Raw genomic sequence first — 56301 nt, forward strand, 5'->3', positions numbered from 1 at the left:
CGTTTTGGCCGTACACGGTCCCCGGTTCCGACGAACCCAAGGGTGCATAACCACCCAGACCACCCCAACCGTTCGACGTCGACCCTTGGGTTCGCGGGAACTCCGGGCTTTCCAGGCTCCCCACTCGGGTCGCCGTCACCAAGGGCAAAGTAAGTCTGCGTTATCGCTGTTCAGGTAGATGGTGAGGGATGACCAGCTCCGACATAGGGAAAAGTAACTTTAAGTTCTGTCGCGGATTCAATAAGTGACGATTGCGGCTCGGGCGTACCAGTCGGTAGCGACTCGGTTACAAACCATCCTTCTTCCGACCTTCGGTGGAGATCGGGAGAAAGGTGCGGACGTGAGACGTGAGTGGGAGCTGGAAGACCTGATCGAGTGCTGGACACTGGATGAAGAGGAGCTCGCCTTGTTGGCGAACAAGTCCGGGGCCACGCGCTTGGGCTTTGGGCTGATGCTCAAGTTCTTCGAGTTGGAGGCGCGGTTCCCACGTCGGGAGGACATCCCGCGGCCGGCGGTGGGAGTTCATGGCTGGGCAGGTCAAAGTCGACGCGGCCTTGTTCGCCTCCTATGACTGGTCGGGCCGGACGATCAAGAATCATCGGGCGCAGATCCGGGACTTCCGCAGCTTCCGAGAGCCGACGGTGGGCGATGAGGACAAGCTCGCGGACTGGCTGGCGGACAAGATCTGTCCGGTGGAGATGTCGCGGGACCGGCTGCGGAGCGCGCTGCTGACTCGCTGCCGTGAGGACCGGATCGAGCCGCCGAAGACGACCCGGATCGAGCGGGTCCTGGGCGCGGCGGAATCGATGTTCGAGCGGCAGTTCACCGAGACGACTGTGGCACGTTTGTCGGCCACCTCGGTTCGGCCACTTGGGCGCACCACAGCCCGCAAGGACACCGCGTTCCCTGTAGAGGCGACCCGGGCTCGACGAGCACTCGGTCTGCCGCACGTCAGTCAACTCCCAACAACGAGTGACACGAGCCGAAACTCGGCAGGCTCGGCAGCCGTACGGTGCACGGTACGGCTGCCGAGGTGGTGACGAGGACTCCGGTACGGCTAGGCCGGGATGGCGCCGAGCTGACGCAGCTGGGACAGGACGTCGACGACTCCCCAGATCTCGGCGATGCGCCCGTCGGCGAAGCGGAAGATGAAGATCTCGTTGTAGGAGACAGCTCTGCCGGTGGGTGGCAGGCCTCTGAGGCCGCCCTGGTGGGTCCCGGTCACCGTGTTCCTGGAGACGACCTTGTCCCCTTCCGCGATCATGTCCTCGGCCGCGACGTGCAGGTCGGGGAACGCGCGAAGGAGCACCGCCCAGACCTGCTTGAGCGCCTGCACTCCGGTCGCCTCACTCGGTACCGGCGCGTGGAACAGCACGTCCGGATCGACGATCTCGTCGATCGTCTTGGCGATGAACGCGACATCGCCGGAGTTCACCGCGTCGTGGAAGCGGTTGAACGTTGCTTTGTTGGCGGTCGTCCGGATGGTTGTCATCTGGCTTCTCCTCGACTCGATGGTGGCACTCGAGACAGGGCCGCCACGCTCAGGAAGGCGAAGGCGAGCAGGGCGGCGCCGGTGCGCACGATGTGGGCGATCTGCCAGCGGTCGCGCACGTCGGCCCAGTCGGGGGGAGGCGCTTGCACGTCCCAGGTGAGCTGCAGGCTGTTGATCGGCACGTTGACCACCAGGGACACGATGAAGATCAACACCAGCAGCGCGAAGGCTGCCACGGTGAGCCACCGGCGCCGGCCGCCGGCGGCGACCGCGACGAACAGGAGCACTGCGGTGGCGAGGATCGCCGGGACGAGCGTGGCGATCGCGAGAATGTCGAGTCCGACCAGCTCGATCTTGCGCACCTGCGTGTACACGTGCCGGTCGAAGGCCCGCAGCGGCAGCTCGATGACGAGGACCGCGGTGACGAATCCGGCGAAGACGCCGCCGAACAGCAGGCTGACGAACTGGGCGATCCTTCCAACCGCGGCCTTGGTCATGGCTGGACCGCCGGCCTCATCTGTGATCAGAGTCATCGCCGGCCTCCGAACGCTGCCGCGCGGTGGGCGGCCCACTGAGCGTAGGTGAAAGCCGGCCGCCCGGTGACGGTCGAGGACGAGAGCAGCACGACATGCTGCAGGTCCGACAGCCGGGCGGCCTCGAGAAAGGCGTCGAGCCCGGTGGAGACCGGGAACAGGAACGCCCGCTCCAAACCGTCCAGTGCCTCGGCGAGAGTGTCACGGTGGGTGAGGTCGCCGGGCACGACCTCGACCTGCTCGGGGAAGGAACGGTTGCCGGGGGTACGGGTGACGGCGCGGACCTTCTCGCCGGCGTCGAGCAGCTGGGTGACAAGATGGGAGCCGACGTTTCCGGCGGCGCCGGTGACCAGAATCATGGGTTGGTTCTCCTCAGGGTTGGCTTGCAGGGATTCGTCCCTGCGCGGGGGGATGCGGTGATCGTCTCGGCGTACCCGCCACTGGGCGAGCGGCGGATGATGCCGGTCTCGATGCCGTGCGCGCGTTCTTCCCGCTCCTGTGCCTGCAGGGCCAGGCACAGGCGTCGGGTGACCTCGAAGGTCACGACGGGACCGGCGAGGACCGCGATGCGGAAGAACCAGGTCACCGCGAAGAGCGACAGGTCGAACTGGTGGGCGATCTGGTCGTTGGCCGCCGCCGCCCACAGCAGGCCGAAGAAGGTCATGCCCGCCGCGCCGAGCCCGGTCCTGACAGCCGCCTCGCGGGGCCGGTCCAGGGCGTGGTGGAGCGTACGGTCACCGGTGAGCCTGCGTTCGATGAGCGGACAAGCCGCCAGGACGGTGAAGAAGGCTCCCGGCACGATGAGAGCGGGGATGAGGATCGAGAGGGAGAGCGGGTGGCCGAAGACGACGGGTTCCCAGGCGGGCATGATGCGCAGGGCGCCGTCCAGGAAGCCCATGTACCAGTCGGGTACGGCGCCCGCGCTGGTGATGCTCGGGTTGGCCGGGCCGTACAGCCAGATGGGGTTGATCTGCCCGACGGTGCCCAGCAGTGTGAGCACGGCGCAGGTGGCGAAGAACAACGCCAGCGAGCTGAGCGGCGGCACCGCGGTGGCGGCCGGATAGTGGGTACGACCGTGCCTCTGCAGCAGCTGGCGTCTGACCACCAACAGCTCATACATGAGCACCGGGATGATCAGCACGTGCAGCCAGTAGAACAGTTCGATGACCTGATCACCGGGGACGGCGCCGCCGAACAGCAGACCGGTCAGGTAGGTACCGATGAGCGGGATGGACTGGGTGACGCCCTGGATCAGCGCGAGGCTGCCGCCGGAGAGCATGTCGTCGGGCAGGATGCCACCGGTCACGCCTGCGGCGATCGACAGGAGGAACAGGCCGACCCAGATCAGCCAGTTCAGGCCGCGGGGGCGGCGGAAGGCTCCGGTGAAGAACAGCCGCAGCAGGTGCAGGCAGATGGCGGCGATGAGGATCAGCGTGGCCCAGTGGTGGATCTGCCGCATCAGCAGACCTCCGCGTACCTCCAGGCTGATCTCCATCGTGGAGTCGAAGGCGCGGCTGACGGGTACGCCGCGCAGCGGAATGTAGGCGCCCTGGTAGATCACCTGGGTCGTATCGGGGTCATACAGGAAGGCCAGGAAGACCCCGGTGATGATGAGCACGATGAGGCTGTGAATCGCGATCTGGCCGAACAGGAACGACCAGTGGTCCGTCCGGCCGCCCGGCCGCGCCAGCCGTACCCGCAGGCCTTTCATGCGTGGACCAGTGGCTGCGGTCGGGCGTACTGCTCCGCGCCCGGTTCGATGATGTCGCCAGCCGAAGTCACGGCGAAGGGTTTCCATCGTCGATTTCATGCCGCCAATCGTGGGATTCCGCGGCCGTGAGGATCAACGATGGATCAGGTCATGCTCCGGTAAGCCTGACTTACTGCCGAGAGCCGAGTTCTGCTCCATCAGCTCTTGAGACTCCCGAGGTCATGTACGACCCGTGCGAGGGACCTGATGAGTTCGTTGTCGGTCTCGCTGCTGCGCCACACCATGCCGTACAGCAGTGCGTCCATGTCCTTGATGGGCAGATAGGCGATGTCCGGCCGCACCCAGTAGCGGGTCATGTGGGCGGGGAAGAGGGTGACGGTCTCCGCCATGCTGGTCCGGGTGAGGGCATCTTCCGTGTCGTGGACGAAAGGGCCACGTTCGATCATGCGACCGCGGCGGGTCTGACGCGGCGCGAAGGCGTCGAACCAGTAGTCAGGCCCGGTTTCGGTGTCGGGGTGCTGGAAATCGGCGACCATTTCCAGCGAGACCGACGTCCGCTGGGCGAGCTCGTGGTCTGCGGAGACGGCCAGCACCCGGGGGTCGGCGAACAGGACCGGTCCCACGGTGAGGTCGGGCTCTTCCACCGGTAGCCAGGCGACCAGGACGTCGATGTCTCCGCGGCGCAGCGCGGCGAAAGTTTCCGCGAATCGGACGCTCTGGATGTGCAGCCGCCACTGCGGATGGCGAGCACGGAAAACGTCCCAATAGGGGCGCAGGTCATGGGCGTTGACGGGAAGCAAGCCGACGCGGAGTACCCCGGTGACGCCTTGGGCGGCCAGTTGGGCGCGCCGCACACTGTCATTGAGCCCGGCGTACAGGGGTAGGAGGTCATCTCTGAGCTGCTCGCCGATCCGCGTCAGCCGTACGCTGCGGCTGGTCCGGTAGAACAGCTCGGCGCCGATCCTCCGCTCCTGCTGCTTGATCACCTGGCTCACCCGCGCGTGAGTGATGTGCAGCCGCTCGGCGGTTCGCCCGAAGTGCAGCTCTTCGGCGAGCGTCAGGAAGATCTCGATGTCACGAAGTTCCACGTTCGCCTTCCATCGGTAAGTCGCGCTTACCGGAGCATAGCGAACTGCGTCGTTGATCCGGATTGGCCACAAATCCACCATTTGGAGAGCCGGCATCAAGCGGACTGAGGAGAGACCATGACGCATCGACCGCGAGTCGTGATCATCGGCGGTGGGTTCGCCGGTTACAACGCCGCGCGGGTTCTGAACCGCAAGCACCGGCGGGAGATCGATGTCACCCTGCTGAATCCGACCGATTTCATGCTCTACCAGCCCTTGCTGCCGGACGTGGTGGCCGGGATCGTGCATCCGCGCCATGTCGCGGTGTCCCTGGCCGCCGCGCTGCCGTACACCCGGTTGCTGCCCGGCTCCGTCACCGGGCTGGACGCCGATCAGCGAGAGGTCCGCTACGTCGACTCCGAGGGCCGATCGCGGCAGGTCGGCTACGACCGGCTGATCGTCAGCGTGGGCGCGGTGAACAAGGTTCTGCCGATCGAGGGCAGCCAGACCTACAGCCACGGGTTGAAGGGTCTGCCCGAAGCTCTCTACCTGCGCGACCACATCATCCGGCAGGTCGAGCTGGCCGCCGTCGCTGAAGACCCGGAGGAGCGGCGGGCCCGGCTGACCTTCGTCGTGGTCGGGGCGGGCTATACGGGCACCGAGACGGCCGCTGTCGGGCAGTTGTTCACCCGGTCTCTGCTGCGCAGGTACCGGAGCTTGGCCGGCGTGCCGGTGCGCTGGGTCGTCGTGCAGTACGACGACCGCGTCCTGCCCGAACTGCGCCTTTCCCTGGCCAGGACCGCCGAGCGGGTCCTGCGCAAGCGGGGAGCCGAGCTGCGGCTGGGTACCACGGTGCGTAAGGCCGCGCCGGATGGAGTGTTGCTCAGCGATGGCGAGTTTGTCCCGGCCAGGACCATCGTCTGGACGACGGGCGTCCGTCCCGATCCGGTCATCGATGCGTTCGGCCTGCCCACGGTGGGCGGCAGGATCCAGACCGACGAGTTCATGGCGGTGAGCGGCCACCCGGAGATCTACGCAGCCGGCGACGCGGCCGCAGTGCCCGACCTGGCCGGTCCGGGCGAGATCACCCCGATGACGGGGCAGCACGCCGAACGGCACGGCGCGGCCGTGGCCCGCAACGTCGCTGCCTCGCTCGGACTGGGCCGGGGCGCCAAGCCGTACCAGCATCGGCTGCTGGGCTTCCTCGTCGACCTGGGCGGGTGGCAGGCGGCGGCGGACCCGCTGGGCGTGCCGCTGTCCGGGGTGATCGCGAAGCTGGTCACGCGCGGCTATCACCTGTACGTCATGCCGGGCAACCGGATCAGGGTCGCCGCCGACTGGGTGCTGGACGCGGTGCTGCCGCGCCAGGTCGTGCAACTCGGCCTGGTCAGAGGTGACGCCGTACCGCTGGACAGCCCCGACCCCGAGCTGCCCCAGCGGGTGTACCCGCCCCGCTCCCCACAGGGTGAGCACACCGAAGCGGTCACCCCCCTTTCCAGCGCGCCGGAGACCTCTATGCCCATCACCACTGACATCCAGATCCACGCCGTGAACGTCCTGGTCATCGGCTCCGGCGCGGCCGGACTACGGGCGGCGATCGCCGCCGCCGACGCCGGTTGCGAGGTGCTCGTCGTGGGCAAGCGCGCCCGAACGGACGCCCACACCGTGCTCGCCGCCGGGGGCATCAACGCCGTGCTGGGCACCAGGGACCCGCAGGACAGCTGGCAGCAGCACTTCGCCGACACCTACAAGGAGGGCTACGGCCTCGGCGACCCCGCGATGATCGAGATCCTGGTCCGCGAGGCACCGGATGCGGTTCGCGAGCTCGCCGACTGGGGCGCCCCCTTCTCCCGGCTCCCTGACGGCCGCCTGGACCAGCGGTTCTTCGGCGCGCACACCTATCGGCGCACCTGCTTCGCCGGCGACTGGACCGGCCGTGCCGTCCTCGAGACCCTCGCGCGCAAGAGCGAGGGCATCCCGATGCGGGAACGCTTCTACGTCACGGAGCTGCTGCACGCCGACGGCGAATGCTTCGGCGCCTTCGGCTTCGACCTGGACACCGGGGCCAGGACCGCGATCTACGCCGACGCCGTAGTGCTGGCCGCGGGCGGGCACACCCGGATGTGGCGGCGCAGTTCCTCACGCCGTGACGAGAACACCGGCGACGGCATGAGCCTGGCCCTGCGCGCCGGCTGCCGACTGGCCGACCTGGAGCTGGTGCAGTTCCACCCCTCCGGCATGACCCATCCAGAAGAGATCGCCGGCACGCTGGTCACCGAGGCGGTGCGCGGCGAGGGCGGACGGCTCTACAACGCCAACGGTGAACGCTTCATGGCCGCCTACGATCCCGAACGCCTGGAACTCTCCACTCGCGACCGGGTCGCCCTGGCCTGCTACACCGAGATCACCGAAGGCAGGGGCGGACCGCACGGCGGGATATTCCTTGACATCTCCCATCAGGACAAGGCCCTGATCCTGGAACGGCTGCCACGCATGTACCGCCAGTTCCTGGACCACCAGCTGCTCGACATCTCCACCACCCCCATGGAGGTCGCCCCCACCGCCCACTACTCCATGGGCGGCGTGGTCGTCGACGCCGAGACCACAGCCACCGACCTGACCGGCCTGTACGCTGCCGGCGAGGTCACCGCCGGAGTCCACGGTGCGAACCGCCTCGGCGGCAACTCCCTGGCCGAAACCGTCGTCTTCGGCCGCCGCGCCGGCCAAGCAGCCGCCGCCTGGGCCAGGGACAGGACCACCATCCGCCGTCCCGCCACCGTCGTGGCCGCCGCCAACGAACGGCTGGCCTCTCTGATCAAGCGCGGCGCCGAGTTCGCCCGTCCGCTCCAGCGCGACCTGCGCGACCTCATGTGGGAGCGCTGTGGCGTGGTCCGCGACGAGGACGGGCTCAAGCAGGCGCTCCTCGGCATCGAGGCTCTGACCGAACGGGCACAGCAGGTGGATGTGTCCCTCACCGCCGAAGGCCACGAGGACCTCGCCCACCTGTTCGACCTGCAGGCATCGCTGCTCGTGGCCAAGGCGACCGTTCTGGGGGCGATCGCTCGCAGGGAGACGAGGGGCTGCCACAACCGCAGCGACTACCCCGAGCTGGACGAAACGCTGACCAAGACCCTCGAAGTCTCGATGGACGAGCGCGAACTCCTGGTCGGCAGCCGCGCCCTACTCGAACCCGCCCCCGAGCTCGCCCGCCTGGCCGCGCTCACCCCCGACCTCGACCCGACGGGTCGACTCACCGAATAAGGAGATCGCAACCATGATTCTGGTAACCGGTGCCACCGGCAACGTCGGATCCCACGTCGTCACCCAGCTGCTCGACGCCGGCGAGAAGGTGCGCGTCATCACCCGCAGCCCCGGCAGCCATTCGTTCCCCGAGCAGGTCGAGGTCGTGCCCGGCGACCTCACCCAGCCGGACAGCCTGTCGGAGGCGCTGGACAGCGTGGAGCGGGCATTCCTGTTCCCCGTCTTCACCGGGCTCGACGCCTTCCTCGACGCGGCCCGGCTGTCCGACCTGCAGCACGTCGTCCTGCTGTCCTCCGCGGCGATCACGTACACCACGCCTTCGTGGATCGGCGAACAGCACCTGTGGCTGGAGCAGGCCGTCGCCGCCTCCGGGCTGGCGTGGACATTCGTCCGCCCCGGCTTCTTCACGACCAATGACCTGGCCTGGGCGCCGCAGATCAAGGCAGGCGACGTCGTCCGCGGCATTTACGGCAACGCCGCCGTGGCCCCGGTCGACCCGCGCGACATCGCCGACGTGTCCGTCCGGGCACTCCTCGACGAGCGCGTGGGCGAGTCCTTCCTGCTCACCGGGCCGCAGTCGCTGACCGGGGTCGACCGGGTGCGGATCATCGCCGAGACGATCGGGCGACCGCTGCGTTTCGAGGAGCTGCCTCACGAGCTGTTCCGGGAGCAGATGCTCCACCACGGCATGCCGGCCCCCGCGATCGACGACATGATCACTGGGCTCGCCGCCTGGGATGGCAAGACCGCACCGGTTCTGCCGACGATCGAGGAAATCACCGGACGGGCGGCCTTCACCTACGACCAGTGGGTCGCCTCCCGCGCGCAGGACTTCGGCTCGACGCCGGCCTGACGACCGTCACCCCCTTATCGACCAGAAAGCGACAAACCGACATGATCCTGATCACTGGAGCCAACGGCGTCGTGGGACGTCAGGCAATGAACCTGCTGCTACAAGAAGGCGCAGCCGTCGCCGCGGTCACGCGCGGTGCCGGCACAAGGGATGGTGTGACAGTCGTCAGCGGAGACCTGTTCCACCCGCAGTGGCTTGAGCCGGCGCTGGAAGGAGTGGAGGCGATACAGATCAGCCCGCGCGCCACCGGTCCAGGCCTCGGCGACCTGCTGAAGCTGGCCGTCAAGCAAGGCGTACGGCGTGCGGTGCTGCTGTCGGCCACCACCGTGGAGTATCCAGCGGGGGAAGCCCGCTTCGCCGCCCAGTTCAAACACGCCGAGGACCTCGTCACCAGCTCCGGCCTGGACTGGACGATCCTGCGCCTGGCCGACTTCGCCGCCAACGCCCTGGCCTGGGCACCCCAGATCAAGGCCGGTGACGTGGTGCGCGGCGCCTACGGCCAGGCCGCCACCTCCCCGATCCACGAAACCGACATCGCGGCGGTCACCGTACAAGCCCTCCGCACCAGCGCCCACGCGAGAAAGGTCTACACGCTGACCGGGCCGCAGTCACTGGACCAGTTCGAGAAGGTGCGCCTCATCGGCGCCGCCATCGGCCGGGAGCTGTCCTTCCAGGAGCTCCCGCCCGAGCAGGTACGGCAGGGCCTGCTCGCGCAAGGTCTGCCCGAGGAGGTCCCGGCCCGCCTGCTCGGCTCCCTGGCCGACTACGCCAGCCGTCCGGGCCCCACCACCGCCACCGTGGAAGAGCTGCTGGGCCGGCCCGCACTCACCTTCGCCGACTGGGCACACGACAACGCACGCACGTTCGGCGGCTGATCACCACCCGGTAAGCGGCCCCGTACCGGGGAAGCTCACTCGCGCTGCCACCAAATACGGGACAGAGCCCTTACGTCGCACGGCACGCAAACCGCCCGCTCAACAGGCTCGAGGGTCTCCAGCAGCGGTTCGGGCAGCCAGGGGCCGACGTAGGACTCCTTGCGGCGGCGTCTCGCGATCTCCGGTGCCGCAACGAGAACTCCGGACGCCGGTATGGCGCAGGCCACGAGCCACACCACTCACAGGAAGCGGGTTGCCGGCATCTCGTGGTCGGCAACCCAACAAAACGAAGAATGGAATGAGATCATGAGCAAGGTTTGGTTCGTCACCGGTTCGTCGCGCGGTCTGGGCCGCAACTTCGTCGAGGCCGCCCTGGCTCGCGGCGACAAGGTGGCCGCGACCGCGCGGAACACCGGCAGCCTTGATGAGCTGGTCGCAGCCTACAGTGACGCGGTGCTCCCGCTGGAGATGGACGTGACCGACAAGGCCGCCGTCCTCGAGAGCGTGAAGCGGGCCAAGGAGCACTTCGGCCGGCTCGACGTCATCGTGAACAACGCCGGCTACGCCCAATTCGGTGCGATCGAGGAGCTGACGGAGGAGCAACTGCGCGATCAGCTGGAGACCAACGTGTTCGGCGCGATGCGGGTCATCCAGGCCGCGCTGCCGTACTTGCGCGAGCAAGGGTCGGGGCACATCATCCAGATGTCCTCAGCGGCCGGGCTCATCGCCATGCCGCTCGGTGGCGCGTACCACGCCTCGAAGTGGGCTCTGGAGGCGCTGAACGAATCTCTTGCGGGCGAGGTTGCCGGCTTCGGCATCAAGGTGACCATGGTCGAGCCCGGCGGCTTCGCCACCAGGTCGGGCAAGAACCCGAATCCGCTCAACAACGGCTACAAGGTCGAGCCCAACCCGATCTACGACGATCTCCGCCGGGCACTCGCTGGGGTCGCGGGCAAGCTGCCCGCCGGCGACCCGGCCGCCGCAGCCCAAGCACTCCTCAAGATTGTCGACGCCGGCAACCCGCCCCTGCGGGTGCTCTTCGGTCAGGGCTTCTACCCGATGATCCAGCAGGCCTATGCCGACCGGCTCAAGACCTGGGACGACTGGCAGGACCTTTCGGTGGAGGCGCACGGTCGGGTCAGCTGAGAATCCCGGCCCGACTAACGACCTCGCACGATTAGATCGTGATCTTGGTCGGCGACCCGGCGTTGGTCTCAACCGGATCAACGAGAAGGCCGTACGGAATCATGCCGGGGTGTCCAAGCCTGGCTGGGGCCTACCGCCTTTCGCATTCCGCCTTCACCGGGATCTCCCGTAAACACCTGGGTCACCTGATCGAGGAAATCGCCCCGCGCTGGACCTCGCGCCAGCAGGACATGCTGACCGAGCGGCGCGGGCACGAGCGGCTGCGCTGAGGGCGCAGGCCCCAAGCACACTCTGGTCTTCGTCGACCGGGTGCTGGTCACGCCAACACCGTCGGCGGGCCACGACATCCCAAAAGCGATCAACTCTCCCGGCCAACCAGCAGGGGCACTGTCTTTCATCAGGACTCGAAGTCCAGGACACACAAGTGCTCACCCGCCGGACGGCTACCAATCAGCGGGTCCGCCGCACCGGCGGACCCGCTACGACTGATTAGGACATCAGCCATGAACATCCTGGTTCTCGGAGCGGGATACGCCGGAATGACCGCCGTGGCCGCCGTCGCGCGCCGCACCCGCGGCGAGGACGTTCGAGTGACCCTGGTGAACCCGAGCACCCGCTTCACCGAGCGGCTGCGGCTGCACCAGGTCGCCACCGGACAGAAGCTGGCCGATCTGCGGATCCCGGAGATGCTCGAAGGCACGGGCGTCGAGTTCGTCCAAGGCTGGGTGACCGCGATCGACGCCGGCGCCCGCCGGGTGGCGCTCGCCGACGGCCGCTCGCTGGAGTACGACAATCTCGTCTTCGCGCTCGGCAGCGTCGCCGACACCGGCATGGTGCCGGGCGTGGCCGAGCACGCGGTCACGCTGAACAGCGCGGACGAGGCCGCCCGTCTCACCTCCCGCCTGGTGGCGGGCGCGACCGTCGTCGTCGGCGGGGGCGGTCTGACCGGGATCGAGGCCGCGGCCGAGATCGCCGAGCAGCACCCGTCCGTGCGGGTCGTCCTGCTCAGCCGAGGCGAGCTCGGAGCGATGATGCGCGCGAAGGCGCGTACCTACCTGCTGGCCGGGCTCGACCGGCTCGGCGTCGAGGTGCGGACCGGCGTGTCCGTGACCAAGGTGATGCCGGAAGCGGTGGAGCTGGACGGCGGCGAGCTCGTCGCCGCTGACGCGGTCCTGTGGACGACCGGTGTGAAGGTGTCGCCGCTGGCCGCCGAGGCCGGGTTCGAGGTCGACGGGCGGGGCCGGATCGTGGTCGACACCGCGTTGCGTTCGGTCTCCCACCCCGAGGTCTACGCGATCGGCGACGCCGCGGCGATCCGTCAGAAGTACGGCGTGATCCATGGGACGTGCCAGAGCGGCATCCCCACCGGCGCCCACGCCGCCGCCTCGCTCGCGCGTGAGGTGCGGGGCAAGGAGCCCAGGCCGTTCCGCTTCCGCTACGTGCACCAGCCGGTGTCCCTGGGCCGCCGCGACGCCGTCATCCAGTTCACCCACGCCGACGACACGCCCGCCCGGTTCTACCTCAAGGGCAAGTGGGCGGTCTTCTATAAGGAGACGGTCAGCAGCAGCCCATGGAAGGAGTTCGCGATCCTCAAGCGCTGGGCCCGGCTGCCGCTGTCCCTTAAGGGCGGCCGTGCGACCCGTATGGCATGATCGTCTCCGAAGGGGGTTTGATGGACATCCTCGACCAACCTCGGGGCCACCACCATCATCCGCCCTGCGCAGATTCGATCTTGCGCATACGTTCCGCCTGTTCAAGCGGACGCTCGGCTGGACCGTCCCGAAGATCCGCAACCCGCAGGCGGCCGATGTGCGGACCTGGCCCGTCATCGCCGCCTACACCCAGCTACGCCTGGCTCGCCACCTGGTGGAGGACCTGCGCCGCCCGTGGGAGAAACCCGTCCTGCCCGGGCGGCTGACCCCGGCCCGGGTACGGCGAGGGTTTCGCAACATCCGCCCGGCACTCCCATGTCCGGCCCGAGCACCCAAACCCAGCAAACCTGGCCCCGGACGGCCGCTCGGCTCACGCAACCAGCAGCGCGCTCCCCGCTATGACCTGGGGAAAGTCCACAAGCGACCGAAGTCCCCGACCGCCAAACGCGATCCTGAACCTTAAAGAACAAGCTGAGGTTCCGCTTCCGGGGTTAAGACGCAGGAACGGCGGTCAGTCCGCAGCCTGAACCGCATCAGCGTCGGCGAAAATCCGGTAGACGCTGGCGACGCGCATAGCCCACCCGCGTCGGCTTCGCGCCCGCCGCCTCGATCGCCGGGCCCATCTCCTACATCCGCCCCGGACCTTCATCGGCGGGCGTCTAACCTCAGATCGGCCCGCAGCTGGGGCGCCAGCATGAAGCGCGGGTATTTCGGGGCGACCTTGCCGCCCCGGGTACGGCAGGCGCTGCTGGCCGGTACCGCACAGGTGGGGACGGAAGCCGGTGCACCGGATGGCGGCGTCGGGGCCACGCTACCGGCGACCCGAACCGGTGAAGTAGTAGCCCTTCAGGCTGCTGACCAGCCCCCGTCCACAGGAACGATGGCGCCGTTGATGAACGAGGCGGCCTCGGATGCCAGGAAGACGGCGGCGTCGGCCATCTGCTCCGGCTGGGCGATGCTCTCGCCGAGGGCGAGCACCGGAGCCAACCGGGCCATGCCGGTCTGGTCGAAGGTCGCGTTCGTCGCCATGCCGGTCATGGTCGGCCCGGGCAAGATGGCGTTGCAGCGGATGCCCTCCTTGGCGTAGGCCCAGGCGACGTTGCGGGTCAGCCCGACAACGCCGTGCTTGGCCGCGGTGTACGCGGCGCCGGCCGCGCCGCCGCGGATTCCCGCCTCCGAGGCGGTGTTGACGATCGCGCCGCTGCCCTGCTTCAACATGTGTGGCAAGACGGCGTGGGTGACCAGGAACGTGCCGGTCAGGTTCACCGCGAGCACCCGCTGCCACAACTCGACGGAGATGTCAGCGGGCAGCGCCATAGTGTCCATGATCCCGGCGTTGTTGCACAGCACGTCGATCCGGCCGAACGCGTTGACCGCCGCATGGACCAGGGCCGTGACCGAGCTCTCGTCGGAGATGTCGGCGGGGACGGCGAAGGCCGTATCCCCGATGTCGGCGGCGGTCTGCTTGGCGCTGTTGGGATCGATGTCGCAGGCCACCACGTGAGCACCTGCTCGGGCGAAGGCGAGGGCCATCGCCCGACCGATCCCCGATCCCGCACCGGTGATGAGGGCGACGCGGCCGTCGAAGTTGTTCACAGAGTTCGTCCTTTCACGCTGACAATGGGGGGGAGGTTCGTGCATCAACCGGAGGAAGGTGTCCGGTTTGCCGGGCACACGGAGGCGCTACTCCTGTCCAGCCATTCGGCAAGCTACGGAACGCGCCCGGCCTGAGCCGTAGGAGGGATGTGGAGGCCCTACGAAAAGGCCTCGCGCGGAACTCCCGGGAGGACCGAGAGGAAGAACTGGCGGATCGCGGACTCGACTTTCACGGAGTCGCGGTCGAACAGCCACTGCGCCTGCAGGCCGTTGATGAGGGAGATGGTCATGGTGGCCAGGGTCTCGGGGTCGATCGATGGGCGGAGCCCGTTGCGTTCGGCGAGGGCGATGAACGTGTCGGCGTAGAAGCGGCGGAGGTTGCGGTAGCGGTCGGCGTAGTAGGCGTGCGCGGGGTGGTTCGGAGAGGTCGCCTCGCCTGACACGACGCAGTGCAGTTCCATGAGTCCTGGCCGAAGTTCGTTGTCGACGATGATGGCGATCATGCCGTTGAGGGTGTCGATGGGGTCGGCTGCGGGGTCCAGCACCTTGGCCGATTGCAGGAACTCGGTGCCGCGTTCGTCGCGCAGCTCCAGCACCCCGAGGAGCAGGTCTTCCTTGCGCGGGAAATGGTGCAGCAGCCCGGTGTGGCTGATGCCCGCGCGCTTGGCGATGTCCTTCATGGTGGCGCCGTAGAAGCCGGTCTCGCCGAACGCGTCCACGCAGGCCTCGAGGACGCGCCGCCGCACCGCCGCCGTCTTCGCGTACGGGCCGCGGTTGCCGGTTGCGGTCATGGACGCTCCTCCAAATTAGTATCGCGTTTCGGTTTTCATGCTAGCGTGTCGCCAGCGTCACAATCCATGGTCTCGAGCAAGGAACTCAACCATGCCCCAGCTCCCCTCCGGTTTCCTCTGGGGTGCGGCTACCGCGCCACACCAGGTGGAAGGCAACAACGTCAACAGCGACTGGTGGACTCTCGAGCAGCAGATGCCCGGCATGCAGCGCAGCGGCGACGCGGTCGACAGCTACCATCGCTACGCCGAGGACATGCGCCTGCTGGCCGCGGCCGGGCTCAACGCCTACCGCTTCGGCATCGAGTGGGCCCGCATCGAGCCGGTTCCCGGGGAATTCTCCCGGGCCGAGCTCGCCCACTACCGCAGGATGATCGACACGGCTCTGGATTTGGGCCTCACCCCGGTCGTCACCCTGCACCACTTCACGAACCCGCGATGGTTCGCCGAGACCGGCGGGTGGCTGGGCGACCAGGCCATCGAGCGCTTCCAGGCCTACGTCCGGGAGGCCGCGAGCATTCTCGACGGCGTCGAGTGGGTGTGCACGATCAACGAGCCGAACATGCTCGCCCTCATGGTGGGGATGGCCCGGGACGCGCAAACCGATCGGACGACCAAGGACTGGATGAGCCCCACCGTGGAAGGCGCCGCACGGCCAGTGCTGCCCGACCCCGACCCGAAGATCGGCGCGCGGCTGGCCGAGGCGCACCACGCGGCCCGCGCGGTGCTGAAGCAGCACACCGGGGCGGCCGTCGGCTGGACGGTGGCCTGCCAGGCGCTCACCGCGACGCCTGGCAACGAGGACAAGCTCCGCGAGGTGCGCTACGTCCGGGAGGACCTCTACCTGGAGGCGGCCCGCGGTGACGACTTCATCGGCGTGCAGTCGTACTCCAGCCAGGCCGTCGACGAGAACGGGGTCGTCCCGCACCCGCAGAGCCCGGACAACACGATGACCGGCAACGCCTACCGGCCCGACGCGCTCGGCATCGCCGTCCGGCACACCTGGGAGACCACCGGCGGCACGCCGATCCTCATCACCGAGAACGGCATCGCCACTCCCGACGACTCGCGGCGGATCGCCTACACCTCCGAGGCCCTCGCCCACCTGTTCGCCGCAATGGACGACGGCATCGACGTCCGGGGCTACCTCCATTGGACCGCGCTGGACAACTTCGAGTGGGGCCACTGGGAGCCGACCTTCGGGCTCATCGCCGTCGACCGCACGACGTTCGAGCGCCACCCGAAGCCGAGCCTGGCCTGGCTGGGCGAGGTGGCCCGCCGAGGAGAGCTCTGACATGACGGCCCACCTGACAGGAGCGCCTTGATGCTGAGACCCCGATGCACCCCCACCCGTGAGCTGGTGAATCTCGACGGGCTCTGGCTGTTCTCCGTCGCGGGGACGCAGCCGTGGACCGGGCCGCTGGACACCACGCTGGAGGCAGCGGTCCCGGCCAGCTACAACGACCTCTTCACCGACAGCGCGATCCGCGACCACGTGGGCTGGGTCTGGTACCAGCGACAGGTGCGGGTGCCGCGCGGCTGGGCCGGCGAGCGCGTCGTCCTGCGCGTCGACGCCGCCACCCACCAGGGCCAGGTTTACGTCGACGACGTCCTGGTGGCCGAGCACGTGGGCGGCTACACGCCCTTCGAAGCCGACATCACCGAGCACGTGCGCGCCGGGCAGGAGTTCCGCCTCACCATCGGCGTCAACAACGAACTGACCGACACGACGATCCCGCCGGGCACGATCACCGTCACCGCCGACGGACGGCGCCGGCAGACGTACCTGCACGACTTCTACAACTACGCCGGTCTGGCCCGCTCGGTGTGGCTCTGCAGCCGTCCCGCCGTCCACGTCGAGGACATCACGATCGTGACGGGCCTCGACGCGAGCACCGGGACGGTGGAGTACTCGGTCCAGACCAGCACGCCGGCGCCGGTCCGGGTGCGAGCGCTCGACGCCGCCGGCGCCGAGGTCGCGGCGGCGGAGGGGGCCAACGGCATCCTGCGGATCGACGAGGCGACCCTGTGGCGGCCGGGTGCCGCCTACCTCTACGACCTCCTTGTCGAAGTCCTCGATGGCGACCAGGTCATCGACAGCTACACCGAGCCGTTCGGCGTACGGACCGTGGAGGTGCGCGGCACGCAGTTCCTCATCAACGGCGAGCCGTTCTACTTCACCGGGTTCGGCAAGCACGAGGACACACCCGTACGCGGCAAGGGTCACGACAACGCCTACCTCGTCCACGACTTCCAGCTCATGGACTGGATCGGCGCCAACTCCTTCCGCACCTCGCACTACCCCTACGCCGAAGAGGTGATGGACTTCGCCGACCGGCACGGCATCGTCGTCATCGACGAGACCGCCGCCGTCGGCCTCAACCTCGCCGTCGCCGCCGGGCTCACCGGCGCTCCGCCCCGGCCCACATTCTCACCGGAGACCTTCGGCGAGGCCACCCGTGAGGCACACGCCCAGGCGATCCGCGAGCTGATCGCCCGCGACAAGAACCACCCCAGCGTCGTCATGTGGTGCATCGCCAACGAGCCGGCCTCCAACGAGGACGGCGCGCGCGAGTACTTCCAGCCGTTGGTGGAGCTCACCCGCAAGCTCGACCCCACCCGCCCGGTCAGCTACGCGGCCGTGATCTTCGCCACGCATGAGAACGACCGTCTCGCCGACCTCTTCGACGTCTTGTGCATCAACCGCTACTACGGTTGGTACATCGCCACCGGTGACCTCGCCACGGCTGAGACCTACCTGGAGCACGACCTGCGCGGCTGGGCCGAGAAGTTCGGCAAGCCGATCATGATGAGCGAGTACGGCGCCGACACCATGCCCGGCCTGCACTCGGTCTGGGACACGCCGTGGACCGAGGAGTACCAGCAGGCCTACCTCGAGATGCACCACCGCGTCTTCGACCGGATCGAGGCGTTCGTCGGCGAGCACGTGTGGAACTTCGCCGACTTCCAGACCTCCCACGGCATCCACCGGGTCGACGGCAACAAGAAGGGCGTCTTCACCCGCGATCGCAGGCCCAAGGCCGCCGCTCACGCGCTGCGGGCACGCTGGAGGCCGCTCGCCGGCCGCAAACCGTCCGGCACCCAGTAGGCAAGCGCCCCCGGAGCGGCACGTGGCGCCTGGTCGGCCTCGGCCACCCACCTGCGCTGGCACATCACAGAGATCGACACCACCGAGGCCGATCCCTTCGAACTGCTCGCCACCAACCGCCGAACCCTGCTGGACGCTGGCTTCACCGCACCCTGGACCACTCGCGTTCGGACGGCAGATCTCCGGCACCGGACGGTGAGCGGGAATCTCCGTGGTGCTCAGCGACGCAGACGCGGAAATCCCCGCCGAGTGTGATCTCGCACTCGGCGGGTTTCTTGACGAGTCGCCTCGGGGAGCCGGCCGCAGCTCTCGCGTGGACAGTCGATGTCTGCTCAGGCGGTGTCGCCGCCGTCGGCGAGCAAGGTGCTGCCCGTCATGAAGGCGGACAGGTCCGACGCGCAGAACAGGACGACGCGCGCGATGTCATCAGGAACACCGATCCGGCCGATCGGGCTGTTCAGCATGAGGTCGGTCGGCGGGGTGTCGCCGGTCATCACGGCCGCGGCCATCATCATGTTGCCTTCCGTGGGGACATAGCTCGGTGCCACTCCGAGCACGCGGATGCCCAGCGGAGCCAGTTCGAGGGCCAGCTCGCGCGTGAGACCGCGAGCGGCGTGCTTGGAGCCGACGTAGGCGGCCAGGCCCGGAGCGCTGCCGCGGAAACCGGCGGTCGAGACGATGTTCACGATGGCACCGCCCGTGCCCGCCGCCGACATCCGCCGTGCCGCCTCACGCGCACCGACGAAGACACCGCGTGCGTTCACGGCGAACACCGTGTCCCACGTCTCCTCGGTCATCTCCAGCAGCGGGACGCTTGGGAAGATGCCGGCGTTGTTCACCCAGATGTCCAGGCCACCGAGCTCGGCGACCGCCCGGTCGGCCGCCGCGGCCACGGCCGCCGCGTCCGTGACGTCCATGGCGGCGCCGATCGCGCGTACCCCATGGCGTTCGGCGAGCTGCTTGGCGGCGGTCACGGCGAGCTCTTCGTCAATGTCGCCGATCAGCAGGTCGGCTCCTGCCTCGGCCAAGCGGAGCGCGATCGCCTTGCCCAGTCCGCGACCGCCTCCGGTCACGACCGCACGTCGCCCTTCCAAGGAAACGAGCTCGGGCAGGGATTTGCTGGACACATCGGCAGTGGACACGAATGGTCTCCTTCGGTTCTTCAGGAAATGGGGTGGCGCCGGTCGAAGCGGCCGGGGCCGGTGTGGAACGTGCTGCCGTCCGGGAACCGGACCTGCGCCTTGGAGCCGCCGGGCACGTCGATGGAGATGGTCAGGTGATCGTCCTCGACGCGCCAGCCGACGGTGATCTGCCCCTGGGGGCTGTCGAAGGTGCCCGTGGCCCAGGTGATCGCTTCGTTGAGCACCGGTGCGACGACGAAGGACTCCCAGCCGGCGGAGCCCGGAGCCTGCCGCAGGCCGAGGGTGTGGGTGTGCAGGAAGCGGATGACCGCGCCCTTGCTGTAGTGGTTGAGAGACGCCGTGGCGGTGCCGTCCTCGGATACGCCGTCCCAGTCCTCCCAGATGGTCGTCGCACCCCGATCGAGCATGCCCAGCCACGATGGGGACGAGCGCTGGAACAGCACCGAGTAGGCGACATCGGGATGGCCGGAGTCGGCGAGGACGAGCAGCAGGTCCGCCGTCGAGAGGAAGCCCGTGCGGAGGTGGCCGTCGGCCGCGTCGATCAGGTCCACGAGATGCCGGGCCGCCTTCTCGCGCAGTTCCTCGGGCACGAGTTCGAACGCCAGGGCACGCACATAGCTCGCCTGCGTGCCGGCCTTCGTCCGGCCCTCCGCGTCCAGGAACTCCGTCTGCCACGCCCGGCGCACCTTCTCCGCCGTCTCGCGGTAGCGGGCCGCGTCGCCGGCGCGGCCCAGCACCTCCGCCACGTCGGCGAGGGTGCGTACGGAGCGGAACAGGTACGCGGTGCCCACCTCTCCCTTGTCGGCCATGTACCACGCCATGGGATCGCTCATCACGGGGTCGATGAGGGAGCCGTCCGCGGCGCGCTGCCTCGGCTCCAGCCATTCCCCCCAGTGGAAGGAGCCGTCCCAGACGAACTCCTCGTGCGTGAGCGGCGCGGCCGAACGCTCGACGCGGGAGGGGTGCCGGGCGTTGCGTGCGGTGGAGAGCGCCCATTCGACCCAGCGCCGCATCGCCGGCCAGTTCTCGGCGAGAGCAGCCGTATCCCCGTACGTCTCATACAGCACCCACGGAACGAGGACGATGGCATCGCCCCACCCCGCCGAGCCGGTGATCCCGTTCACCATCGGGTCGTCGTGGACCTTCAGCCGGTTGGCGTCCGGGGAGGAGTTCACGACGCGGCCGTCGTCCAGCTGGTCGTCGCGGACCGATCGCAGCCATTTACGGCTGAAGCCGTCGACGTCGTACAGGCGCGACGCGGTCGGCGCGAAGATCTGGTAATCGCCCGTCCAGCCGAGGCGCTCGCGCGTGGGGCAGTCCGTCGGGATGTCGACGGCGTTGCCGCGGAAGCTCCAGCGTGCCACCTCGTGCAGGCGGTTGAGGCCGTCGTCGCTGCAGGCGAATGTCGCCGTCGGGCGCAGGTCGGTGTGCACGACCTGCATGACGATGCTCGCCGGGTCCAGGTCCGCGCCAGTGCGGCGGACGCGCGCGTAGCGGAAGCCGTGCACGGTGTGCCGGGGCTCGAACACCTGGCCCGGGCTGCCCGAGGAGACGACTTCGTCGCGCTGGACGAACGGGATCGCGGCTTCGCCCGGCTTCTGGCTGTCCAGGTGGGTCGTGGTCAGGTCGCCGGTCGGGTCGAGATGCTCGCCGTAGTCGATCACGGTGCGGGCGCCGGCCGGACCCAGGTCGGTGAGGGTGATCCAGCCGGACGCGTTCTGTCCGAAGTCCACGATCCACGCGCCGTCGGCGTGCCGGGTCACCGAACGCGGGGCAAGCTGCTCGACCCGTCGCACCGGCGGGGCCGGTGACCAGCTGATCGGCGGCGCGCTGACCGCGTCCACGAGGACGGGCCGCGCGTCGCCGGACGGGGCCGTGAAGTCGGTCGTCTGGCCGTTCATGAGGTCGGCCGCGACGATGGTGCCGCGGCGCGAGGTCCAGTCCGCGTCCGTGACGGCGACCGCCTCGGTGCCGTCGGCGTAGCGGACGTGAAGCTGAAGCCGCGCCGCAGTGGTCGTGCCCCATGCATCGCGCTTGCGCCAGGTCCCGACGCTGCCCCGGTACCAGCCGTCCGAGAGCAGGATCTCCAGGTCGTTGGCGCCGCCGCGCAGCAGCGCGGTGACGTCGGCGGCCTGGGCGTAGAGCGTGTCGCCGTAGGAGGTGGATCCAGGCGTCAGCTCGGCTGTCCCCACTCGCGCGCCGTTGACGAACGCCTCGTAGACGCCGAGGGCGGTGGAGTAGAGCCGGGCGGCGGCGATGTCGTCACGCAGCTCCACGGTGCCACCCAGAACGTAGGCGGGACGAGGCTCCGTGCCGTCTTCTTGCGGGGAGATCCATCGCGCCGCCCAGTCCCCGTCCAGCAGGCCGGCCTCGAACTCGTGCCACGACGACCACGGCGAGGACTGCCCGCCACGATGCGTGCGGACGCGCCACCTGACGGACTGCCGGCTGCGCAGCGGCGGCAGCGGCCACTCGACGAACAGGTGCCGGGCGGAGGCGACGTTCTTCACCGTCTGCTCGGCGCCGTCGATACGGAACTGAAGGTCGTAGCCATCCTGTTCGCTCCACGTCCGCGGCAGCTTCCAGGACAGCGGCGGCCGCTCCTCGGTGACCGGGAACCGGTCGCCGCCACTGGCGATCCGCAGGTCGTAGGGTGTGTGCTCGCTCATCCTCATCGCACCGACTTCACCCGCGTGAACACCAGCAACCCACCGATGAGCGCCAGCACCGCGCCGGTGAGGTAGAGCAGCGTGTAGTTCTTGTCGCCGCCGCTCACGCCGATGCCGATGACGAACGGAGCGATGAGCGGCGCCATCGCACTCGGGAGCTTGTGCGCGAACGACACCACGGCCATGTACCGCCCCGCCTCCTCCCTGCTGGGCAGCACGGCGAGCACGATCGCCTGATCGACAGCGCTGAAGAACGCGATCGCGAGCTGCATCAGGATGGACCCGATCATCAGCACGGGGAAGGACTGCGCGAAGGCTTCGACGATTCCGCCCGCGACGAAGAACAGCGCACCGATGAGGGCGAACAGTCTCCGCCGGCGCAGCTTGTCCGACAGGAAACCGCCACCGATCGCGCCGAGGGCCGCCGCGGCGACACCGAGGACGCCGATGACGGCCACCGTGCCCGCGACCTCCCGCACCGGCAGGTCCAGGCGCTGGGCATAGAAGAAGGTGGTGAACGTCGTGTTGAAGTACAGCCCCATGAAGAACATCAGGCGCCCCAGCCAGTTCCAGCCGAAGTCCGGATATTTGCGGGGATTGAACACATAGCTGGAGGCCAGCGTCCGCACCGACACGGGCGTCGTGTGGACGGCGCCGCGCGTGTCGTCCTCCTTGCCCACGAAGAGGAAGACCGCCAGCAGCGCCGCACCGATGAGGCCGGGCAGGACGAAGACGAGGAACGTGTTGCCCGTCACGGCGGTCGTGATGCCGATCCCGATGATGGGGGCTATTTGACCGGTCAGTCCGGTGAAGCCGCCGATCTTGCCGCGCTGCTCCTCCGGGATGCGGTCGGCCTGCACGTTGAGGATCGCCTGTGAGGCGGTCGCCCAGCCCAGCATCGCGAGGATCCAGCCGGCTCCCACGAGCAGCAGGTTCGGCGCGATCGCGATGCCGACCAGCGCGACCAGGCCCAGGATCAGGCCGGCGAACATGAAGGGGCGGCGACGGCCGAGGCGGGTGCGGGTGCGATCGCTCCACACGCCGAGCAGGGGGCTGAGCACGAGGTAGATCGTCTGGGCCGTTCCCGTGACGTATCCGAGGACCTCCTCGTGTCCGGGGGCGAGTTCGTCGATCCGCACCGCCAGCGAGAACGAGAGCGGGACCACGAACGCCATGGAGATGCCGAAGTTGGCGGCCATCATCCAGAAGATGTAGCTCGCACTCGCATTCGGCAGGTCGTCGGGGGTTTCGGTGTCGAGCGGTCCGAGAGAGGGGGGAGTGGCCATGAACACCCTTCCTTAAAGAAGTCAGGGCCGGAGAAACTGCAGCTCACTACTTAAGCGCATTAGTAACCTACCGTTGGCTGCCGTCCGGGTTGCAAGACATCTCCCCGTAACAACTACGCAACGAGACACCGTTCACATATGTGGCCGACAATCTTCTACGATGAGCCGACATGACACGCCCTGCGAAGCGGACCACCATCGCCGACGTCGCCCGCGCGGCCGGCGTCTCCGGAGCGACCGTGAGCTTCGTGCTCAACGACACGCCAGGGCAGTCGATCCCTGAAGAGACCAGGCACCGTGTCCTGGAGGCGGTCAGGCAGCTCGGCTACCGCCCCCGCGGCTCGGCCCGCGCGCTGGCCGCCGGGCGCAGCAACGTCGTACTGCTGTCCATCCCGCATCTGTCGATCGGCCCCGGGATCACCCGCTTCGTCGAGCAGTTCGCCACCTCACTGGCCCACGCCGGTCTGACCTTGGTCACGCACCTGGCCGGAGCGCCCGGGCGGTCGCTTCCCGACGTCTGCGCCGCCATCGACGCCTCGGTGGTGGCCAGCCTCGATCCGTTGGACGACGACACCGCCCAGGCCCTCCAAGGCGCGGGCGCGGACATCGTGTTCACCACCGAGGTGGAGGCCCACGCCACCATGCAGCGCATGGGCCGCCTCCAGGCCGAGCACCTCATCGCCCTGGGGCATCGGCGCCTCGGCTACGCCATGCCCGAACACCCGCTGCTGCGCAAGATCGCCGACGGCCGGCTGCTCGGGGTCTCCGACGCCTGCGCGCAAGCCGGCATCGACTCCCCGCTGACGCTCGACACCAAACTCGACACCGCCGCGATGGCACGCGCGGCGCGGCGGTGGCGCCGGGAGTCGGTGACGGCCGTGTGCGCCTATAACGACGAGGTCGCCATCGCTCTGCTGGCGGGCATGCGCCGCGCCAAGCTCGCCGCCCCAGGCGATCTGGCGGTCATCGGCGCCGACGACATCCCCCTCGCCCAGGTGGCCGATCCGCCGCTCAGCACGATCGCCTTCGACCTGGAGAAGGTGGGCCGTTCCCTGGCCGAGGCAGTCGTGGCGAGCCTGTCAGGCCACAAGCCGCGCCTGTCCCCCACCTCGTTGTCTCCGCACATCATCCACCGCGCTTCGACCTGAGCGGAGGCTGACGCCGGCTTCCCCCGCACGGAGCTGTCCGGGGTTCGCGCGCGTACCCGGATCTGCTCGCCCTCGTCCGTCACCTCTTCCACGACCAATCCTGGACCGCGATCGTTAGATTGCGCGCCGACCATGTAGTCCAGCACAACGGGCAGGTGGTGCACACCGCCCAGATGCGGGCGCGATGACCTGGCCGCGATGATGTGCAAGCGGATGGCGGCCACCGCCAAGAAGGCCAAGCTGGAGGAAATCCATCAGCGGCAGCGGCAGGTGGTAGAGAACCTGATCGGAACCTACCGGGGCGTGCTGCAGGGATTGGTGCCGGGCGGGCCGGTCGAGGTGGCCGAGGTCGCGGCCGCCGACGTCAGCCGACGCCGCGCTGAGCGCCATGGCCAAGATCGTCCAGGTGCTTCCCGTGCGGATCCGACGCCGCATCGACAGCCTCCGCGCCGTCGCCGTCCCGGCGCGGAACCCCGAGGCACGCGTGGGCATCACCGATGTCGCCTCGTTGACGACACCTCGTGCCGGGTGGAGATCGCCACCGACTCCCTGGACTGGGCCACCTTCTGCATCGGAGCGCTCGACGCCCCCGTTGTGGTCCACGGCCCACCGGAAGCCATCGCCTACATGCGCGCCTGGGGACGACGCCTCACCGCCGGCACCCAAGAGCCCCCGTGATCCGCGCAACGGTCTTCAGGGGCAGAACCGGGCGGTGCCGACCCGGAGCAGCGGACACGGAGCAGCGGACACGGAGGAAACACGCACCGCCCCAGGCCCCCGGCCCACCCGCGACCCCTTTTGCGTCAACGCCCGGCGCCGGGCTGCATGGCCGGTGAGGGATAGACGGTGAACACCCGCTGGCCGTCGAGCCACGCGCTGAGCCGCCGCGCTTCGGCCGCCAACGCCTCGCGGGCCTGCGGGGGGACATCGTCATCAAGCAGGCGCAGCTCAACCACACCGCCGGGATCCTGCACCCATGCACCGACGACGCGTCCGTCGACCCAGGCGGTGGTCCCGGCGTTGCCCGCACTGTCGAATAACTGGGGTGCGTGCGCACCGAGGTAGAAGGCGCGTGCCTTCCAGCCCATCACGGTCGGATCGAGCAACGGCAGGAGCGCGACCCACGGCTCGGCGGCGACGACCGGGGCGAGATCGTCCTCGCGCAGCCACCCGACCGAGCCGTCCTCCAGCAATACCCGCTGCGCGCCGATGTCGTCCAGCGCGGTGCGGACCGCGGACTTGGTGGCACCGAGCCACCAAGCGAGGTCATCGACGGTGCCGGGGCCGTAGGACCACAGCCACCGGGACACCAACTCGGCATAGCCTTGCCGCGCCGCAAGCGCCTCGGGCACCTCGTCCCCCCACCACGCCTGTGTCGTCGTCCATGTCGGGCGACTCGTGTACCAGGCTCCAGCGTTGGCCGCGCGCGCCACCGCGCCGTCCAGGCTCAGCTGGGTGAGCACTCGCGGAGCGATCGCGATCCGTCCTCCCCAGGACTTGTCCGGAGCCTGCTCGATGAAACCGGCGGCCTCGGGCACTTCCTCGCGTACCCGCTTCGACGTCCGCGGCACGCCGTCGGCCAGGCGTGCCAGCACCGCCTCCTTCGCAGTCGCGAGCCATGCGGCTCCCTGCCCCTCAGCGGCCGGCCCCCAGCGTTGGAGGTCCCTGACCAGTCGTTTGCGATGGGCCGCGGCCACCCGGGCCGAGGCACTTCCCCACACCGACGGCACAAGATCGCGGGGGAACACGAACAGGGTCTCGCGCATCGACTGCTGTCGAATGAGGGAGCGTGTGTCGTAGAGCGCCCGTTCGACGTCGTCGATGTCGAGCGCGTCGACCCGTGCCCAGCAGGACAGGTGCACGCTCGGCGGGTCGGTGGCGTGTAGACACACCACCGCACGGGCGGCCTCCTCGGGAGAGGCCGCTTTGGCCGTGGGGGCGAGAGCGTGCCGCACGCCCAACCGGGCGCGGCGCTCCTCATCGGTTACCAAGCGCACGGGGCCATCCTGGCGCAGAGGCCGACAGAGCGAGGCGCACGCGGCAACTCATCGACGATTGGGCCTCATGTCATGGTGCCGCCGCCGAACGCGGTGCTGGCCCGCTTCCCTGGGATAGCACACCCATTCGGCCTCCACGGGCTGGCCCAGGTTGGTGCGAGTGACGCCCCTGGCGATGAGCGCGTCCGTGGGAGCTGTACCTAGGTATCGAATGCAAGCCCCCTTCGGCGTAGCGCCAAAATCCGATCCTCCCCGAGGGCCTACCTGACCCAGCAGGGCCTGATCAGGCGCGAACGTGATCCGCAGCGGCGGCACGACATCTACGTGGTCCACGACGACGCCTGGTACCACTCGACGATGATCAGCTCGCGGCAGACGCTCGCGGCGGCGGAGATCGCGAAGGCGGCGGGGCAGACGCTCGGGCTCGACACGCCCGTGGGACACCGCCTGGCCTGGGGCGGTGCGTTTCTGGAGCGGATCAGCCTGGACGCTCTGGCGTCGGCCGAACTCTGGCGCGACCTCCCGCCGTGATCAGACCGCAGTATTTCTGCTAGCCACGCAGCGTCACGACAGTCGCACATAGTTACTTTGCCTCTGATGGCGCCGACCCGAGTGGGGGGCCTTGAAAGCCCAGAGTTCACGCGAACTGAAGGTTCTTCAGCGGGAACTCACGTGGGTTCGGCATCTCAAGGCCTGTTCGCCTCGTGGGTTCAGCGCACTGAATGTCGCGAAGAGTGTCAGCGGAGAGCGGCTTCGAGCGCGTCCGGCAGAGCAGTGTCGGTGATGACCAGTTCGTCGCCCAGGTTGAGGATGCGCACCTCGCCGTGATCGAGTTCGAGCCGGAGGCCGATCTCCGTCTCGATCCGGTGGTCGATGATGCGGTGAACGGCTCGGATCGACCGGCCGATGAATCGGCTCATCAGGAAATCGTCTGGGGCGGGACCGACGGTGACCTGGCCGTACTCGTCCATGTCATATGAGTCGTGTGGTTGATCGAGCGTCAGCTCGAGCGAGGCGTCGGGGGCGGTGTGGAAGCGGACAGGGCCTAGATCACTCATGTGCAACCACATGTGCACCAGTGAAAGGTGGTCGTCGCTGGGGTGGGTGTGCCACGACACCGTCACCTGGAGCAGCCTTCGGCTGACAAGCTCATCAGCGGAGATCACGACGCCTATGGTGTCACGGTGGTTCGGGCGTTTCCGCAGCGGTCTGCAGGAGGTGGCGGGCGGCGTCGGCGTAGCGGATGGCGGTCTTGTCGTCGATGCCGAACACGGCAGCCAGATGCAGTGGGTCGGGGCCGCGGGTCAGAGCCTCTTCGAGTTGGCGGTCGATGCGAAGGCGCTCCAGGGTGGCGGTCAGGCCCCGGACGGCGTTGGTGACCCAGAGCTTGCCGACCGGGGAGTTCTCCATCGCGGTGTGCTGAGTGAGCAGCAGGTGGGGGTTGGCGGTCCTCGGCCAGCGGCTGCGCCGGTAGTCCAGCCAGGCCAGGAGCGCTTGACGGGTGAGCTCGTCAAGGGGGCGAAGGTGGCCGCCGATGGTGATGCGATGGTTGCCCAGGTCGATGTCGTCGAGCTGGAGGTCGCGGATCATCTTGGGCCGGGCCGCGTGGACGGCGGCCAGGGCGAGGATGAGGCGGATCGCCGGGGTCGTCGCGGTGGCGACGGCGTGGTCGATGTCGCCGGAGGCGAGGGGGAGGATCACCTTTTCCGGCCGGCGAGCGATGCGGATGCGGATGGTGGGGTCGCGAAAGATTCGCCCGCTCTTCCTGCAAAAGCGCATGAGCGAGCGCAGTGCCACGATGGTGTTCTCCCGTTTGGCGCCCTGCAGGGTGTCCTTGATGGTCACGATGTCGTCGCGGGTGACCTCGCGAAGGTGATCGTAGGTGCGTGACCAGTCGAGCAGGACGGGCCGGATCTCGGTGACGTAGCTCCAGACGGTCTGGATGCTGCGCGCTCGCTGGCGAGGCCCGCCCTCGTGTAGTAGGCGGGCCCATGCCTCGACGTCGGCGGCGATGCCGGGAGCGATGCCGCTCAGCTTGCCGGCCAGCCAGCTGTCGAAGGCGGGGACGCGGTCATCATCGAGCAGACCGATGCGGGCGAGGACTTCGACGGTGCGTCCGACGCTGAGGCCGTGGTGACGCAGCTTGGGAAACAGTTCCGAGAAGCGGATCATGTCGCCGGGAGTGTGGGTGGACAGCAGCATGACCAGGGCCCGGTCGACGTCGCTGATGATCCACCGGGTCCAACCCCGAGCCTCGGCGAGGGCAGCGGCCGCCGCGCGGGCCGTGCGTAAGGCCGGGTTGGCCGGGTCGGCGTGCCGGCGCCGGTCGAACCTGGCGTAGTCGCGACGCACTGTGATGGGCAGCCGCAGCTGAGCCCAGCGATGGGGGAAGATCTCTGGCTGAGCGGGCGGCGGCTGGGGACGGGAGCGTCGGCGTCCCTGCCGTCCAATGCGCGGCCCAGGGTCTTGGGATCGCTGCCGGTGCATGTTGCTGAGGAACAGCTGCTGGCAGGTGAGCCTGCGCAGGAACGGTTCCAGCACGGTGACCTGGTCTTTGGCCTCCAGGCTGGCCTGCAGCCAGCACAGCCGGCAATACCCCTTCTTGATCGGGACATCGCGGTGGCAGCTTGCGCACTGGCCGACTTGGTGGAGCTGGCCGAAGGTGTAGCAGGCGCGGCAGTATCGGCCCGGGAGCACGCCCCAGGCATAGCAGCCCACGCAGGTCGCCGCTGGCTTGGTCGGGGAGATGAGGCCCATCAGGCAGGTGGTAGCGACCGTCCGTCTCGCCGCTTGGGCGTCACCACGGGTGTCTCGCCCACGGCTGTGATGCGGGTCTGCCCGCTCTCGGCCGGAGCGGGCACGAGCTCCGGTTCGGGGATCAGCAGCTCTGCGATGCCGCAACCGAGCACGGCGCAGATGACGTCCAGGTCCTCCAGCTTGACGCTGGCCGGATGGCCCGACCACAGGCCGGACATCTTCCCGGCGCTGATCACCATGCCGCGTTCGGCAAGCAGACGCTGCAGCTCGCTGGCCTTCCAGATGCCGCGGTTGGCGGCGGCCAGGCGCAGGTTCCACTTCATGGGATCAACCCCTTCAGCCGGTCGGCGGCTCGTTGCTGTCCGGCGAGCCAGGCCTCTTCGACGTGCGTGCGATGGACGTGGATGTATTTCATCGTGGTGGCCACCCAGGCGTGGCCGAGGGTCTCCTGGATGGCGATCAAGTCCATGCCGGCGAAGTAGAGCTGGCTGGCGCAAAAGTGCCGCAGGACGTGCGGTGTCAGCTTCTCTTTCCAGTCCGGCAGGTGCCGGGCGGCGGCTTCGGCCAGCGCGGTGCGCAATGCTTCGGTGCCGACCCGGGCGGCGCTGCCGTCGGTGTTCTTGCGCTCCGACGGCAGGAGCGGGACGCCGTGCCGGGTGTGATCGTCGCCGAAGTGGCTCCAGACGTCCTCGACGAACCAGCGCAGTGTCCGGCCGGCGTCGTTGATCAGCGGAACCATCCGCTCACGCGGGCCGGAGCCGCGGGCGCCCTTGCCGAGGCGGACGTGGAGTTTGCCGAACCTGCCCAGTTCCCATTTGACGTCGGCCAGGTCCAGGCTGCGAGCCTCGTTCACCCGCAGGCCGACCTCGGCCATCAGCCGGGCCGCGGTGTAGTTGCGGGCGGTGGGGGCGAACTTGCGACAGGTGGCCAGCTCTGCGCGCCAGCCGGCGAACAGGCGGGTGATCTGCTCGGCGGTGGGCGGGATCCGCAGCGCCGCGTCCTTCTGCCCGCGCGGCCGGTTCATCTCATCGATCGGACACTCCACCACGTGCCCGGTCAACTGGTGGATCTCGATCTTGTGTCGTAGCTCCAGGAACAAGAAGTAGGTCTTGATCGCCTGGGCCCGCGACAACCGGGTGCCCTTGGCCGCACCGCGTAACACCTGGCCGAAGTAGGCGTCGGCGTCGGACGGCTCCATCGACCACAACGGTCGGCCGAGCCAGGCCCGGACCTGCTCGATATGGAGGACCTCGGAGCTGATCGTGGCGTCCGACAGGCCGGCAGCGGCGCGGGCGAGCACGAACCCGGCCAGCACGTCGGTCTCGAACTCGGCCAGCTCTTCCGGGCCGACCGGGGCACGCGCTTCACGAAGATCGCGTACGACGGACAGGCTCAACCCACGCCTCCTCGTCTTCATCGGCGATGTCAGACGATCGAGGAGGACGATAGACCTTCAGAATCTCTGAAGTCTCATCAATCTCGAAAACTCCCGGAGTCCCAAGCAGAAGGTGCAGGTCCAGGAGCTAATGAGGCCAGACAGACCTCAGGGAACCCACGGCTTATCTCTTAGTGGGCCTGCGACGTCCAGTCCGAACTGCAGGTCTGGACCGGCAGCTTCCACATGTTCGACGGCGCCGCCCCTACGGCGGCCCTGTCCACCGCCGCCCTTACGGCCCGCACCGCCTGGGTGCGTCGCGCTCTCGGCGCCTGAGTGCAAGGCTCGCTCTGGCAGGCACCCCCGCATCGACCACCATCTCGAGGAGACCGACGCGACCGCGGCCGATCTTGCGCAACGCCGAGCAGCAGCAATACTTGGCTGGCCACATAATCTGCTATGTTTATGTGGCCAGCCACCTGATGGGTGGTGACACGTGAGGAGTCGTCATGAAAGCCATCCTGTTCGACCGTTTCGGCGGCACGGAAGTGCTGCACGAGGCGGACATCGAGGTCCCGCAGCCCGGCCCCGGGCAGGTCCGTGTCCGCGTGAAGGCTGCCGGGCTGAACGCGCTGGACGGCAAGATCCGCTCCGGGATGCTGGAGGCCGTATACCCGACGCAATTCCCCTCCGTCCCCGGTCGCGAGCTCGCCGGCGTGGTGGACGCCCTGGGTGAGGGCGTGCAGGACGTGCAGGTTGGCGACGAGGTGCTGGGCTGGTCGGACACCGGCTCGTACGCCGAGTACGCGCTGGCCACCATCGTGGCCCCCAAGCCCGCGGGCCTCGACTGGCAGCACGCGGCCGCGCTGCCGGTGGCGGGTGAGACCGCCGAGCGGGTTCTGAAGCTGCTCGGCGTCGCCGCCGGGGAGACCGTGCTGATGCACGGCGCGGCGGGAGCGGTCGGAACCCTGGCGGTTCAGCTCGCCACGGCCCGCGGAGCACGTGTCATCGGCACCGCCGGCCCCGGCAACCAGGAATACCTCGCCTCGCTCGGCGCCACCGCGACCGTGTACGGCGAGGGCCTGGTCGAGCGAGTCCGGGCGCTCGCCCCTGACGGCGTGGACGCGGTGTTCGACCTGGCCGGGAAGGGCGCCCTCGAGGACTCCATCACCCTGCGGGGCGGCACCGATCGCATCGTCACCATCGCCGACTTCCGCGCGCAGCAGCTCGGCATCACCTTCGCCAGCGGTCCTCAGGAGGTCTCGTCCGACCGCCTGGCCGCCCTGGCCCAGGACGCCGCGACCGGCAAGGTCGTCACCACCGTCACCGCCTACCCGCTCGACCAGGCCGCCGCGGCCCAGCAGGTCAGCGACGCCGGGCATGTCCGGGGCAAGCTCGTCCTCACCGTCGGCTGAACACTCTCGCCTCTTCATCCACCCCGCCCGCGGTTTCCCGATGACCACCCGGTCATCGCCGCACCGAAGGACCACGCATGCTGAGCTCTCTGTGGACGCCGACCACCGTCGGCGACATATCCCTGCCGCTCCGCCTGGTCATCACCCCCATGACCCGTGGCCGCTCCACGCCGGAAGGTCCCGACCGAGCTGAACGCCGGGTACTACGCCCAGCGAGCCTGGCACGCACTGATCATCACCGAGGGAACCCAGCCTTCCGCCGACGGCCAGGGCTACCTCCTCACTCCTGGCATCCGCAATGACGAACAGTTCGCCGGGTGGCGCAAGGTCATTGACGCCGTGCACGCGGCCGGCGGCCGGATCGTCATCCAGTTGATGCACGTCGGACGCATCTCCCGCCCCGACAACCGCGGGCGCCAGCCGGTCGCCCCGTCGGCGATCCGCCCCGAGGGCGTGATGTTCACCGCGTCCGGGCCCCAGGAGATGCCCACGCCCCGTGCGCTGTCGACGCAGGAGGTCGCGGCGACTGTCGACGACTTCCGTCGCGCCGCGGCGGCCGCCGTCGCGGCAGGCGCCGACGGCGTGGAGATCCACGCCGCCAACGGCTACCTGGTGCACCAGTTCCTGTCCGACAAGACCAACCAGCGCACCGACCGCTACGGCGGCACCATCGACAACCGCATCCACTTCGCCGTCGAGGTCGCCGCCGGCGCCCTCGCGCTCGCCAACCCGGACCTGGTCGAGCGGCTCCGCGCCGACGCGGAGCTGAACGCCCCCTACCCGGCGAACTTCTACGGCGGCGGAGCGGCCGGCTACACCGACTACCCCACTTACATCGGCTGAGGAACGCAACCATGCCCCACATCCCCACGACGGCCAGCGGAGGGCCGATAAGCTACGCGATCTTCCAGCTCGCCCGCGCCCACCGCGCCTACGCCGCCGCCCTGCTTCGCGCGCTGGACCTGCATCCCGGACAGGAACTGCTGCTGATGCAGCTCTTGGATCGGGACGGCCAGACCCAGTCCGAGCTGCTCGAAAGCGTCGGCCTGGACCACTCCACCGTCTCCAAGTCCCTGCGCCGCATGCAGGACGCCGGCCTGCTCGTCCGCGAGCCGGCCGCACATGACCGGCGCGTCATGGTGGTCCACCTCACCGACAAGGGCCGTGCCATGCGCGAACCCATCGCAGTCCTGTGGCAGGCCCTGGAGGAGACCTCCGCGCGGAACCTGTCGGAGCAGCAGGCGGAGTCCTTCGTCGACACCGCCTACGCCATCGCCGACGCGATCAAAAGCCGTGCTCTTCCGCAAGAAGAGTCCACGTAACTGCTTCTGCTTGCACCCCATGTCCGCGTGCCCCACCGCGGACGTGGGCTGCAAATCGTTTGGATGTGGCGGGCACCGCGCACCTCCGTACGTCCGGGAGAACGGGCGGTCGCGGGACCTCAGCGTCATGGGCGAGCCCGAGCTGTCCCAGTGCAGGCAGGCGGAACTCATCCGGAGGAAAGGGCAACACCCCGCGGGGACGGCGAGCCCTTCCCCGTCGCCAGCTGGCTGTACATCGAGGACGGCCGCATCACCCGCGTCCGGGTCACCTTAGACCTCGGCAAGCTCCTGCAGGCCTGCGGTGACCCGCGCCGCGGATCCTCCGCCCACCACAGGTCCGCTCCCTGAGCGACCCGGGCCGATGGCGCCCACGTCCGCGGCCACCACTGCCCCGCCCACCTAATCCCCCACTACTGACCTGATGGAAAGTGAGACCCCCATGACCACCACCCTCCCCGTCCTCGTCGTCGGCGCGACCGGCTCCCTCGGGGGCAGGGTCGTCGACGAACTGCTCAAGCGCGGTAAGAACGTCCGCGCCCTGGTCCGGCCGACCACCGACGCGAGCAGGCTCGAAAGCAGAGGTGTCGAGATCGCCCGTGGCGACATGCTCGACCTCGACTCGCTCGTCGCCGCCATGAACGGCACCGATGCCGTCATCACCACCGCTGCCGGCTACACCCGTGGCGGCAAGAACGCGCACGACATCGACACCGTCGGCAACGCCAACCTCGCCGAGGCCGCCCACCGCGCCGGCATCCGGCGGTTCGTCCTGACCAGCATCCTCACCAGCGACCAAACGCCCCATGTCCCGCACTTCTGGCACAAGAAGGTCGCCGAGGACAAGCTCGAACAGCTCGGCGTCCCGTTCGTCGCACTGCGCCCGGGGGCGTTCCTCGATCAGATCGCGAGCATGGCGGGCGACCCGATCGACAAGGGCCGCCTGATCTGGGTGGGCAAGCCCACCGTCCCGCTGACCTGGGTCCGCACCTCCGATCTCGCGGCGTACCTGGCGGCCGCGGTCGACGTCGAGGCCGACGACGGTGAGCGCATCGACATCGGCTGGGACCGTCCGGTCAGCGTGCGCGAGGTGGCCGACCTGATGGGCAGCCGGGCCGGAAAGAAGATCAAGGTGTGGGCCGTCCCTTCCGCCGTCGCCCGCGCCGCAGGAGCCGTCGCCGGCCGCTTCATGCCCCTGGTCAAGGACATGGCCGCGATGTTCGGCTGGATCGACAGCGGCCGCTACGTCGCCGACCCCCGTCGGCAGGAGCAGCTGTTCGGCCCCGTCCCCACGGCCGAGGACGCCCTTGTCCGGTTCACCGACGAGTTGGGCACGGCGCAGCACCGGTGACGGGCCCGCATCCCAGTCCCGCTGCCCGGGCGGGGGTCCCATCGATGAGTGGAGGAACCGCCATGACAGATTCATCAGCTCCGGAGTGTCCATGACGATGCGCGCCATCGTGCTGTCCGAACCGGGCGGCGTGGACGAGCTCGTCGTCGAGGACGTCCCCCTGCCCGCGGTGCAGTCGGGGTGGGCGCGGATCCGGGTGAAGGCGTTCGGGGCGAACGAGTCGGAGGTGACAACCCGCAAGGGGCTCGCCGACTCGGACGTGACCTTGCCGCGCATCCCGGGCATCGAGGGTGTCGGCGTGGTGGACGAGGCCCCGGAGGGCAGCGGTCTGACGCCGGGCGGCCAGGTGGCGAGGATGATCGGGGGCATGGGCCGCTCCTTCGACGGTTCCAATGCCCAGGACGCCCTGGTACCGGCGGCCAGGTGATCCCCTGCAGTTCGGACCTGCCGTGGTCGACGCTGGGCGCGCTGCCGGAGAGGTTCCGGACGGCCTACGGCTCCCTCACCACCGGCCTGGACCTCAAGTCCTCATCCACTCGCTCCAGCGCGTCGGGGGCCGCCGCAGCTCTTCCAGATGAGACAGCCCCTGACCTCGGCATCTCCAGCAGCGCCGCGAGCTCGGCGGGCAGCGCCGGATCGGCCCGCCGCGCGGCCAGAGTGACCGCCGTGTGCAGGCGCTTCTCCGCTACCGCGCGGCCCTCGGACACCTGCCGGGCCAGCACCGAGACGCCCGGCAGCAGCACCCAATTCTCGCGCAGCCACGCCACCGCGTGGCTGAACAGCGCCACCGGGTCCTCGGCGTGCGTCCAGGCCCGCCCGTGCAGGAACGCACGGAACTTCCGGCCCCACTCCGGGTCGTCGAACTCCCGCTAGCCGTACCGCCGGCGGATCTCCCCCGAGTGCTCGTACGCCGTCGGCTTGCGCTCGGGGTACCTCTTGACGACCGAGGCGTCCTCGATGTCCAGCTGCTCGGCTAAGTAGCCGATCACTTCCCAGGGGACGTCGAGGGGATCGTCCGGCAGGAACAGCCCGACGTAGCGCACCGTGCACAGTTGAAGGGCGATCCCGAGTCGGTGGCTGTCCTGGCGCCGCAGCGCGATCAAATCCCGTCAATGGCAGGCACCGCATCCTCAGATCCCGCGAAAACCACGACGAGCTCCAACCCACCCCCCGGGTTGGGGCTCGCTCGCACGTTGGCCCCGTGAGCCTTCGCGATCGAGGCGACGATCGACAATCCGAGCCCGGCGCCCTGTCCACGGGTCGTGTGCAGCCGCCGGAAGGGCTCGAAGAGATCGCCGAAACGTTCCTGGGGCACGTGCGGGCCGGTGTTACGGACCGTCAGAACTCCGCGGGAGAGCGTTACCTCAACCGTCCCGCCGGGATGGTTGTAGCGGACCGCGTTGTCGAGGAGGTTGGTGACGAGCCGGTTCAGCAGAACAGGGTCTCCATCGACGACGAACGGCTCTGCCCGCTCCGTCACGGTGACGCCGTCCGAACCCCTTTCCGCCAGGACGAGCCGTACCACCTCATCCAGGGCCACCGGACTCCTGTTGTCCAGGCCGTGTTCCGCCTGTGCCAGGACCAGCAAGGCGTCGATGAGGTTCTCCGCGCGGTGGTTGTGGAGCAGGAGCGTGCCGCGGATCTCGCCGACGTCCTCGGGGAGCCCGATCTCGATCGCCGCCCGCTGGACGGCCAGTGGGGTCCGCAACTCGTGGGACGCGTTCGCGATGAACCGCCGCTGCCCCTCGACGGAGCGTTCGAGCCGGTCGAGCATCGCGTCGAAGGTGTCGGCCAGTTCCTTCAGCTCGTCCTTCGGCCCGGCCAGCGCGATCCGTTCGTGCAGGGTCGACAGGGACAGCCGCTGCGCGGTGGCGGTGATCCGGTGGATGGGCCGCAGGAGCCGCCCGGCGATCGCCGCCGGGCTCGACCGTCTCGAGAAACTGGTGAGCACGGCCGACGTCATCGACCACAGTGGGCCGTATCCGGTCACCGCGGCGAAATTGCAGACCTCCGGCCACACGTCAGACGTGCAGGCCGTGGGGCGCGACGCCGCGTCCGTGTCAGTCGATCAGCCCAAGGTGATCCAGGGAAGCTGGGTCAGCGACGGCGGGATGGTGGTCGAAGCCGCCTTCGCTGACGCGGTCGACGTGCACGTCGGTGACACGGTCACCCTGGAGGGCCGGTCGTTCAAGGTCGTCGGTGAGGCGGTCACCGCCGCCATGCCGCCCCATCCGGGGTCGTCCTGCCTCGTCGCCCCCGGTTGCCTGAACGGCGCGGTCACCGACGACGGCAAAACGCCGACGGGGCTGCTGCACAACCCCGGGCTGGTCTGGCTCACCCAGGCCGACGTCCGGAGCCTCACATCGGATCCGGCTTCCCTGTCTTACGCGCTGAACCTGAAGCTCGCCGATCCGGCCCAGGCCCAGGCGTTCGTCGACACCAACCAGGGCGGCCCCCTGTTCATGCACAGCTGGCAGGACATCCTCAATGACGCCACCGAGTTGGCCCGAGACTCGCAGATCCTGTTGCTGCTCGGCGCCTGGCTGCTCGGCCTGCTCGCCGTGGCCAGTCTTTCGGTGCTGGTCGGCGGTCGGATGGCCGATCAGAGCAGGCGTGTCGGGTTGCTGAAAGCAGTCGGCGGCACACCGGGCCTGGTCGTTGCCATGCTGCTCGCGGAGTATCTCCTGATGGCTGTCGTCGCGGCGACGGGCGGGCTGGTGATCGGGGCGCTTACCGCTCCGTTGCTCACCAAGTCGAGCGCGGGCCTCGTCGGCGGTGCGGGGACGGCATCGTTGACGTGGTCCACGGTCGGTCTGGTGACCACCGTGGCCCTCGGGGTCGCAGTTGTGGCGACCGCTGTTCCGGCCGTGCGCGGCGCCCGCTCCAGCACCGTCAGCGCGCTGGTCGACGCGGCACGCCCACCCCGCCGCACCGGTTGGCTGATCGCTCTCTCGGCGCGACTGCCGGTCCCGCTGCTGCTCGCCTTGCGGGTCGCCGCCCGTCGGCCGCGACGGGTCGTGCTGGGTGTGGTCAGCATCGCGATCACGGTCAGTGGGATCTACGTCCTCCTGGTGCTCAACGCCTTCCTCGGCGACCAGCCAGGCACCGGCGCATACACCGAAGCTCAGGTAGCGGTGCTGCGGCACGTGCTCCTCGTCTGGACGGTCATCCTGCTCCTTCTGGCGGCGGTCAACGCCATCGTCCTAACCTGGGCGACGGTGCTCGACACCGGCATGCGTCGGCGCTGGCGCGCGCCCTCGGCGCAACTCCGCGGGAAGTGACCGTTGCCCTGGCGACCGCGCAGGTGCTGCCCGCGCTCCTCGGCGCCGTCCTGGGTGTCTTCCCGGGAGGGTCCCTGCTGTTCGCCGCCATCAACACGATCACCGGCGGCGACAGCGAGAAGGCCACGCTTCCCCTGCCCTGGCAGCTGATCGCCATGGTGCTGGCAACCGTGCTCGTGGTGGCGGTGCTCACCTCTGTTCCCGCCCACCTTGGCGGCCGCCGTCCCGTGACCGAGACTCTCTGAGCCGAGCACCACGGCGAGCATTGTGATCGCCGCACAGTTCTGTTCCTTGAGCCGCTCGCCCGGGGCATAGGGCATCTGGGCAGAGGGCTCTGGGCGGACGGAGGCCGACGGCCGGTCAGCGCCGAGATCGGACATACCGGAACTGTACGGACGTCCGCGGGATCCGTCCCGACCGACGCCCAGCGGAGAGGCCGGAGCGACACAGGCGGGTACAGCTTCCGGCTGGTGTGGACGACGGGGTTGCGCAGGGAAGAGCGGTGGGCGGGCGGTTGTCAGTGGCCGGTTGTGATTCCCCACTGGCGGCCAGTCGGTGGGGAATTATCTGGCCACCAGTGGTTACGGTGCGTTAGGAGAGTTTGATGGAATCCGGTGCGCCTGGTTGCAGCGGAGGTTGGTCTCAGGTCCCGCCGATAGGGGGAGTATGCGGCCGACCGACCGGCCCTGTCAGAGTTTCAGGTCCGTGCGAGGAAGTCGCTGATGAGCTTCAACCACCCCTGAGGGTCTTCGATGAACGGCAGGTGCCCGGTCGGGAGTTCAGCGATCTCGGCGGTGGGGATGGTGGCGGCGAGCTCCCGCTGGAGGGCCGGGGAGATGAGGGGGTCGGCGGCGGTGACGACGACGAGTGTCGGCACCTCGATCCCGGCGAGGTCGCGGCGGACGTCGATCCTTCGGACCAGGTCGAGCTGGTCGCCGGTGCCGGAGGGGAGGGCGGTCGCGAGCTGCTCGGCGGAGGCGTCGACCTGGGCGGGAGTAAGGGAGTTGAGAGCCGGTTCGCTCAGCGTCATCAGGTTCAGGTATTCGGCAAGCACGGCGTGCGGACCGGTTTCAAACAGGTGCTGCCAGATGGAGGCGACGAGGACGGTGCGGGTGTCGGCGTGCGAGAACGCCGCGCTCAGCACCAGTGAGCTGACGCGTTCAGGGTGACGTGTGGCCAGGCGGATCGCGACGGGTCCGCCGAGTGAGTAACCGCTGACTGCGAAGGTGCCGAGTCCCTCGGCGTCGGCCGCTGCGACCAGCTGGTCCGCCAGCTCGTCGATGTCAAGGGGCCCCTCGGCCTTCGGGGTAGCGCCGGCGCCGGGGTAGTCGGCCCCGACGACGGTGTGCCGTGCGGTGAGCCCTTCCATGATCGGTCCGTAGTTGGCCTCGATGCCGCCGCCCGCGCCGTGGGCGAGGAGGAGGCCGGGGCCGGTGCCGCGGCGCGTGCGGGCGAAGGCGGCGAGTGATGGCGTGGTCATCAGAGTTCCCTTTCGTGGTGTCGGCCGGTCAGCCCGACCACTTAGGTTTAGCGATCACTAAAGCTTGCTGGCGTCGACGACAGTACCAGAGCGTCTTTAGCGACCGCTACAAGTGGCGGTAAGTTGTAGTCATGAGCAGCGAACACACCCCGGCCAAGGCCGTGTCCCGGCGGAGCCGCCGCGCCTTCGACCGTGACCAAGCCCTGGCTGTCGCCCTGCGGGAGTTCTGGACACACGGGTACGAGACGACATCGGTCGCCTCACTCACCGAGGCGATGGGGATCAACCCGCCGAGCCTGTACGCCGCCTTCGGCGACAAGCGGCAGCTGTTCGACGAGGCCATCCAGCTGTACACGCGCACGTACGGATCTCCCCCGCCGAAGGGCCCGGACGCCCGCTCGGGCATCGCCGCGATGCTGCGGCATCTAGCCGCCGACTACACCGACCCGAGCCACCCGCCGGGCTGCATCATCATCACCGGGGCGACCAACTGCACCCCCGGCTCGCAGGATGTGAAGGCCAAGCTGCGTGCGATGCGCGAGGAAACCAAGGCGTCGATCGCCGCCTGCATCCGCGCCGACGTCGATGCGGGGCGGCTCCCCGCCGACACGGACGCCGACGGGCTGGCGACCTTCTACGCGGCGGTCATCCAGGGGATGAACCAGCAGGCATGCGACGGGGCAGGACGGAAGACACTGGAGCGTGTGGCCGACACAGCGATGGCGGCCTGGCCAGAGGCACCACACCCACCAACCGAGCCCGAGCGTAACCAGGAGTGAGATCCCAACTGGCCATACGTGGGGACTTCCGGCCGGCCGCTGACAGGCGGTGGAGCTTGGCCCTGGGTGTGGTCCTGGGAAATCTCAACAAATGAACAGCGGCAGATCGGTGACGAAACCGGGTCCAGCCGAGATACGGGAAAACCGGCCATGAATCGGTCTTGAGGCTGGCGCGTCAGACCGTCGTTGACCTGTCGTTGCTGGAGCACCGTGGCGAGGGGAGGTCATCCGGGACACTGCTGCGCAATCTCTGAAGTTGTCCTGCCCCAGTGAACCGGAGAAGGCACAGAAAATCTTCGAGTGATCGGCCTCGCGGATGGTGATCGTTCGGCTACATAATGCGCGTTCTGCGGTGATCGGGGGCTGCTGGGAAAGGCTGTGCCCCCCGATGGCGTGATCGACAAGACCGCCTATCCGCGGTTCAAGCGGACCATCTCCGAGCGGGAGCTGCGTGAGACGTACTCGCCGAGTCTGGAGGAGATGGACTGGGCGCGGGAGATGACCGACACCGATGAGAACCGTCTGTCGCTGATGGTGTGGCTGAAGTGCTGTCAGCGGCTGGGCCGGTTCCCCCGGCTGGCGGAGCCGCAGGTGATCACGCACGTGCGGGATGAGCTCTGGGTCTGCCGGAGGACGTCGGCATGGCGGAGGTGGCCGAGCGGACGGGGCGCAACCACAAGGAGCTGGTGCGGGCCCGGCTGGGGCCGATCCGCTGGAGCGCTACCTGCTGGTGGCCTTCGCCTACGGCTGCAACCAGGGCGCCGCCCAGGCCACCCGGCACCTGCGTGGCCGTATCAGCGCCCATGAGCTGTCCTACACCCTGCGCAAGCACATCACCGTGGCGAGCTTGAACAAGGCGATCGCGGACGTGGTCAATGCCTACCTGCGGCTGGATCTGCCCTGGCTGTGGGGCGAGGGCAACGCGGTGGCCGCCGACGGCACCAAGTACGACGTGTACGTGGATAATCTGATCGCCGAGTTCCACATCCGCTACGGCGGCTATGGGGGCATCGCCTACCACCACATCGCCGACAACTACATCGCGCTGTTCTCCCGGTTCATCCCGTGCGGGGTGTGGGAGGCGGTCTACATCATCGAGGGCCTGCTGGAACAGGAGAGCGAAGCAGCGCCCATGGAGATCCACGCCGACACGCAAGGCCAGTCGTTCCCGGTCTTCGGCCTGCGCACCTGTTCGGGTTCGAGCTGCTGCCCCGTATCCGCAACTTCCGCGACCTGACCTTCCACAGGCCCGAGGCCGGCATCGCCTACCGGCACATCGACGCGCTGTTCGGCGAGCCGATCAACTGGCGGCTGATCGAGGATCACTGGCAGGACCTGATGAAGGTGGCCATCTCGATCCGCGAAGGCGAGCTGTCGTCGATCACCCTGTTGCGGCGGCTGCGGCACGACTCCAAACGCAACAAGATCTACCGCGCCTTCCGCGAGCTGGGCCGCGGCAAGAGGACGATGGTGCTGCTGCGCTACATCTCCGACGCCGCACTGCGGGAGAACATCACCCGGGCCACCAACATGGTGGAGTCCTACAACAACTTCGCCAAGTGGATCGGGTTCGGCAACACGGGGTGATCGCCGAGAACGAGCCTGAGGAGCAGGAGAAAGCGATCAAGTTCAACACCCTGGTGGCCGACCTGGTCATGTACCAGACCACGCTGGACATGTCGCTGGTGCTCAACCAGCCAGCACGCCCGTCATGCCCCCGGCGATGCGGTTTGACGTCGTCGAGCATGGCGAACCTTCCCCTTTCACATGCGTAGGTGGCTCAGCTGCGTGCTGCGGCCTCGATCGTCTGCTTCATCTCCCATGCGCCGTGTTCGATGCGAATGCGGATCTCGGCGGCTCGCGTGTGTGGCAGCACGTTAGTGGTCCAGATCAGCCGGCCAGCTTCGTCGCCCTCCGGGCGAACTTCAAACGAGGCGTGGTGGTGCTCGAGCGCGGGTCTCGCGCCTTCAACAACGGAATAGACCAAGCAGCGGGAATCGTCATCGATTGCGACAATCAGCTCGCGGATGACGTGCCCGTCGGGAAAGGTCAGGAACCGCTGGTCGCCCTCCAGCCGGGTGTCGATGACACGGCCCGGCAGCAGGCGCTCGTGCACGGCTCCGACGTCGCGCAGCACATCCCAGATGTGCTCGGGGGACGCATCGATGACGATCTCGTGGCGGATGGAGGCCATGACGCCGGGAACTCCTTCTCGGGATGGGGCAGCTCCTCGCCGGCAGGCAGGGACCGCGACCTGTGGGTGGCATCTTCTTCGGCCGCCCTGGGGCACACCGACACCCCAACCACCCGCGAGCCGCCGTCGCGGGTGCACCGACGCCAAACTCGCCAACGTCGTTCGCGCTTTGAACACGGGCCCTGGGCGCGTCGTTTCATAGCTCGATCTGGGCCTTCATCGGCTGCCAGGGCGAGGCGTCGAACAACAGCATGATCGACACGATCTTATCGCCGTCCAGCCGGAAGTGCTCGGCCGTGCGCTGAGTCCCGACCGGCGTCGCGGTGTGCACGTCGTACACGAGCGTGGCCTCCGCTTCGCCGTACAACTCGCTGATCAGCTCGACGCCGGTCACGATGGATACAAACCCCGGCAAGGTCGCCAGATGGCCCGTCCGATCGTCGGAGGTGATGAACGGGCTCTGGAAGCGGAACGGCTCTCCCAGGTGCGCTGCCGCTGCGGACACCTCGCCGCGGAGGCGCGCCTCGTGATAGCCGCGCACGGTGCGACGGGTCTGTTCCTGAGCCGTCGTGTTCATGGCTGTTGTCCGATCTGGCGCAGGTGGTCGGCGAGGCGATGCTGGTTGGCGGCCAGCCGCAGGCACAGGTCGCGCAGAACGACCAGTTCTTCAGGTGTGAACCCGTGGAACATCGCCCGCATGGCAAGTTGCGACGGTTTGCGGAACGCCTCCATCCACGCTCGCCCGGCGGGTGTGATCTCGGCCAGAACCGAACGTCGATCCGTCGGGTCGGGGACCCGGCGGACCAACCCGTTGTGCTCCAGCGTGTCGACCAAGCCGGTGGCGTTGCGGGAGCTGACCCCGGCGGTGCGGGCCAGCTCGCCGATGCTGATGCCGTGCTCGCTGTTGTTGAGGCGGATCAGCAGGTCCAGCGCGCCCGCGCTGACCCCTCGTCCCTGAGCGCCGTGGGCGCGCATGCGCTCGACGGCATGGTTGGCGGTGCGGACGGCGGCGCCCGCTTCGAAGGTGAGCAGGTCTTCGTCGCTGTCGGCGAACTGGGTCATCGCGGCCCTGACCCGAGGGTCGTAGAGGAGGCCGTCAGAGTCGCTCTCATAGATATATACATCCTTCATTATGAAGGAGGAGAATAGTACGTACTTCTATACTTTGCCAATCCATGCTTAGCACTCACGCTCCTGTGGATCGACAAGGGCCGTCCGCCGACGCATCGCCAGCGTGACCACGCTTGGCCCGCGTTCGCCCTGGCACTTCCGAGATCAACTCAATCTCGGAAGTAGACCCCAGGTGTGACTTCCGAGATTGCGCACTCCGACCTCTCGCAGATGCCCGGAACCGCTTCGAGATTACGAAGCGCCGTCCGGGCGCCTGCCCCACCCGGCTGCCGCCCGCCTACGACGCGGTGCTCGGCGAGTACGCCGCGGCGCTGGAGCGCGCGCCGCTGTCGGACGAAACCCGGCGCACCTACCGCTCGCGCGTGCGCATGTTCCTGTCCTGGCTGGCCGATCACGCCGCCACCTATTCCACCGATCCCCGCGCCGATCGGCAGGCGCGGGACTGGGCGGTGCGCGACTATCACATGTGGCTGCTGCGCGACGGCCCGGCCAGGCGCAGCCGCGTCTACGTCAACTCCGTCCTCACCGCGTTGGACGACTTCCACGTCCGCCGGGGCCTGGGCAAGGCCGACGTCGGCCGCGAAGACCTGCCCAACAGCGAGGTCGTCCGCCTCGATGTCGGCGACGTCCAGATGTCGGCCCGCAAGGGCAGGCTGCGCCTGTACGGCAAGGGCGGCAAGTTCCGCGAGGTCGACATCCACCCCAAGCTCCGCACCGAGCTGCAGCTCCGGCTCGATGAACGCCCCAACTGGCCCCATGCCGGCGACAACCGGGCCCTGTTCCTCATCGCCAAGGGCGGACGGCTGACCGCCCGGGCGGCCGGCGGCACCATCGCCGAGATCGCTCAGACGGCCGGGCTGGATGATCCCACCACCGCGCATGTCCTGCGCCATACGCTCGCCACCACTCTGGTCCGCGGCAAGACCGACCTGGTCCTGGTCGCCGAGATCCTTGGCCACGCCCGCCTGGAGACCGCCCGCCGCTACAGCTTGCCGTCCGACAAAGACAACCCGTACGCCGCCTACCAGCGGCTGTGCGACCTCGGTCCGGCCGCCTACCTCACCCGGCACGACATGTGGTTCCTCTCCCGGTACGAGCAGGTGCGCGCCGCCCTGGCCGACTGGGAGACCTACTCCTCCGCACGGGGAATCGGCCTCAACGACGGCTTCAACCAGGCATGGGCCACCGCGCTGATCAACCTGGACCCACCGGCCCACTCCGAGCAACGTCACCTGTTCACCGACCGGCTCTCCCCGCAGGCGCTGCGCCCGGTGACGCAGACCATCCACGATCGGGCCTCGAGCCTGGCCGACCGGCTGGCCTCCCGCGGCCGTTTCGACGCGGTCGCGGACCTGGCCCAGGACCTGCCGGTGCACGTCATCATGGACCTGATCGGCTGGCCCGAGGAAGGCCGCGACCGGCTGCTGGACATGGCCGCCGGCTGGTTCGACTCCGCCGGGCCGCTGAGCGACCGCACCGCCGCGTCGGTGCCCAAGGTCGAGGCGCTCATCGGCTACCTGCACCAGGTCGTGGCCGACGAGGACCTCACCCCGGGCGGCTTCGGCTGGACCATGCTGGAGGCATACAAGAGCGGGGCCATCCCGGTCGAGGCCGCAGTGGGCCTCCTGGCCGGATACGTGGTCGCCGCGTTCGACACCACCATCAACCTCATCGCCAGCGGGACGTGGCTGTTCGCGACCAACCCCGCCCAATGGGACCTCGTACGCGCCGACCCATCGCTGATCCCCGGCGCGGTGACCGAGATCGTCCGCATGGAGAGCCCGATCCAGGGCTTCTCCCGCGTCACCACCCGCGACGTCGACCTCGGCGAAGGCGTCGTCATCCCGGCCGGCGCCCGGGTGCTGCTCAGCTACGGCGCCGCCAACCGCGACGAACGCCACTACCCCGGCCCGGACACCTTCGACGTCCGGCGCAACCCCGTCGATCACCTGAGCTTCAGCTACGGCATCCACGCGTGCGCCGGCCAGGGGCTGGCACGCCTGGAGGCCCAGGCCATCTTCACGGCGCTGGCCTCCCGCGTCCAGCGCATCGAGCTCGACGGACGGCCGGAACGCGCGCTCAACAACATCACCCGCGGCTTTGCCCGTCTGCCCGTCCGCATCTCCTGACCACGCTGTGCGGGCCGGCGCTCAATGTCCCGGCGAACGCGTCGAGGTCACGCAGGGTCTTGGCGGTGAAGTAGCCACGGAAGAAGGCCGCCGCCGACCATCGTCAGCGGCCACGCCGTGGGGGCTGTCCTGCCCGGTGTGGTCACACGGGCGATGCCGCGCATGGCCTGGTCCATCTTCTCCAGGTCCAGATCGACGACGTAGACCGTGAGCCTGGCGATGTCGTCCTGGGAGGCGCCGGCGGCGTCCAGGGCCGTGCCGACGTTGCGGAACGCCTGCTCGGCTTGCGCGGCGAGATCCCCCTGACCGGCCGGCCTGAAAAGGCGACTCGTTCGCATGCCGGGGCGGCTTCCATCCTGCTCACCATGACCGTCTGTCTACAGCGCGTTCTCCGGCCGCTGATACAGCAGTACGGCGGCGGTGCGTGCCGTCCGGTGGTATGGCGGCAGGTCGTCACCGCTCCAGTACACCTCGACCTGTGGAGCGTCCACCCGCATCTGGACCAGCTCGCGCTGGGCGTCCATGGTCAGCTCCCAGGCCGGGACGCCGGGTTCCACCTCGGCGAGGTAGACCCGCCGCCCGTCCTGTGACGGCTCTCCCGGCCCGAACCGCCAGGCCCGCCAGACCGCGACGACGCCGGCGTGCTCGGTCAGGGCGTCGACCACGAGGTCGTCCGTGAGATCGGTCAGCCCGGCAAGGGCACCCTCCGATTCGCCCGGAAGGGGTGTCCCGGCGGACGCCAGGACCTCCGGCAACGCCGGGGCGAAGAGATGACCTGTCTCCGGGATGACGTCGGAGATCGGTATCCGCTCCACCGCGGCCGGCTGCTCCCCGGCTCCGAGCGTCTCGAGCACATCACGCAGGATCTCGGCGTCGGCCATCGTCAACGACACTTCGAGGCCGGCCGCTGTGCCCGACAGCGTGTCCGGGAGGTAGGCCAGGTCGCCCTCGGCCAACATGGACCGGGCGTGGGACACGAACTCGTCGGGGACGCGCCCGGCCAGCCGCAGCAGCAGCCGGTGCAAGCCCTCGAAGATCCGCTTGACCGCCTCGTCGGGCTCGCGCGGCTCGGCGGTCATGTCGCCGCCCATCATTCCTCCTCCATGATGAGGATGTCGTACCTGTCAGGAACCTTATCCAGCTCCCCTCGCCGGACCAGGTCCTCCGCGGTCCGGTTCAGCAAGTCGCGGATCTGCGCCTCCAGTTCCGGGTTGCGCACCTGCCGGCCGTGCGAATGGGGCGGCAGCAGGATCTCTTGCTGCTCGGGATGGGTGGAGAAGATCGAGATGTCCCGCCCGTTGCCGCCGGTGAGCAGCCAGACGACCAACACTCCCCGATCTCCCACCAGGTTCTTCGAAACGTACTTCACGGCTACTTCCAGGCTCCGGCTCAGGCTCAGGAACTCGCGTGTCGTCCCGTGCGGGTAGAGCCTCGATCCGTAGATGGGCGAGTGCACCGGAGTCAGCCAGTCCCCCCTGAAGGCGAATACAGGCCGGTCGGGGGATCCGACGGGGGGAAGCTGCAGCAGGGCGTCGTGCGCCATGTCGGCGTGCCAGCGCATCTCACCGGCCAGGCGCGGCATCACGTCGCCAAGGCGTTCGCGGATCTCTCGCCAGGCAGCCCGCTGCTCCCTGCGGGCCTCCCGAATCCGGTTCTCGGCCTGCCGGGCCTCCGCCCTACGGCCCGCCGCCCGATGCTCCTCCCTTTCTCGTTTCGCCTCGTCCACCGCATGAGCGGCATCGACCCATTTCCGAGCCGTCGGGTTCAGCGGTGACCGGGGGGTCAGGGGACCGTCGCCCTCGTGCAGCAACGGCCGCAGCAGGAACGAGAGCGCGCGCCCCTTGCCACCGCCTTCGGCAAGCTCTTCGAGATAGCCGGCCAGCCGCCTCTCGACCTTCAGATCCATGACTTTCCGTACGGCTGCCTCGGACATGCCAGCCGTCCACAGCCGCGTCCGCGTCACGTTGTTGATCAGGTCGTGGCTGGGCCGGGTGTAGACGGTCAGCGCCATCATGTGTCCCGGCGACAGCCGCTCTCCCATTGCCCGCACACTGGCCGGGTCCAGCGGGTCGGCACCGTTGCGGCGCAGCCAGTCGGCCAGCTCCGGATCGGTGACGCGCCCGCTGCCGAGCTGCTCTCCCAGCCGTTCGGCGATGTCCCGTACCACCGCGAACTGCGTCTCGGCGAACCCGCCGGGATCGGTGGCGTGGCAGAGGTATCCAGCCTCGTGCGGGAACAGTCCGTCGGGAAGGATCTCGGCACGGAGCGTGTGCAGGTCCATGCCCGGCAGGCTGCGATACAGGTCCACCGCGCTGACGCGGGCGGATGGCCAGGCTGCCAAGTGTTCGAGGTCGGCCAGCTGCGCGCCCCGCATGATCTCGAAGAGCGAGTGGTCCCGGCTCGGCAGCATCCAGCCCACCAATGCGCCGAGGAAGCGCTCCCTCACGACCTCGTCCATGCCGAGGAACTCGGCCGCCACCATCATCCTGGTGGTCGTCACCGAGATACCATCGATCACGGAGTGACCAACACCGGCGGTCTGCCTGGCCCATCGGCCGGAGGTGTTCTCGTGCGAGGTCAGGCCCTCGCGCCAGGGCAGCGGATCGCCCGGGCGTAGCGGCCCGTCGGCGAGCGACTCGACGAACGCCCGCTCGAACCGGCCGAGAGGCGCGCCCATGCCCTCGTAATAGTCCGGAGTAGTGATGAGCCCGAGCCGCTGTTGCTCTTCGGGGCTGCGGTCCTGCCTGCGCACCTGGCTCTGGATCACGTCAGCGAGCTCGCGCATGCCCCGCTCGGACATCATGATGACGTTGCCGGTCTGCAGCACGTCGCGACTGAACCGCGACGTGCCCGTCAGCCATTCGTCGAGCTTTCCGAGGACCACCCGCTGGACGCCGTCCAGTTGCCGGCGCGCGCGTTCCAGCATGTCGAGGTCCATGCCGGCAGCCCGCGCCCTCGCCCATTGGTCCATGTCGAAAACGTCGAGAATGGCCTTCGTCAGGGTCCGCGGATGGCCGTCGTTGAAGTAGGCGGCGTTGTAGAAGGCCGTCATGAGTTCCCGCAGGTTTCCGCGTGCGAGCAGCTCGTCGAGCGTGACGTGGGTGCCGACTTGTCCGGCGCTGGTAGGGGCGTCGTCGCGGAAGAATGCCGTCTCGACCCGTCGCGCGAAGTCGGCGGGGCTCTCGTCCGGTGCCCGTAAAGTGAGCGCAGTGAGGACGTCGCGCAGTCTCCGCACCGCTGTGCGGGCCGCCTCCAGGGTCTGCGGATCGTTGAAGTAGTAGGCACCCAGCCGCTGCTCGAACCGTTCGACGTCGGCCGCCCATCGGGGATCGGTGAAGAATCCCTCGAAGGCGAACGGGACGCGGGCCATGTTGTGCGAGGCGTCCGCCAGGTCGGCGGGCGGGGGCGGGGTATCCGCCCTGTGCCGGACCGGCGATCCGGGCACCTGGGAGGCGTCCGCAGGAGGCGGCCCATCATCGGGCACACGCTCCGCTCTTGTGGGCGCTCCTGGCGGGGGCGGGTCGCCGGTCGGTGTCTGTCCGTCGTGCGCCGGTGAGGGGGACGCGACCGCGGCCTGGTCCGCCGATCGGTCCGGTCGCCAGCCGTAGTCATGCGGCCGTCCGGCCTGCCCGAGCGTGGTTTCACTGCCCGGTGCGTCCCGATGAGGAGGCGGCGGGGCAACGCCATCGGTCTTGTCCGGCCCGGTTGGTGCGCGGTGAGGCACGGCAGGCTCCCCCGGCCCCGCCGTACGAGGCGCACCTGCCCGGGGCGTGCCCGTCGGCGCGGGGCGGCCCTGCTCCTCTGCCCGCGACGCCGTCCCGGCGGTGGCGCCGCGCTCGGAGCGATCCGTCGCATGCCCGGTGGAGTCGACGTCCGGTACGGCATGCGTCCGGACGGTGCCCGGACCGTCCGCACCTGAATAGGCAGACCGGCCCACTCCACCGCTCAAGGAAGTGAGGCGTTCCGCTCCGGGAGCGGCGTCGCCGGGCGCGGCGTCCCGGGCATGGCCCGACGCCGGGTCGGAAACAATCGTCCGGGGATCGGCAGGGGGTGTGGCCGCGTCCCCCGGGCGGAGGTGCGGGGCGATCAGGTGCTGACCGTCGGCGCCCAGGCCGGCGGCGACCCCGCTCTTGAGGATCAGGTCCCAGTCCAACGGGTGACCGTCCCACGCCAGGCTGATGGCGGTGGTCGCCGCCCCTGCGACGCCGTACTGCAACGCCTGCCCGGGCAGGGTGCCCGTGAGATAGGCCAGCACCTTCTCTGCCAAGGCCGCCTCCGCCCGCGACACCCCCGCCCGCAGCGCCGGCGTGGCCAGCCGGCCCAGGAACCCGCCCAGCAGGCCGGTCAGCAATCCGTTGATCGCGCCGTCGCGCGCCATGGTCGCCAGTTGGCCCCAGTCGATCCCATCCCGCCGTCCCCCCTTCACCTGGGAGTACTGCGTCCCGTAATCCAGCGCCGCGCCGAACGCGGCGAACACCGCGATCAGGATCATGGTGTGCTTCGCGATCTGCAGCGCCGTCATCCGAGTGACCTGCAGGAGCGGCCTGAGCAACCACGGCGCCTGCCAGATCACCACGGGCAACACCGCCAGCAGGAACACCACGACCAGAGTGATCATGCGCTGGGCGTACTGGATCGCGACACCCACGCCGTTCAGCGCGATTGCCGCGTCGATCAGCCGCTTCACAAGGTCGGCCTGCCGGCCGCCCACCTTCTGCTTGACGTGTCTGACGAACGCCTCCTGGGCCGCGCCGTCCCACTGGTCACCGAGCAGCTCCGCCGTCACGGCATCCGCCGCCGGGGTGTCGGCCACCACCCGGTGCGCCGCAACCACGCAGGCGTCTGCCATCCGGAAACAGCCCTGCGCATCTCCCTCCGGCCAGGCCATCCCGGTCACCCAGTCCACGTACGGCCGCAGCGCCTCCGGCACCACGCACCCATCGAAACCCACCAACGATCGCCGTCAGATCGTCGATGAAGATGGATAGTTCGTGTGGCCGTACCTCTCCCGCTCAGAGATCTCGACCGACTGGTAGTTGGTCGCGGACGTGTTCAGGCCCTCGCTCGTGCCGTCGAGCTCGGCGAGATACCCGTCGAAGGCGGAGAAGATCCCTTCCTCGATTCCGGGCAGTTCTCTGGCCAACTCCGCTCCGTACGCGTCCTGGCCCAGGGTGGCCCGATCCCTGTCGAAAGCCTGCCGAAGCGCCTCCCTGGCCTCTGCCACTCCGTCACGGCGCTCCCTGATGACCGAGCTCTCCCGCCGCAGCGCCTCCCACTCGACGAAATAACCCTCCGGATTCATGCCTGACCCGGGCGGGGCAGGAACAAGTCGAGGGCTGCCCCCTCGCCGAGTAGCTCTTCGACCGGCCGGTCGTCAGGGACCAGCGGGCCCATCAGTTCGTTCCAGCGGGCCGCCACGGACGCGGTGGCCCGCTGGATCTGCGTCATGATCTCGTGTGAGAGCTCCGACGGGGAAAGCTTGCGGTAGACCCTGGGGTTCAGCTCGATGGCCCGCGCCTCTCCGCGGGGTCCCGCCTTCACCGTGACCATCCCGTCGCCCGACTGCGCGATGGCCTCCACGTCGGCGAGCCTGCCGTAGGCATCCTTGACCCGGCGCATCTGCTGCTCGTACTCCGTGGTCAGCTCGTCGAGCATCGAATGGAACGACTCCCCCACGGTGATCCACCCCTAGTGTCGGCACTGTGGCCCACGTAAATTAGTGAGATCAGATGACATGCATGTGACCATCCGGCCACATGCGATCAGCGTTTGGGTAACGCGTAGATCATCACAGGCCGTCTTCAATCAGGTGTTCCGTATGGGACGGCTGCAAGCCCCGACGAAGCACCTGATCCATCACGCAGACGAACATCAATCTCACCCGGACTGTCCCCGTGGGGCACGCTGTTCGGCTGGAGCAGCCTAGCCGCGCAGTTGGCGATGGTCTTCGCGGTGCCGGCCATGAACCATGTCGCCGGTCACGGGTGGTAATGCTGAGAAAGCGTGGTGATCTCCGTGCCGTCCGAGGGGGTGACGGAGATGGTTTTGAAGGAGCGGAAATGCGGGTCCAGACCACCACGTTCCACGCTCAGCTCGGGCGTGGCGCGCAGCAGCTTGATGAACGCCGCGACGCCGTAGCGCGCAGGCACGGGGCCATTGCTCATGTCCATGAGGATGACCGTGGCTCGCGGGACCAGCCGGTAGGTCTTGGCGGGGCCGGAGACTGGCTCGTAGTAGCCGTCGTTGGCGACCCTGGGGCCGCAGACCAGGGTGGAGGGTCTGGCATTCAGCACCACGCGATCGCCGTCGACACTGATGCCGCTGACGGTCAGCACGTCGGGGACGGATACGCGGTGTTCGCCGCGACGATCGCAGATCTTGGGGCGCGGACGGGGACCGAGACCGGTGGTCGCCGTCGGCTTGGGAAGGTTGACCGGAGGCGAGAGGGAGGACGACGCCGAGACGGGCTGCTGCGGCAGCGCGGCTGGGGCAGTCGCGCGACTCTGCGGTGTGACGGTCTGGGTGATGGCAGGCCGTGGGGCAGTCTGGGCCGAACAGCCGACCGTGGCCAGCACCGCGGCCGACAGCGCGATCACGCGTAGTGAGCTCATGGCGTTCCCCCGGATCCCGGCGATGTTGATCGTGGGAGTACGACGACGCATCCCGCCGGAAAGTTCACGCGACACTCTGACAGCCCCTCTAACGTCGCACGCCCCAGCGACAGCCCCCTCGCGACGGGCCGGTCTCCGGCCAGGGCGGCCAGATGGGTGAGGGTCTTGGCGTAGCTGTCGCGGGTGGTGGCGGTTTGCAGGGAGGCGAGGAAGCGTTCGACGGCGCCGGTGACGGTGGCCCTGTCATCGGCGGCGGGTATGCCGGGGGGAGGCGGCGGTCGGCATGACGCACCTCCCCGGGGTGGATGTGCCAGATAACGCTACCGAGTCGGCTTCCCCGGAGAAGTAATGAGCAGGGGCAGATGCAGGTCACCGGTGCCATATGTGACGGGTATGAAAATTCTATGTCGTAGAGCGAGCGATTCCTTACTCCCACGCTACATCACTGAATGTAATCATCCAAATACGCTGAGCGCGCATTGATGGGATGGATCAACCGAAGGCCCATCCCCGACCGAAAGGGACCCATGTCTGAGCTCTGGAAGTCCCGTGCCGCGGCGACGGCCGTGCTGCTGAGCGTCGCACTGACCGCGGGAACCGCGCACGCCGACGGCCCGCCGCCGCTGAGCACGGCGAGCGCGGCGCCGTTGGTTCTCTCCGCTGCCGGCAAGCCGCTGCTAACGCTCGGCGGCAGCTCGGCCGCCTATCCGGGCGACCCCGGCACGAACACCGGCGCCGTGACCGACGTCCAGCTCGGCTCGACGTCGGTGCCGATCGGCGGCGGCAGCGTCCCGCTGAGCAGCATCGTGAAGCTCGGCGGTCTCGCGTCGGTGGCCAGCAGCCGCTCCGCCGCGTCCGGGGCGACCGACACCGACGCGGCCGCCGGGACGCTGGGCGAGGCCACCAGCCCGGCCAGCCCGCTTGCGGTGGACCTGCTGGCTCTCGGTGGCGCCGCACTGGTGCCGCAGAACCTGGTCGACAACGTGACCATGAGTTTCGGGGCGTTCTCGTCCCGGACGAAGTTCGTCGACGGCAAGCTCCAGCCGGCCGAGTACCGGGTCGGCCAGGCGAGCCTGCTCATCCGCTCCCCGGCGGTGAAGGACGCCGCAAGCCAGCTCTACCAGGCCCTCGGCGGCGTCGACCGGCAGATCGAGAAGATCGTCAACCAGAAGGCCGACCTTGCCCCGCTGAAGAAGCTGCTGATCCCGCTCGGCGTGCCGTCCCCGACGTTGGCCGTGCAGTCGAACACCCGGGACAAGATCTTCGGTGCGCTGCTCGCCAGGCCGCTGACCTCGCACAACAAGGTCGTCACGATCGACTTCTCCACCGGCACGGTGACCGTTCACCTGGACCAGCTCGTCGGCGGGCTGAACGACAAACCGGCCAACACTGAGCTGATCAGCTCCAAGGACTACCATCTGGTCACTCAGGCGATCCACGATGTCATGAACGACGCCGCCGACCTCGCCCTCGGCACGATCAGCAACTCGCTGGACGCGGTGAAGCTCACCCTGCGCTGGGCTGGCCCGGTCGGCCCGGGCGGCATGGGCGGGAAGTTGGACGTCACCTGGAACTTCACCCTGCGGCAGGCCATCGATGGCTCCATGCCGCAACCGGTGAGCACCAGCACCGGTGGGGCCGCAGCACCGGCCGCGGCACTGCTCACCACCCTGAGCAAGAACCAGAGCGTTGTCGGCAAGGCGTTCAAGCCCGTTTCCGACCTGATCCTCGCCACCTCACGAGACAGCCACCCGCACGGCGCCGCCCGCGCTCAGTCCGCTCGTGCGGCAACCGTCCAGCACCTCGCCAGTGACGGTACCAACATCGTCGAACTGCTGCTCAGGATCAAGTTCGGGTTCACCTCCACCGTCACAGACATGCTTTTGCCGGTCTTCCGGATGGCCAACCAGGTGCTCTCGGTTGAGATCAACCACCAGGAGCCCCGGACGTGCATCCTGCCGACCGGCGTCCGGCTGCCGAGCGCACGGCTCACCTCGGCCGTCTCCATCAACTTCCTGAAGGCCACCGTCGCGGTCCGGCTCGACCTGGGCCTGTCCTCAGGCTCGGTGACCATCACCAACTGTGAGTAATCCCCCTCCACCTCGACGGGGGTGTGTCACGGTCGGCCGTGACACACCCCCGTCGCCGGATGTCGCTTGGTTCCTACGAAAGGTGTGGATGCCGTGCAGCGCAAGCGTGCCGTCATCGTCTCGTCCGCCGCAGTGTCGGCGCTGCTCGTCGGCGTGATCGGTGCCGACGCGGCGATCTGGGACGACCACCAGGACGCGCCATCGGCCGACACCGCCCGCGGAGTGACCTCGGCCGGGCCCCCGACCCCCGGGACCTGCGCTGACGGCGGCACCCCCATCAGCCACCGGTTCGCCGCCGGTAGCACCTGGCAGATGTGCTGGCGGATCGACCCGCACGCAGGACTCGTGCTCAGCCAGATCCGTTATCTCGCACCCGGCCGCAAACCGCTGCCGGTCATGAAGGAACTGGCGCTCGGCCAACTCGAGGTCCCCTACGACACCGGGCTGGACACCACGAGGGACATCACCGAGGCCGGGTTCGGCGGGCGCAGCATGATCGCCCGGTCCGCGGTGGACTGCGCGGGCGAGCGAATCAACGCGAGCATCCCCAACTACGGGGCCGGCGCGGTCGGCGGTACCGAGACCCGCGCGGTGCTGTGCGCCGAGGAACGCGACACCGGGCTGGGACGGCGGAGCAGCTACCGCGGACGATACGCCGCTTCACGCGGGCACAGCTTCGACCTGAGCACCCTGTCGATCGTCGGCTGGTATGAGTACCTCACCGTCTACAGCTTCGCCGACAACGGCGCCATCACCCCGCAACTGGGCGCGACCGGCGCTCTGTCCCCCAAGGACCACTCCACCGACCCGAAATGGGGCTCGCCGGCCGCCGGCGGGGCAGTGAGCCACAGCCACAACGCGGTCTGGCGCATCCGCTGGGACCTGGGCGGCCCCCAGACCGTCCAGGAGTACAACGCCGAATTCACCGGCCGGACCGGCCCGAAGGCCCCCATCGTCACCGGTTCGTGGTCCCCCCTCACCCATGAGACCACCCGGCGCGCCGCACCGCGACGCTTCTGGCAGGTGCTCAGCCCTCACCACAACCCCAACGGCCACCAGATCTCCTACACGATCTTCAACGACGCCACCGCAGGCCACGGCTACGACATAGCGTTCTCACAGAACAACCCGTGCGAGCTCTACGCCTCCGACAACCTGCTCGCAGGCTGCCCCTCCGACACGGTCCCGCAGTTCGTGTCCGACCACCAGCCCTTGTCCGACGTGGTGTCCTGGGTCGCGGTCTCCTTCCACCACGTCCCCCGCCCCGAAGACCGCGCCCCGATGGAGATGCACTGGCAGGGCTTCACCACCACCCCCTTCGCCGCCTTCCCCCAAAACCCCCTCGCCCAGGCGGAGGCCGTAAACGGTTGATCGAGCCACTGCCGCAAATCCTCACCAGCCACCCCGACGCCGAGCGCATCCTGCTGCCCCGCCACCCCGCCGCTCTGCAGGTGCCCCTGTGGAGGCCCCTGGCTGAGGTGCTGGATGCCCGGCGCACCCACCGCGCGTTCACCCCGACCCGGCCGACCTGGCCACCCTGGCAGGCCAGGGGCCCTCACTTTCACGCTATATCACTCTCTGTTTTCATTTTATTACGTTGAGTGCGCATTGGCGGTGTGGATCACACCGATGATCCACCAACAGGAGAGGAAACGCGGAGCTCGTGGTGTACGACGCGACCACCGCGGAGGTCATCTACACAGCCGCCCACCAGGGGAAGGCGGTGGTGGCGGGCAGCATCGAGTTCTACGGCACACTCACCTTCGCGGTTTTGAAAGAGCCCGGCACCGGGCGGATGCACCTCTGGCGGCTGCCGCCCTCGCCATACCACTCCTCCACGCTGACCTTGACGGCTCCCTCCAAGGTGACCGCGCTCAAGCAGTCGACCTTCAGCGGACGACTCACGCTGAGCAGCGGACTGCCACCCGGCGTACAGACGCTCGAACTGTACCGCTGGCTCCCCGACGGCACCGACAGGCCGTTCCAGGAGATCACCACGGCGGCGGACGGGACCTATCAATTCACCGACGCCCCGCCGTCCATCGGGGCGTTCAAGTATCAGGT

Annotated in this window: 52 protein-coding genes and 3 pseudogenes (1 of these 55 only partly in view); 27 read left to right on the forward strand and 28 right to left on the reverse strand. The window is 68.7% G+C overall.

From position 1 onward, the window contains the following. Nucleotides 1-524: 524 nt before the first annotated feature. Nucleotides 525-1040: a DUF4158 domain-containing protein gene (locus ACTMTI_RS48805; protein ID WP_441127716.1), complete on the forward strand. Its 516-nt coding sequence runs from the start codon at nt 525-527 to the stop codon at nt 1038-1040. Nucleotides 1041-1057: 17 nt separating this feature from the next. Here ACTMTI_RS48805 and ACTMTI_RS48810 read toward each other — a convergent pair whose 3' ends face one another. From ACTMTI_RS48810 to ACTMTI_RS48830, 5 genes are all read right to left on the reverse strand, one after another. Further along, a complete protein-coding gene (locus ACTMTI_RS48810) occupies nt 1058-1492 on the reverse strand; it encodes an ester cyclase (protein ID WP_441127717.1) in 435 nt (144 codons plus the stop codon). After that, nucleotides 1489-2025, reverse strand: a complete 537-nt coding sequence (locus ACTMTI_RS48815; RefSeq protein WP_441127718.1) for an anthrone oxygenase family protein — start codon at nt 2023-2025, stop codon at nt 1489-1491. Before ACTMTI_RS48815 ends, ACTMTI_RS48810 begins: the two co-directional genes overlap by 4 nt. Next, nucleotides 2022-2384 carry an SDR family oxidoreductase gene (locus ACTMTI_RS48820; protein ID WP_441127719.1) on the reverse strand — a complete coding sequence of 121 codons (363 nt, stop codon included), beginning with the start codon at nt 2382-2384 and terminating at the stop codon, nt 2022-2024. Before ACTMTI_RS48820 ends, ACTMTI_RS48815 begins: the two co-directional genes overlap by 4 nt. Further along, entirely contained in the window at nt 2381-3736 is a 1356-nt protein-coding gene (gene qcrB / locus ACTMTI_RS48825) for a cytochrome bc1 complex cytochrome b subunit (RefSeq protein ID WP_441127720.1), read from the reverse strand. Before qcrB ends, ACTMTI_RS48820 begins: the two co-directional genes overlap by 4 nt. A gap of 197 nt (nt 3737-3933) precedes the next feature. Then, nucleotides 3934-4824: a LysR family transcriptional regulator gene (locus tag ACTMTI_RS48830; protein ID WP_441127721.1), complete on the reverse strand. Its 891-nt coding sequence runs from the start codon at nt 4822-4824 to the stop codon at nt 3934-3936. A gap of 117 nt (nt 4825-4941) precedes the next feature. Here ACTMTI_RS48830 and ACTMTI_RS48835 point away from each other — a divergent pair, with 117 nt between their 5' ends. Genes ACTMTI_RS48835 through ACTMTI_RS48845 form a run of 3 tightly spaced genes read left to right on the forward strand, consistent with a single transcriptional unit; the run spans nt 4942 to nt 9792 of the window. After that, on the forward strand, nt 4942-8064 hold the full coding sequence (locus ACTMTI_RS48835; RefSeq protein ID WP_441127722.1) for an FAD-dependent oxidoreductase: 3123 nt from the start codon (nt 4942-4944) through the stop codon (nt 8062-8064). 13 nt (nt 8065-8077) lie between these two features. Further along, a complete protein-coding gene (locus ACTMTI_RS48840; RefSeq protein ID WP_441127723.1) occupies nt 8078-8917 on the forward strand; it encodes an NAD(P)H-binding protein in 840 nt (279 codons plus the stop codon). A gap of 41 nt (nt 8918-8958) precedes the next feature. After that, a complete protein-coding gene (locus ACTMTI_RS48845; protein ID WP_441127724.1) occupies nt 8959-9792 on the forward strand; it encodes an NAD(P)H-binding protein in 834 nt (277 codons plus the stop codon). An 83-nt stretch (nt 9793-9875) separates the two neighbouring features. Here the strand turns inward: ACTMTI_RS48845 and ACTMTI_RS48850 are convergent. Further along, nucleotides 9876-9968 (reverse strand): annotated as a pseudogene (locus ACTMTI_RS48850) (RNA polymerase subunit sigma-24); the annotation flags it as partial. 130 nt (nt 9969-10098) lie between these two features. On the opposite strand from ACTMTI_RS48850, the gene ACTMTI_RS48855 reads away from it, so the two are divergent. From ACTMTI_RS48855 to ACTMTI_RS48865, 3 genes are all read left to right on the forward strand, one after another. Beyond that, entirely contained in the window at nt 10099-10938 is an 840-nt protein-coding gene (locus ACTMTI_RS48855) for an SDR family NAD(P)-dependent oxidoreductase (protein ID WP_441127725.1), read from the forward strand. A gap of 38 nt (nt 10939-10976) precedes the next feature. Next, nucleotides 10977-11207: a hypothetical protein gene (locus ACTMTI_RS48860; RefSeq protein ID WP_441127726.1), complete on the forward strand. Its 231-nt coding sequence runs from the start codon at nt 10977-10979 to the stop codon at nt 11205-11207. Between the two features lie 234 nt (nt 11208-11441). Next, nucleotides 11442-12590, forward strand: a complete 1149-nt coding sequence (locus ACTMTI_RS48865; RefSeq protein ID WP_441127727.1) for an NAD(P)/FAD-dependent oxidoreductase — start codon at nt 11442-11444, stop codon at nt 12588-12590. Between the two features lie 846 nt (nt 12591-13436). On the opposite strand, the gene ACTMTI_RS48870 is transcribed toward ACTMTI_RS48865, so the two are convergent. After that, nucleotides 13437-14186, reverse strand: a complete 750-nt coding sequence (locus ACTMTI_RS48870) for an SDR family NAD(P)-dependent oxidoreductase (RefSeq protein WP_441127728.1) — start codon at nt 14184-14186, stop codon at nt 13437-13439. A 158-nt stretch (nt 14187-14344) separates the two neighbouring features. Continuing rightward, a complete protein-coding gene (locus ACTMTI_RS48875) occupies nt 14345-14977 on the reverse strand; it encodes a TetR/AcrR family transcriptional regulator (protein WP_441127729.1) in 633 nt (210 codons plus the stop codon). Nucleotides 14978-15068: 91 nt separating this feature from the next. Here ACTMTI_RS48875 and ACTMTI_RS48880 point away from each other — a divergent pair, with 91 nt between their 5' ends. Next, on the forward strand, nt 15069-16268 hold the full coding sequence (locus tag ACTMTI_RS48880) for a glycoside hydrolase family 1 protein (protein WP_441127730.1): 1200 nt from the start codon (nt 15069-15071) through the stop codon (nt 16266-16268). Nucleotides 16269-16298: 30 nt separating this feature from the next. Further along, the gene (gene uidA, locus ACTMTI_RS48885; RefSeq protein ID WP_441127731.1) at nt 16299-18083 is read left to right on the forward strand and encodes a beta-glucuronidase; all 1785 of its coding nucleotides are present in this window, start codon (nt 16299-16301) and stop codon (nt 18081-18083) included. A gap of 332 nt (nt 18084-18415) precedes the next feature. Here uidA and ACTMTI_RS48890 read toward each other — a convergent pair whose 3' ends face one another. Genes ACTMTI_RS48890 through ACTMTI_RS48900 form a run of 3 tightly spaced genes read right to left on the reverse strand, consistent with a single transcriptional unit; the run spans nt 18416 to nt 23180 of the window. Further along, complete coding sequence (locus tag ACTMTI_RS48890; RefSeq protein WP_441127732.1) at nt 18416-19225, reverse strand: SDR family NAD(P)-dependent oxidoreductase; 810 nt, start codon at nt 19223-19225, stop codon at nt 18416-18418. A gap of 20 nt (nt 19226-19245) precedes the next feature. Continuing rightward, nucleotides 19246-21894 (reverse strand): family 78 glycoside hydrolase catalytic domain, encoded by a 2649-nt coding sequence (locus tag ACTMTI_RS48895; RefSeq protein WP_441127733.1) that lies wholly within the window; start codon nt 21892-21894, stop codon nt 19246-19248. A 2-nt stretch (nt 21895-21896) separates the two neighbouring features. Beyond that, complete coding sequence (locus ACTMTI_RS48900; protein ID WP_441127734.1) at nt 21897-23180, reverse strand: MFS transporter; 1284 nt, start codon at nt 23178-23180, stop codon at nt 21897-21899. Between the two features lie 170 nt (nt 23181-23350). Here ACTMTI_RS48900 and ACTMTI_RS48905 point away from each other — a divergent pair, with 170 nt between their 5' ends. Together ACTMTI_RS48905 and ACTMTI_RS48910 are read left to right on the forward strand one after the other, a co-directional pair. Next, complete coding sequence (locus ACTMTI_RS48905; protein ID WP_441127735.1) at nt 23351-24328, forward strand: LacI family DNA-binding transcriptional regulator; 978 nt, start codon at nt 23351-23353, stop codon at nt 24326-24328. 213 nt (nt 24329-24541) lie between these two features. Beyond that, nucleotides 24542-25006: a hypothetical protein gene (locus tag ACTMTI_RS48910; RefSeq protein WP_441127737.1), complete on the forward strand. Its 465-nt coding sequence runs from the start codon at nt 24542-24544 to the stop codon at nt 25004-25006. Between the two features lie 125 nt (nt 25007-25131). On the opposite strand, the gene ACTMTI_RS48915 is transcribed toward ACTMTI_RS48910, so the two are convergent. Further along, entirely contained in the window at nt 25132-26325 is a 1194-nt protein-coding gene (locus ACTMTI_RS48915) for a winged helix DNA-binding domain-containing protein (RefSeq protein ID WP_441127738.1), read from the reverse strand. A 324-nt stretch (nt 26326-26649) separates the two neighbouring features. Between ACTMTI_RS48915 and ACTMTI_RS48920 the strand changes: the two genes are divergently transcribed. Continuing rightward, nucleotides 26650-26856 carry a hypothetical protein gene (locus tag ACTMTI_RS48920; RefSeq protein ID WP_441127740.1) on the forward strand — a complete coding sequence of 69 codons (207 nt, stop codon included), beginning with the start codon at nt 26650-26652 and terminating at the stop codon, nt 26854-26856. Nucleotides 26857-27062: 206 nt separating this feature from the next. Here the strand turns inward: ACTMTI_RS48920 and ACTMTI_RS48925 are convergent, their stop codons facing one another. From ACTMTI_RS48925 to ACTMTI_RS48940, 4 genes are read right to left on the reverse strand one after another with little or no spacing between them, the layout of a single operon-like run. Then, the gene (locus ACTMTI_RS48925) at nt 27063-27491 is read right to left on the reverse strand and encodes a hypothetical protein (RefSeq protein WP_441127741.1); all 429 of its coding nucleotides are present in this window, start codon (nt 27489-27491) and stop codon (nt 27063-27065) included. Between the two features lie 13 nt (nt 27492-27504). Then, complete coding sequence (locus ACTMTI_RS48930; RefSeq protein WP_441127742.1) at nt 27505-29082, reverse strand: tyrosine-type recombinase/integrase; 1578 nt, start codon at nt 29080-29082, stop codon at nt 27505-27507. Next, on the reverse strand, nt 29082-29405 hold the full coding sequence (locus tag ACTMTI_RS48935) for a helix-turn-helix domain-containing protein (protein ID WP_441127743.1): 324 nt from the start codon (nt 29403-29405) through the stop codon (nt 29082-29084). The genes ACTMTI_RS48930 and ACTMTI_RS48935 overlap by 1 nt, the downstream gene beginning before the upstream one ends. Next, entirely contained in the window at nt 29402-30478 is a 1077-nt protein-coding gene (locus ACTMTI_RS48940) for a tyrosine-type recombinase/integrase (protein WP_441127745.1), read from the reverse strand. The genes ACTMTI_RS48935 and ACTMTI_RS48940 overlap by 4 nt, the downstream gene beginning before the upstream one ends. Nucleotides 30479-30966: 488 nt before the next feature. Here ACTMTI_RS48940 and ACTMTI_RS48945 point away from each other — a divergent pair, with 488 nt between their 5' ends. The 5 genes from ACTMTI_RS48945 (at nt 30967) to ACTMTI_RS48965 (ending at nt 34969) form a co-directional block, all read left to right on the forward strand. Continuing rightward, on the forward strand, nt 30967-31872 hold the full coding sequence (locus tag ACTMTI_RS48945) for an NADP-dependent oxidoreductase (protein WP_441127747.1): 906 nt from the start codon (nt 30967-30969) through the stop codon (nt 31870-31872). A 156-nt stretch (nt 31873-32028) separates the two neighbouring features. After that, nucleotides 32029-32715, forward strand: coding sequence for an oxidoreductase (locus tag ACTMTI_RS48950; protein ID WP_441127748.1), 687 nt, complete (start codon nt 32029-32031; stop codon nt 32713-32715). 11 nt (nt 32716-32726) lie between these two features. Next, entirely contained in the window at nt 32727-33194 is a 468-nt protein-coding gene (locus ACTMTI_RS48955) for a MarR family winged helix-turn-helix transcriptional regulator (protein ID WP_441127749.1), read from the forward strand. A 439-nt stretch (nt 33195-33633) separates the two neighbouring features. Further along, the gene (locus tag ACTMTI_RS48960; RefSeq protein WP_441127750.1) at nt 33634-34542 is read left to right on the forward strand and encodes an SDR family oxidoreductase; all 909 of its coding nucleotides are present in this window, start codon (nt 33634-33636) and stop codon (nt 34540-34542) included. 91 nt (nt 34543-34633) lie between these two features. After that, nucleotides 34634-34969: an alcohol dehydrogenase catalytic domain-containing protein gene (locus tag ACTMTI_RS48965; protein WP_441127751.1), complete on the forward strand. Its 336-nt coding sequence runs from the start codon at nt 34634-34636 to the stop codon at nt 34967-34969. 64 nt (nt 34970-35033) lie between these two features. Here ACTMTI_RS48965 and ACTMTI_RS48970 read toward each other — a convergent pair. Together ACTMTI_RS48970 and ACTMTI_RS48975 are read right to left on the reverse strand one after the other, a co-directional pair. Beyond that, nucleotides 35034-35645, reverse strand: a pseudogene (locus tag ACTMTI_RS48970) (DUF4158 domain-containing protein). Further along, nucleotides 35642-36493: a HAMP domain-containing sensor histidine kinase gene (locus ACTMTI_RS48975; RefSeq protein WP_441127752.1), complete on the reverse strand. Its 852-nt coding sequence runs from the start codon at nt 36491-36493 to the stop codon at nt 35642-35644. The pseudogene ACTMTI_RS48970 and the gene ACTMTI_RS48975 overlap by 4 nt, the downstream one beginning before the upstream one ends. On the opposite strand from ACTMTI_RS48975, the gene ACTMTI_RS48980 reads away from it, so the two are divergent. Beyond that, entirely contained in the window at nt 36486-37823 is a 1338-nt protein-coding gene (locus ACTMTI_RS48980) for an FtsX-like permease family protein (RefSeq protein ID WP_441127754.1), read from the forward strand. The two genes, ACTMTI_RS48975 and ACTMTI_RS48980, sit on opposite strands and share 8 nt — an antisense overlap. After that, nucleotides 37820-38068 (forward strand): hypothetical protein, encoded by a 249-nt coding sequence (locus tag ACTMTI_RS48985; RefSeq protein ID WP_441127755.1) that lies wholly within the window; start codon nt 37820-37822, stop codon nt 38066-38068. The genes ACTMTI_RS48980 and ACTMTI_RS48985 overlap by 4 nt, the downstream gene beginning before the upstream one ends. Nucleotides 38069-38520: 452 nt before the next feature. On the opposite strand, the gene ACTMTI_RS48990 is transcribed toward ACTMTI_RS48985, so the two are convergent. Then, nucleotides 38521-39303, reverse strand: coding sequence for an alpha/beta fold hydrolase (locus tag ACTMTI_RS48990; protein WP_441127756.1), 783 nt, complete (start codon nt 39301-39303; stop codon nt 38521-38523). 131 nt (nt 39304-39434) lie between these two features. Between ACTMTI_RS48990 and ACTMTI_RS48995 the strand changes: the two genes are divergently transcribed. The 4 genes and pseudogenes from ACTMTI_RS48995 to ACTMTI_RS49010 all read left to right on the forward strand — a co-directional run bounded on the left by ACTMTI_RS48995 (nt 39435) and on the right by ACTMTI_RS49010 (nt 41857). Next, on the forward strand, nt 39435-40082 hold the full coding sequence (locus tag ACTMTI_RS48995; RefSeq protein ID WP_441127758.1) for a TetR/AcrR family transcriptional regulator: 648 nt from the start codon (nt 39435-39437) through the stop codon (nt 40080-40082). 393 nt (nt 40083-40475) lie between these two features. Continuing rightward, nucleotides 40476-40889 carry a DUF4158 domain-containing protein gene (locus tag ACTMTI_RS49000; RefSeq protein ID WP_441127806.1) on the forward strand — a complete coding sequence of 138 codons (414 nt, stop codon included), beginning with the start codon at nt 40476-40478 and terminating at the stop codon, nt 40887-40889. Beyond that, nucleotides 40813-41669 (forward strand): annotated as a pseudogene (locus ACTMTI_RS49005) (Tn3 family transposase). Before ACTMTI_RS49000 ends, ACTMTI_RS49005 begins: the two are co-directional and overlap by 77 nt. Beyond that, on the forward strand, nt 41666-41857 hold the full coding sequence (locus ACTMTI_RS49010; protein WP_441127760.1) for a hypothetical protein: 192 nt from the start codon (nt 41666-41668) through the stop codon (nt 41855-41857). Before ACTMTI_RS49005 ends, ACTMTI_RS49010 begins: the two are co-directional and overlap by 4 nt. A gap of 5 nt (nt 41858-41862) precedes the next feature. On the opposite strand, the gene ACTMTI_RS49015 is transcribed toward ACTMTI_RS49010, so the two are convergent. The 3 genes from ACTMTI_RS49015 to ACTMTI_RS49025 form a co-directional block, all read right to left on the reverse strand. Beyond that, nucleotides 41863-42276 (reverse strand): SRPBCC family protein, encoded by a 414-nt coding sequence (locus ACTMTI_RS49015; protein ID WP_441127761.1) that lies wholly within the window; start codon nt 42274-42276, stop codon nt 41863-41865. 196 nt (nt 42277-42472) lie between these two features. After that, nucleotides 42473-42853, reverse strand: coding sequence for a hypothetical protein (locus ACTMTI_RS49020; RefSeq protein ID WP_441127762.1), 381 nt, complete (start codon nt 42851-42853; stop codon nt 42473-42475). Then, entirely contained in the window at nt 42850-43407 is a 558-nt protein-coding gene (locus tag ACTMTI_RS49025; RefSeq protein WP_441127763.1) for a MarR family winged helix-turn-helix transcriptional regulator, read from the reverse strand. The genes ACTMTI_RS49020 and ACTMTI_RS49025 overlap by 4 nt, the downstream gene beginning before the upstream one ends. A gap of 287 nt (nt 43408-43694) precedes the next feature. On the opposite strand from ACTMTI_RS49025, the gene ACTMTI_RS49030 reads away from it, so the two are divergent. After that, nucleotides 43695-45536, forward strand: a complete 1842-nt coding sequence (locus ACTMTI_RS49030; protein WP_441127764.1) for a cytochrome P450 — start codon at nt 43695-43697, stop codon at nt 45534-45536. Between the two features lie 47 nt (nt 45537-45583). On the opposite strand, the gene ACTMTI_RS49035 is transcribed toward ACTMTI_RS49030, so the two are convergent. The 6 genes from ACTMTI_RS49035 to ACTMTI_RS49060 form a co-directional block, all read right to left on the reverse strand. Continuing rightward, a complete protein-coding gene (locus tag ACTMTI_RS49035; RefSeq protein WP_441127766.1) occupies nt 45584-45874 on the reverse strand; it encodes a RidA family protein in 291 nt (96 codons plus the stop codon). A gap of 39 nt (nt 45875-45913) precedes the next feature. Further along, nucleotides 45914-46630 carry a hypothetical protein gene (locus ACTMTI_RS49040; RefSeq protein WP_441127768.1) on the reverse strand — a complete coding sequence of 239 codons (717 nt, stop codon included), beginning with the start codon at nt 46628-46630 and terminating at the stop codon, nt 45914-45916. Then, on the reverse strand, nt 46627-50487 hold the full coding sequence (locus ACTMTI_RS49045) for a hypothetical protein (protein ID WP_441127770.1): 3861 nt from the start codon (nt 50485-50487) through the stop codon (nt 46627-46629). The genes ACTMTI_RS49040 and ACTMTI_RS49045 overlap by 4 nt, the downstream gene beginning before the upstream one ends. Before the next feature lie 12 nt (nt 50488-50499). Then, nucleotides 50500-50838 (reverse strand): hypothetical protein, encoded by a 339-nt coding sequence (locus tag ACTMTI_RS49050; RefSeq protein WP_441127771.1) that lies wholly within the window; start codon nt 50836-50838, stop codon nt 50500-50502. Beyond that, nucleotides 50835-51212 carry a YbaB/EbfC family nucleoid-associated protein gene (locus ACTMTI_RS49055; protein WP_441127773.1) on the reverse strand — a complete coding sequence of 126 codons (378 nt, stop codon included), beginning with the start codon at nt 51210-51212 and terminating at the stop codon, nt 50835-50837. Before ACTMTI_RS49055 ends, ACTMTI_RS49050 begins: the two co-directional genes overlap by 4 nt. Before the next feature lie 302 nt (nt 51213-51514). Next, on the reverse strand, nt 51515-52132 hold the full coding sequence (locus tag ACTMTI_RS49060; protein WP_441127774.1) for a hypothetical protein: 618 nt from the start codon (nt 52130-52132) through the stop codon (nt 51515-51517). A gap of 542 nt (nt 52133-52674) precedes the next feature. On the opposite strand from ACTMTI_RS49060, the gene ACTMTI_RS49065 reads away from it, so the two are divergent. The 3 genes from ACTMTI_RS49065 to ACTMTI_RS49075 all read left to right on the forward strand — a co-directional run. Beyond that, nucleotides 52675-54237 carry a choice-of-anchor G family protein gene (locus ACTMTI_RS49065; protein WP_441127775.1) on the forward strand — a complete coding sequence of 521 codons (1563 nt, stop codon included), beginning with the start codon at nt 52675-52677 and terminating at the stop codon, nt 54235-54237. 93 nt (nt 54238-54330) lie between these two features. After that, the gene (locus ACTMTI_RS49070; protein WP_441127776.1) at nt 54331-55608 is read left to right on the forward strand and encodes a copper amine oxidase; all 1278 of its coding nucleotides are present in this window, start codon (nt 54331-54333) and stop codon (nt 55606-55608) included. A 295-nt stretch (nt 55609-55903) separates the two neighbouring features. Then, nucleotides 55904-56301, forward strand: the 5' portion of a protein-coding gene (locus ACTMTI_RS49075) for a hypothetical protein (protein WP_441127777.1). Its footprint extends 382 nt past the window's final position; the window shows 398 of its 780 coding nt (coding positions 1-398); it begins with the start codon at nt 55904-55906; its stop codon lies off the right edge, out of view.

The sequence above is a fragment of the Nonomuraea sp. H19 genome (assembly GCF_052068215.1).
In the GTDB taxonomy this organism is placed as follows: domain Bacteria; phylum Actinomycetota; class Actinomycetes; order Streptosporangiales; family Streptosporangiaceae; genus Nonomuraea.

Excerpts from the sequence above, each read along its gene's own strand:
- ACTMTI_RS48805 (WP_441127716.1), top strand. The coding sequence starts at position 525 with ATGGCTGGGCAGGTCAAAGTCGACGCGGCCTTGTTCGCCTCCTATGAC.
- ACTMTI_RS48810 (WP_441127717.1), bottom strand. The coding sequence starts at position 1,492 with ATGACAACCATCCGGACGACCGCCAACAAAGCAACGTTCAACCGCTTC.
- ACTMTI_RS48815 (WP_441127718.1), bottom strand. The coding sequence starts at position 2,025 with ATGACTCTGATCACAGATGAGGCCGGCGGTCCAGCCATGACCAAGGCC.
- ACTMTI_RS48820 (WP_441127719.1), bottom strand. The coding sequence starts at position 2,384 with ATGATTCTGGTCACCGGCGCCGCCGGAAACGTCGGCTCCCATCTTGTC.
- qcrB (WP_441127720.1), bottom strand. The coding sequence starts at position 3,736 with ATGAAAGGCCTGCGGGTACGGCTGGCGCGGCCGGGCGGCCGGACGGAC.
- ACTMTI_RS48835 (WP_441127722.1), top strand. The coding sequence starts at position 4,942 with ATGACGCATCGACCGCGAGTCGTGATCATCGGCGGTGGGTTCGCCGGT.
- ACTMTI_RS48840 (WP_441127723.1), top strand. The coding sequence starts at position 8,078 with ATGATTCTGGTAACCGGTGCCACCGGCAACGTCGGATCCCACGTCGTC.
- ACTMTI_RS48845 (WP_441127724.1), top strand. The coding sequence starts at position 8,959 with ATGATCCTGATCACTGGAGCCAACGGCGTCGTGGGACGTCAGGCAATG.
- ACTMTI_RS48855 (WP_441127725.1), top strand. The coding sequence starts at position 10,099 with ATGAGCAAGGTTTGGTTCGTCACCGGTTCGTCGCGCGGTCTGGGCCGC.
- ACTMTI_RS48865 (WP_441127727.1), top strand. The coding sequence starts at position 11,442 with ATGAACATCCTGGTTCTCGGAGCGGGATACGCCGGAATGACCGCCGTG.
- ACTMTI_RS48875 (WP_441127729.1), bottom strand. The coding sequence starts at position 14,977 with ATGACCGCAACCGGCAACCGCGGCCCGTACGCGAAGACGGCGGCGGTG.
- ACTMTI_RS48880 (WP_441127730.1), top strand. The coding sequence starts at position 15,069 with ATGCCCCAGCTCCCCTCCGGTTTCCTCTGGGGTGCGGCTACCGCGCCA.
- uidA (WP_441127731.1), top strand. The coding sequence starts at position 16,299 with ATGCTGAGACCCCGATGCACCCCCACCCGTGAGCTGGTGAATCTCGAC.
- ACTMTI_RS48895 (WP_441127733.1), bottom strand. The coding sequence starts at position 21,894 with ATGAGCGAGCACACACCCTACGACCTGCGGATCGCCAGTGGCGGCGAC.
- ACTMTI_RS48900 (WP_441127734.1), bottom strand. The coding sequence starts at position 23,180 with ATGGCCACTCCCCCCTCTCTCGGACCGCTCGACACCGAAACCCCCGAC.
- ACTMTI_RS48905 (WP_441127735.1), top strand. The coding sequence starts at position 23,351 with ATGACACGCCCTGCGAAGCGGACCACCATCGCCGACGTCGCCCGCGCG.
- ACTMTI_RS48910 (WP_441127737.1), top strand. The coding sequence starts at position 24,542 with ATGGCGGCCACCGCCAAGAAGGCCAAGCTGGAGGAAATCCATCAGCGG.
- ACTMTI_RS48930 (WP_441127742.1), bottom strand. The coding sequence starts at position 29,082 with ATGGGCCTCATCTCCCCGACCAAGCCAGCGGCGACCTGCGTGGGCTGC.
- ACTMTI_RS48935 (WP_441127743.1), bottom strand. The coding sequence starts at position 29,405 with ATGAAGTGGAACCTGCGCCTGGCCGCCGCCAACCGCGGCATCTGGAAG.
- ACTMTI_RS48945 (WP_441127747.1), top strand. The coding sequence starts at position 30,967 with ATGAAAGCCATCCTGTTCGACCGTTTCGGCGGCACGGAAGTGCTGCAC.
- ACTMTI_RS48955 (WP_441127749.1), top strand. The coding sequence starts at position 32,727 with ATGCCCCACATCCCCACGACGGCCAGCGGAGGGCCGATAAGCTACGCG.
- ACTMTI_RS48960 (WP_441127750.1), top strand. The coding sequence starts at position 33,634 with ATGACCACCACCCTCCCCGTCCTCGTCGTCGGCGCGACCGGCTCCCTC.
- ACTMTI_RS48965 (WP_441127751.1), top strand. The coding sequence starts at position 34,634 with ATGACGATGCGCGCCATCGTGCTGTCCGAACCGGGCGGCGTGGACGAG.
- ACTMTI_RS48990 (WP_441127756.1), bottom strand. The coding sequence starts at position 39,303 with ATGACCACGCCATCACTCGCCGCCTTCGCCCGCACGCGCCGCGGCACC.
- ACTMTI_RS48995 (WP_441127758.1), top strand. The coding sequence starts at position 39,435 with ATGAGCAGCGAACACACCCCGGCCAAGGCCGTGTCCCGGCGGAGCCGC.
- ACTMTI_RS49015 (WP_441127761.1), bottom strand. The coding sequence starts at position 42,276 with ATGGCCTCCATCCGCCACGAGATCGTCATCGATGCGTCCCCCGAGCAC.
- ACTMTI_RS49020 (WP_441127762.1), bottom strand. The coding sequence starts at position 42,853 with ATGAACACGACGGCTCAGGAACAGACCCGTCGCACCGTGCGCGGCTAT.
- ACTMTI_RS49025 (WP_441127763.1), bottom strand. The coding sequence starts at position 43,407 with ATGAAGGATGTATATATCTATGAGAGCGACTCTGACGGCCTCCTCTAC.
- ACTMTI_RS49035 (WP_441127766.1), bottom strand. The coding sequence starts at position 45,874 with ATGCGAACGAGTCGCCTTTTCAGGCCGGCCGGTCAGGGGGATCTCGCC.
- ACTMTI_RS49040 (WP_441127768.1), bottom strand. The coding sequence starts at position 46,630 with ATGATGGGCGGCGACATGACCGCCGAGCCGCGCGAGCCCGACGAGGCG.
- ACTMTI_RS49050 (WP_441127771.1), bottom strand. The coding sequence starts at position 50,838 with ATGAATCCGGAGGGTTATTTCGTCGAGTGGGAGGCGCTGCGGCGGGAG.
- ACTMTI_RS49065 (WP_441127775.1), top strand. The coding sequence starts at position 52,675 with ATGTCTGAGCTCTGGAAGTCCCGTGCCGCGGCGACGGCCGTGCTGCTG.